Source organism: Chryseobacterium sp. R2ACT005 (assembly GCF_049949215.1).
Lineage (GTDB): Bacteria > Bacteroidota > Bacteroidia > Flavobacteriales > Weeksellaceae > Chryseobacterium.
The window spans coordinates 4,496,740-4,554,410 of sequence record NZ_CP188192.1; the positions used below are offsets into that span (position 1 = coordinate 4,496,740).

General features: G+C 36.8%; 50 protein-coding genes (1 of these 50 running past the window's edge). 33 read left to right on the top strand and 17 right to left on the bottom strand.

The genetic code is table 11. The features are described from left to right. The first annotated feature begins 44 nt into the window (after window positions 1-44). On the top strand, window positions 45-2,240 hold the full coding sequence (locus ACPF63_RS20605; protein ID WP_426481133.1) for a glutamine synthetase III: 2,196 nt from the start codon (window positions 45-47) through the stop codon (window positions 2,238-2,240). 340 nt (window positions 2,241-2,580) lie between these two features. After that, entirely contained in the window at window positions 2,581-3,291 is a 711-nt protein-coding gene (locus ACPF63_RS20610; protein WP_077413391.1) for a C40 family peptidase, read from the top strand. A 273-nt stretch (window positions 3,292-3,564) separates the two neighbouring features. Here the strand turns inward: ACPF63_RS20610 and ACPF63_RS20615 are convergent, their stop codons facing one another. The 6 genes from ACPF63_RS20615 to ACPF63_RS20640 all read right to left on the bottom strand — a co-directional run bounded on the left by ACPF63_RS20615 (window position 3,565) and on the right by ACPF63_RS20640 (window position 9,845). Further along, window positions 3,565-4,065 (bottom strand): pentapeptide repeat-containing protein, encoded by a 501-nt coding sequence (locus ACPF63_RS20615; RefSeq protein WP_426481134.1) that lies wholly within the window; start codon window positions 4,063-4,065, stop codon window positions 3,565-3,567. 104 nt (window positions 4,066-4,169) lie between these two features. Further along, entirely contained in the window at window positions 4,170-5,399 is a 1,230-nt protein-coding gene (gene rodA / locus ACPF63_RS20620; RefSeq protein WP_077413389.1) for a rod shape-determining protein RodA, read from the bottom strand. Further along, a complete protein-coding gene (locus ACPF63_RS20625; protein WP_426481135.1) occupies window positions 5,396-7,441 on the bottom strand; it encodes a penicillin-binding transpeptidase domain-containing protein in 2,046 nt (681 codons plus the stop codon). The genes rodA and ACPF63_RS20625 overlap by 4 nt, the downstream gene beginning before the upstream one ends. Then, window positions 7,438-7,944 (bottom strand): hypothetical protein, encoded by a 507-nt coding sequence (locus tag ACPF63_RS20630; protein WP_002982456.1) that lies wholly within the window; start codon window positions 7,942-7,944, stop codon window positions 7,438-7,440. Before ACPF63_RS20630 ends, ACPF63_RS20625 begins: the two co-directional genes overlap by 4 nt. Continuing rightward, window positions 7,937-8,791 (bottom strand): rod shape-determining protein MreC, encoded by an 855-nt coding sequence (gene mreC / locus ACPF63_RS20635; RefSeq protein ID WP_426481136.1) that lies wholly within the window; start codon window positions 8,789-8,791, stop codon window positions 7,937-7,939. The genes ACPF63_RS20630 and mreC overlap by 8 nt, the downstream gene beginning before the upstream one ends. A 28-nt stretch (window positions 8,792-8,819) precedes the next feature. Beyond that, window positions 8,820-9,845, bottom strand: coding sequence for a rod shape-determining protein (locus tag ACPF63_RS20640; protein ID WP_045491741.1), 1,026 nt, complete (start codon window positions 9,843-9,845; stop codon window positions 8,820-8,822). Between the two features lie 453 nt (window positions 9,846-10,298). Here ACPF63_RS20640 and hemA point away from each other — a divergent pair, with 453 nt between their 5' ends. From hemA to hemE, 4 genes are read left to right on the top strand one after another with little or no spacing between them, the layout of a single operon-like run. Then, window positions 10,299-11,573, top strand: coding sequence for a glutamyl-tRNA reductase (gene hemA, locus ACPF63_RS20645; RefSeq protein WP_047376233.1), 1,275 nt, complete (start codon window positions 10,299-10,301; stop codon window positions 11,571-11,573). Further along, window positions 11,560-12,468: a hydroxymethylbilane synthase gene (gene hemC, locus ACPF63_RS20650; RefSeq protein ID WP_426481137.1), complete on the top strand. Its 909-nt coding sequence runs from the start codon at window positions 11,560-11,562 to the stop codon at window positions 12,466-12,468. The genes hemA and hemC overlap by 14 nt, the downstream gene beginning before the upstream one ends. 57 nt (window positions 12,469-12,525) lie before the next feature. After that, window positions 12,526-13,209 carry a uroporphyrinogen-III synthase gene (locus ACPF63_RS20655; protein WP_180564937.1) on the top strand — a complete coding sequence of 228 codons (684 nt, stop codon included), beginning with the start codon at window positions 12,526-12,528 and terminating at the stop codon, window positions 13,207-13,209. A gap of 48 nt (window positions 13,210-13,257) precedes the next feature. Continuing rightward, window positions 13,258-14,289, top strand: a complete 1,032-nt coding sequence (hemE, locus tag ACPF63_RS20660; RefSeq protein ID WP_077413384.1) for a uroporphyrinogen decarboxylase — start codon at window positions 13,258-13,260, stop codon at window positions 14,287-14,289. 87 nt (window positions 14,290-14,376) lie between these two features. Here hemE and ACPF63_RS20665 read toward each other — a convergent pair whose 3' ends face one another. After that, window positions 14,377-15,201 carry a T9SS type A sorting domain-containing protein gene (locus ACPF63_RS20665; protein WP_426481138.1) on the bottom strand — a complete coding sequence of 275 codons (825 nt, stop codon included), beginning with the start codon at window positions 15,199-15,201 and terminating at the stop codon, window positions 14,377-14,379. Between the two features lie 151 nt (window positions 15,202-15,352). Between ACPF63_RS20665 and ACPF63_RS20670 the strand changes: the two genes are divergently transcribed. Beyond that, window positions 15,353-15,478 carry a GNAT family acetyltransferase gene (locus ACPF63_RS20670; RefSeq protein ID WP_077413382.1) on the top strand — a complete coding sequence of 42 codons (126 nt, stop codon included), beginning with the start codon at window positions 15,353-15,355 and terminating at the stop codon, window positions 15,476-15,478. A 50-nt stretch (window positions 15,479-15,528) separates the two neighbouring features. Here ACPF63_RS20670 and ACPF63_RS20675 read toward each other — a convergent pair whose 3' ends face one another. The 5 genes from ACPF63_RS20675 to ACPF63_RS20695 form a co-directional block, all read right to left on the bottom strand. Then, window positions 15,529-16,749 carry an aminotransferase class V-fold PLP-dependent enzyme gene (locus ACPF63_RS20675; RefSeq protein ID WP_426481139.1) on the bottom strand — a complete coding sequence of 407 codons (1,221 nt, stop codon included), beginning with the start codon at window positions 16,747-16,749 and terminating at the stop codon, window positions 15,529-15,531. 248 nt (window positions 16,750-16,997) lie between these two features. Next, on the bottom strand, window positions 16,998-17,639 hold the full coding sequence (locus tag ACPF63_RS20680) for a 50S ribosomal protein L25/general stress protein Ctc (protein ID WP_426481140.1): 642 nt from the start codon (window positions 17,637-17,639) through the stop codon (window positions 16,998-17,000). Between the two features lie 55 nt (window positions 17,640-17,694). Then, complete coding sequence (locus tag ACPF63_RS20685; protein WP_426481141.1) at window positions 17,695-18,633, bottom strand: ribose-phosphate pyrophosphokinase; 939 nt, start codon at window positions 18,631-18,633, stop codon at window positions 17,695-17,697. A gap of 85 nt (window positions 18,634-18,718) precedes the next feature. Then, window positions 18,719-20,281, bottom strand: a complete 1,563-nt coding sequence (locus ACPF63_RS20690) for a G-D-S-L family lipolytic protein (protein WP_426481142.1) — start codon at window positions 20,279-20,281, stop codon at window positions 18,719-18,721. 12 nt (window positions 20,282-20,293) lie between these two features. Next, window positions 20,294-21,532 (bottom strand): OmpP1/FadL family transporter, encoded by a 1,239-nt coding sequence (locus tag ACPF63_RS20695; RefSeq protein WP_426481143.1) that lies wholly within the window; start codon window positions 21,530-21,532, stop codon window positions 20,294-20,296. 439 nt (window positions 21,533-21,971) lie between these two features. Between ACPF63_RS20695 and ACPF63_RS20700 the strand changes: the two genes are divergently transcribed. From ACPF63_RS20700 to ACPF63_RS20725, 6 genes are all read left to right on the top strand, one after another. Next, complete coding sequence (locus ACPF63_RS20700; RefSeq protein ID WP_426483235.1) at window positions 21,972-23,360, top strand: PSP1 domain-containing protein; 1,389 nt, start codon at window positions 21,972-21,974, stop codon at window positions 23,358-23,360. Continuing rightward, window positions 23,353-23,817, top strand: coding sequence for a gliding motility lipoprotein GldH (locus ACPF63_RS20705; RefSeq protein ID WP_077413375.1), 465 nt, complete (start codon window positions 23,353-23,355; stop codon window positions 23,815-23,817). The genes ACPF63_RS20700 and ACPF63_RS20705 overlap by 8 nt, the downstream gene beginning before the upstream one ends. Window positions 23,818-23,823: 6 nt before the next feature. After that, window positions 23,824-26,202, top strand: coding sequence for a transglycosylase domain-containing protein (locus ACPF63_RS20710; protein ID WP_077413374.1), 2,379 nt, complete (start codon window positions 23,824-23,826; stop codon window positions 26,200-26,202). Between the two features lie 75 nt (window positions 26,203-26,277). Then, the gene (locus tag ACPF63_RS20715; protein ID WP_426481144.1) at window positions 26,278-27,819 is read left to right on the top strand and encodes a protein adenylyltransferase SelO; all 1,542 of its coding nucleotides are present in this window, start codon (window positions 26,278-26,280) and stop codon (window positions 27,817-27,819) included. Window positions 27,820-27,901: 82 nt separating this feature from the next. Next, the gene (locus ACPF63_RS20720) at window positions 27,902-28,765 is read left to right on the top strand and encodes a T9SS type A sorting domain-containing protein (RefSeq protein ID WP_426481145.1); all 864 of its coding nucleotides are present in this window, start codon (window positions 27,902-27,904) and stop codon (window positions 28,763-28,765) included. A 93-nt stretch (window positions 28,766-28,858) separates the two neighbouring features. Next, window positions 28,859-30,136: a DUF6080 domain-containing protein gene (locus tag ACPF63_RS20725; RefSeq protein WP_426481146.1), complete on the top strand. Its 1,278-nt coding sequence runs from the start codon at window positions 28,859-28,861 to the stop codon at window positions 30,134-30,136. 56 nt (window positions 30,137-30,192) lie between these two features. Here the strand turns inward: ACPF63_RS20725 and ACPF63_RS20730 are convergent, their stop codons facing one another. Further along, a complete protein-coding gene (locus ACPF63_RS20730) occupies window positions 30,193-30,750 on the bottom strand; it encodes an SPOR domain-containing protein (protein ID WP_426481147.1) in 558 nt (185 codons plus the stop codon). A 184-nt stretch (window positions 30,751-30,934) separates the two neighbouring features. On the opposite strand from ACPF63_RS20730, the gene ACPF63_RS20735 reads away from it, so the two are divergent. The 13 genes from ACPF63_RS20735 (at window position 30,935) to ypfJ (ending at window position 47,051) form a co-directional block, all read left to right on the top strand. Then, on the top strand, window positions 30,935-32,293 hold the full coding sequence (locus tag ACPF63_RS20735; RefSeq protein WP_047380202.1) for a c-type cytochrome: 1,359 nt from the start codon (window positions 30,935-30,937) through the stop codon (window positions 32,291-32,293). 23 nt (window positions 32,294-32,316) lie between these two features. Next, window positions 32,317-35,376, top strand: coding sequence for a TAT-variant-translocated molybdopterin oxidoreductase (locus ACPF63_RS20740; protein ID WP_426481148.1), 3,060 nt, complete (start codon window positions 32,317-32,319; stop codon window positions 35,374-35,376). A 25-nt stretch (window positions 35,377-35,401) separates the two neighbouring features. Beyond that, window positions 35,402-36,799, top strand: a complete 1,398-nt coding sequence (nrfD, locus tag ACPF63_RS20745; RefSeq protein ID WP_077413369.1) for an NrfD/PsrC family molybdoenzyme membrane anchor subunit — start codon at window positions 35,402-35,404, stop codon at window positions 36,797-36,799. Continuing rightward, window positions 36,786-37,307 (top strand): DUF3341 domain-containing protein, encoded by a 522-nt coding sequence (locus ACPF63_RS20750; RefSeq protein ID WP_047376185.1) that lies wholly within the window; start codon window positions 36,786-36,788, stop codon window positions 37,305-37,307. The genes nrfD and ACPF63_RS20750 overlap by 14 nt, the downstream gene beginning before the upstream one ends. A 1-nt stretch (window position 37,308) precedes the next feature. Further along, window positions 37,309-37,983 (top strand): c-type cytochrome, encoded by a 675-nt coding sequence (locus tag ACPF63_RS20755; RefSeq protein ID WP_426481149.1) that lies wholly within the window; start codon window positions 37,309-37,311, stop codon window positions 37,981-37,983. Between the two features lie 8 nt (window positions 37,984-37,991). Further along, entirely contained in the window at window positions 37,992-39,323 is a 1,332-nt protein-coding gene (locus ACPF63_RS20760) for a hypothetical protein (RefSeq protein WP_047376181.1), read from the top strand. A 161-nt stretch (window positions 39,324-39,484) separates the two neighbouring features. After that, on the top strand, window positions 39,485-40,501 hold the full coding sequence (locus ACPF63_RS20765; RefSeq protein WP_426481150.1) for a hypothetical protein: 1,017 nt from the start codon (window positions 39,485-39,487) through the stop codon (window positions 40,499-40,501). Between the two features lie 164 nt (window positions 40,502-40,665). Further along, the gene (locus tag ACPF63_RS20770; protein WP_426481151.1) at window positions 40,666-41,865 is read left to right on the top strand and encodes a hypothetical protein; all 1,200 of its coding nucleotides are present in this window, start codon (window positions 40,666-40,668) and stop codon (window positions 41,863-41,865) included. Between the two features lie 3 nt (window positions 41,866-41,868). After that, entirely contained in the window at window positions 41,869-42,405 is a 537-nt protein-coding gene (locus ACPF63_RS20775; RefSeq protein WP_426481152.1) for an adenine phosphoribosyltransferase, read from the top strand. A gap of 243 nt (window positions 42,406-42,648) precedes the next feature. After that, window positions 42,649-43,356, top strand: coding sequence for a tetratricopeptide repeat protein (locus ACPF63_RS20780; RefSeq protein ID WP_426481153.1), 708 nt, complete (start codon window positions 42,649-42,651; stop codon window positions 43,354-43,356). A 3-nt stretch (window positions 43,357-43,359) separates the two neighbouring features. Then, window positions 43,360-43,878, top strand: a complete 519-nt coding sequence (ribH, locus tag ACPF63_RS20785; RefSeq protein ID WP_034734563.1) for a 6,7-dimethyl-8-ribityllumazine synthase — start codon at window positions 43,360-43,362, stop codon at window positions 43,876-43,878. Window positions 43,879-44,042: 164 nt separating this feature from the next. Further along, window positions 44,043-46,121: an LTA synthase family protein gene (locus tag ACPF63_RS20790; protein ID WP_426483236.1), complete on the top strand. Its 2,079-nt coding sequence runs from the start codon at window positions 44,043-44,045 to the stop codon at window positions 46,119-46,121. 66 nt (window positions 46,122-46,187) lie between these two features. Next, window positions 46,188-47,051 (top strand): KPN_02809 family neutral zinc metallopeptidase, encoded by an 864-nt coding sequence (gene ypfJ, locus ACPF63_RS20795; RefSeq protein WP_426481154.1) that lies wholly within the window; start codon window positions 46,188-46,190, stop codon window positions 47,049-47,051. 64 nt (window positions 47,052-47,115) lie between these two features. Here ypfJ and ACPF63_RS20800 read toward each other — a convergent pair whose 3' ends face one another. Then, window positions 47,116-47,973: a GLPGLI family protein gene (locus tag ACPF63_RS20800; protein ID WP_426481155.1), complete on the bottom strand. Its 858-nt coding sequence runs from the start codon at window positions 47,971-47,973 to the stop codon at window positions 47,116-47,118. 11 nt (window positions 47,974-47,984) lie between these two features. Further along, window positions 47,985-48,908, bottom strand: a complete 924-nt coding sequence (locus ACPF63_RS20805; RefSeq protein WP_426481156.1) for a GLPGLI family protein — start codon at window positions 48,906-48,908, stop codon at window positions 47,985-47,987. Window positions 48,909-49,122: 214 nt separating this feature from the next. Between ACPF63_RS20805 and ACPF63_RS20810 the strand changes: the two genes are divergently transcribed. From ACPF63_RS20810 to sufD, 5 genes are all read left to right on the top strand, one after another. Then, on the top strand, window positions 49,123-49,452 hold the full coding sequence (locus ACPF63_RS20810) for a HesB/IscA family protein (RefSeq protein ID WP_027372006.1): 330 nt from the start codon (window positions 49,123-49,125) through the stop codon (window positions 49,450-49,452). 83 nt (window positions 49,453-49,535) lie between these two features. Then, window positions 49,536-50,984, top strand: coding sequence for a Fe-S cluster assembly protein SufB (gene sufB, locus ACPF63_RS20815; RefSeq protein WP_077413359.1), 1,449 nt, complete (start codon window positions 49,536-49,538; stop codon window positions 50,982-50,984). 6 nt (window positions 50,985-50,990) lie between these two features. After that, window positions 50,991-51,497, top strand: a complete 507-nt coding sequence (locus ACPF63_RS20820) for a GNAT family N-acetyltransferase (RefSeq protein WP_426481157.1) — start codon at window positions 50,991-50,993, stop codon at window positions 51,495-51,497. An 18-nt stretch (window positions 51,498-51,515) separates the two neighbouring features. After that, window positions 51,516-52,259 carry a Fe-S cluster assembly ATPase SufC gene (gene sufC / locus ACPF63_RS20825; RefSeq protein WP_077413357.1) on the top strand — a complete coding sequence of 248 codons (744 nt, stop codon included), beginning with the start codon at window positions 51,516-51,518 and terminating at the stop codon, window positions 52,257-52,259. A gap of 164 nt (window positions 52,260-52,423) precedes the next feature. Continuing rightward, window positions 52,424-53,731, top strand: coding sequence for a Fe-S cluster assembly protein SufD (gene sufD, locus ACPF63_RS20830; RefSeq protein WP_426483237.1), 1,308 nt, complete (start codon window positions 52,424-52,426; stop codon window positions 53,729-53,731). Between the two features lie 76 nt (window positions 53,732-53,807). Here the strand turns inward: sufD and ACPF63_RS20835 are convergent, their stop codons facing one another. Then, window positions 53,808-54,731 (bottom strand): DUF3078 domain-containing protein, encoded by a 924-nt coding sequence (locus ACPF63_RS20835; protein ID WP_426481158.1) that lies wholly within the window; start codon window positions 54,729-54,731, stop codon window positions 53,808-53,810. A 228-nt stretch (window positions 54,732-54,959) separates the two neighbouring features. Next, on the bottom strand, window positions 54,960-55,886 hold the full coding sequence (locus ACPF63_RS20840; RefSeq protein ID WP_077413355.1) for a DUF3078 domain-containing protein: 927 nt from the start codon (window positions 55,884-55,886) through the stop codon (window positions 54,960-54,962). A 247-nt stretch (window positions 55,887-56,133) separates the two neighbouring features. On the opposite strand from ACPF63_RS20840, the gene ACPF63_RS20845 reads away from it, so the two are divergent. Next, window positions 56,134-56,901 carry a rhomboid family intramembrane serine protease gene (locus ACPF63_RS20845; RefSeq protein WP_426481159.1) on the top strand — a complete coding sequence of 256 codons (768 nt, stop codon included), beginning with the start codon at window positions 56,134-56,136 and terminating at the stop codon, window positions 56,899-56,901. 34 nt (window positions 56,902-56,935) lie between these two features. After that, window positions 56,936-57,671, top strand: partial view of a DNA-processing protein DprA gene (gene dprA / locus ACPF63_RS20850; RefSeq protein WP_426481160.1) — the 5' portion only. It continues 374 nt past the right edge of the window; only the first 736 of its 1,110 coding nucleotides appear in the window; the start codon lies at window positions 56,936-56,938; the stop codon falls past the right edge of the window.

The following is a 57,671-nucleotide window of genomic DNA, read 5'->3' on the forward strand; positions in this document are numbered from 1 at the left end:
ATTCATTTTTTTTGTAAATTTGCCCTGTAAAAAATCACTCAAACATGTCAACCTTAAGATTCAAAGCACTAGAAACCCTACCATTTAAGGACTTCAGAAAAGATAACTCTGTTGAGGTTCCTGCAAAATTGTCAGAATTATTCTGTACAAATGTTTTCTCAGAAGAGACCATGAGAGAATATTTAACAAAAGAAGCATTCAATTCTATTATGGATGCGGTAAAAAAAGGAACTAAAATCCAGAGACATATCGCTGATCAGGTAGCTGTAGCAATGAAAGACTGGGCGATGAGCAAAGGTGTAACGCACTATACCCACTGGTTTCAGCCCTTAACAGGAACGACGGCAGAAAAACATGACTCTTTCTTTACCCCTATTGAAGGAGGAAGAGCTATTGAAAGATTCAGTGGAAACCTATTGATTCAACAGGAACCAGATGCTTCATCATTCCCTAACGGAGGTATCAGAAATACTTTTGAAGCAAGAGGATATACCGCTTGGGATCCTACATCTCCTGCTTTCATCATGGGAACTACATTATGTATCCCATCTATCTTTATTTCTTATACAGGAGAAACCTTAGATTACAAAGCCCCTCTTTTAAGAGCTTTAAATGCTGTAGACGAAGCTGCCACTAACGTAATGCAGTATTTTGACAAAAACGTAACAAAGGTAACTCCTACTTTAGGCTGGGAACAGGAATATTTCCTTGTAGATTCAGCATTATATCAATCCCGTCCGGACCTTGTATTAACAGGTAAAACATTGCTTGGACATTCTCCGGCAAAAGGACAGCAGCTAGACGACCACTATTTCGGTTCTATCCCTACAAGAGTAATGAATTTCATGAAAGAGTTGGAAATAGAGTGTATGAAATTGGGTATCCCTGTAACGACAAGACACAACGAGGTAGCTCCCAACCAATTTGAGCTGGCTCCAATGTTTGAAGAAGTAAACGTTGCTGTAGATCACAACTCCCTATTGATGGACATCATGGCAAGAATTGCTCACAAGCATCATTTCCATATTTTATTCCATGAAAAGCCATTTGCAGGCGTAAACGGAAGTGGTAAACACAACAACTGGTCTTTAGCAACTGACACTGGAGAAAACTTATTAAGCCCTGGGAAAAACCCAAAGAAAAACTTACAGTTCCTAACATTCTTCGTCAACACAATCAAAGCAGTTTATGAATACGCTGACCTTTTAAGAGCAAGTATTGCATCTGCCAGCAATGACCACAGACTAGGTGCCAACGAAGCTCCGCCAGCAATTATTTCCGTATTCATCGGAAGCCAGCTGTTCAGAGTACTGGAAGAACTGGAAAAAGTAACAGAAGGAAAACTTTCTCCGGACGAAAAAACAGATCTTAAATTAAATGTAGTTGGAAAAATTCCTGAAATCCTGTTAGATAATACAGACAGAAACAGGACTTCTCCGTTTGCATTTACCGGAAATAAATTTGAAATCAGAGCAGTAGGATCTTCTGCTAACTGTGCAGAGTCTATGACAGTAATGAACACGATTGCTGCAAAACAATTATTAGACTTCAAAAAAGAAGTGGATGCTCTTATTGAAACTGGTCTTAAAAAAGACGAAGCAATCTTCAATGTATTGAGAGAGTACATCAAGCAGTGTAAGAGCATTATGTTTGAAGGTGACGGATATTCTGATGACTGGGCAAAAGAAGCTAAGAAAAGAGGTTTAAACAACTTAAAAACCACTCCTGAAGCACTTAAACAGGAAATGGATAAAAAGTTCGTTGCCCTTTACGAAGAGATTGGAGTATTTACTCACAGAGAGGTTGAAGCAAGAAACGAAATCAAATTAGAGAAATATTCTACTGTAATTGATATTGAAGCAAGAGTTTTAAGTGATATCGCAAGAAATCACATCATCCCTTCTGCTTTAAAATATCAGAACAGATTAATTGAAAACGTAAAAGGTCTAAAAGATATTTTTGAAGATAAAGAATTCAAAACATTGGCAAAAGAGCAAATGAGTTTAATTACGAATATCTCTGAAAACGTTTCCAAGATTAAACTTGGTGTTGAAGATCTTATTAAAGCGAGAGAAGCAGCGAAAGCTGTAGCAAATAGCCAAAAGCAGGCAGAATCTTACTGCACCAAAGTAATTCCTTTATTTGATGTCATCAGAGAAGCTTCTGATGATCTTGAAATGATGGTAGACGATGAGCTTTGGCCGATGACAAAATACAGAGAAATGTTGTTTACAAAATAACGTCCTGTAAAGTTTCATATTAGTTTAAATTCCTCGGTTTTCCGGGGAATTTTTTTTGTTTTATTAACAGTCATGAAAATGAAAGCTTTACATTATAAAACCTGATATATAGAAGAAATTCGATATCGTTTGTTAAAGAATCTTAATAAAAAAAACCGCACACTTGCCAAAAATAGGCTGTTGCGGTTTATTTTTCTTTAACATATGCAAATCATATGTTAAAATGTGTTAAAATAAGATCCTGACAATTATCATATCAGGGGTCTTTTATTCGGAATCTCTACTTTTGTATTGCTTTTGAAAATAAATATTCCTTTTTAACACGGATAATCAAATATATATGAAGAAAAGAGTTTTGTTTTATTTAGTTGCTTTAGTTACTACAGTTTCATTGCAATCGTGTGCTACAAATTATGTGGTTTCAAAACCAGCAACTTACACAAAAGAATACAAAACAGATGCCAAACTAGCTTCTATAGATAACAAAAGAATGGAGCAGGATAAGCAGAAACTTATCGACTCTTTCCTGGCTGAAAAGGCTGCATCTATCGCTAGTGCTAAAAAAGCAGTTAAGAATTCTGAGATTGCAAAAGCAATCAAACATAATAAAACCATTGACGGTATCCTTGAAGAAGCTGAAACATACCTTGGAACTCCTTACAGATATGGAGGGACTACAAGAAACGGTATAGATTGTTCAGCTTTTGTTCTTTCTGTATTCGGAGCAGCAGCAGGTCTTAGCTTACCTAGAGTAGCAGCATCTCAGGCTCAGGAAGGAGAAAGAATTGAAAAAGGAGAACTACAGAAAGGAGATTTGATTTTCTTTTCTCACGGAAGAAGAATTTCTCACGTAGGTATTGTAGAAAGTGTTACTGAAGAGGGAGAGATTAAGTTTATCCACGCAGCAACATCAAAAGGAGTAATGATTTCTTCACTGAATGATTCTTATTGGGGACCTAAGTTCAGATTCGCCAAAAGAGTGATCAACGAAGAAGGAGAAGCTTACAATAACTTAGCAGCAATTACTCCCGCTACACCAGCAAATTTTTAATTTTATAAATAATTGATTTAAATAATGAAGCCATCAGAATTCTGATGGCTTTTTTATATGCTTGAATTTTGACTAAGTTTCAGCTAAAACCAAGGAGGAATATTCCTAAAGAAAAAAGCGGGCTAAAACCCACTCCTATTAATTCAATATTACATTTTGTATCTATGAATTGAAGCGCTAAGCTAACAGTTCAGAAATCAGTTGTTCTTATCAATTTCAATATCCAGCTTATACAAGAGTCCATATATTTCAGGAAGCGAGAATTTGGCCTTTTTAAGCCTGTTTAAAGCCGGATCTATTGAATAGTTGACCGATGGTCCTGAAATCTGCTTTTTCAAGGTTTGCAGTCTCGAAAACAGCGCCCGACAGATCGCAATTACTAAAGACAGCATTTGAAGCATCACATTCTGTGAAGTCTACTTCAATTAACCTGGAATTTTTGAAAACCGTTTTCTTAATGGATGTCTGATAGAAAACAGAATTATTTAAAGCACATCCATCAAATGTAAAAGATAATCCGAATGCATTACAATCATTAAACTGGAGTCCAAACATTTTACATTCTTTGAAAATCACATCATGAAAAGCTGTCCTCACAATCTTTGCCATGCTGAGGTTACACTCCATAAATTCACAATCTGTAAAGCTGAATCCGGAAAGGTTTGCATACTCAAGATTACAGTTTCGGAAAGTGCAGTTTTCGTACTCGCCTTTTTCTAATTGAGAAAAGTCTGTGTTTTCAAAATCCTGATCCAGGAAATAAGCTTCTTTCATATTTGTATGATTTATCAATGACAATATATTCCACCTCAGGGCAGATTTTAAATAAGAATAAAAATTTCAGCTTTTAGCCGTTGGCTTTTTGATCTTAAAGACCGTTACACCAAGCTGTTTTTATCCGAATAATTAAGTTTAAAGAAAATAAAAGTCATCATAGAGAATGCCAATAGAGAACTTCCTCCATAACTGAAATACGGAAGTGGAATCCCAACCGTAGGGAAAAGCCCCATAACCATTCCTAAATTGATTGAAAAGTGCATCAGAAGAATAGAGGCAAAACAATATCCGAAGACACGGTTAAAAGTAGATTTCTGCCTTTCTGCGAGATAATATATCCTTCCAATATAGATCATGTAGCATAAGATAAGAATCGCACTTCCTAAAAAGCCCCATTCTTCTCCTACTGTACAAAAGATATAATCCGTTTCCTGCTCGGGTACAAATTTCCCCTGGGTAACTGATCCTTCACGGTATCCTTTCCCCCAAAGCCCACCGGATCCGATAGCCGTTTTGGAATATAATAAATTGTATCCTGAAGTATCTCTGAATGCCTTTTCACCTTTATAGAGAACATCAATTCTTTCTCTCTGGTGTTTAGGAAGTTTTTCTAAAATATAAGGAGAAGCGAAAGCCAGCCCGCACAGTAAAAGAATAGATCCTGAAATTCCCGAAATAGAAATTACATCCCAGGACATTCTATGATAATTCATCGCTATCAGAATACCGGCAATCACCAGAACAGCTATGGCAACATAAATAGGAGGAACAGCCAATGAAATCAGAAAAACTCCGGCAAAAAGGAATCCTATTCCAAACAAAAGACCACTCAGCCCTTCTCTGTATAAGGCAATGAAAAATGCAATAAATACAAGCATGGAGCCTACATCCGGAATAGCAAGAACAACAACCGCCGGAACGCCAATAATAGCTAAGGTAGTCAATAAAGACTTCCGGTTTTTAAGATTAAAATCAGGTCCGGAAACATAGTTGGCAAGCATCAGCGCCGTCCCTATCTTCGCAAATTCTACAGGCTGCATGGTAAAACTTCCGAATTTATACCAGTTCTTCTGTCCCAGAATTTCTTTTCCAAAGGGAAAAAGTCCGATAAGCAATAAGACTCCGCCAATGTAAATAATCCCTGCCATATTTTCAAAGAACTTACTTCTGCTGAAAAATATCATAAGTCCTACAAATAAAGAAATACAGAAAAAGACCAATTGCTTTTCCCCAAGTTTCTGGTCAACACTGTAAATATTTGCAATGGCAAAAACACAAAGCAGGAAATACAGCCCAAGGCCTAATTTATCTATTCCTTCAGTCCATTTCATTGCTTGACAATTTTTTTAGCAGTGTTATTCTTTTTAGTTTCCTCTTCTATTTTCTTTTGCAGCTTGGCTTTTTGCTGTTTCACCAGCTCCAGACTGTCTTTTATTTTTTTTTGTTTGATTGAATCTGGTTTAGGATCAACGTATAAGCCTTTACGTTTCAAATCTGCAATCCACTGCCTCTTATACTCCGGCATGAAACTCGAGGTGATCATTTTTTTATAAAGATTTTCTCTTTTCAAATCACCCGTGATATATTTTTCAGCAATTACCGTACAGGCCGGTCCTGCCCATGTAGCACCGAATCCGGCATGCTCCATTACTGCAACCACCACAATTTTTGGTTTATCAGCAGGAGCAATCAGTACAAAGATTGAATTATCCTTTCCCTGAGGAACCTGCGCTGTACCTGTTTTGGCCAATTGTGTAAAGTCATTGGATTTCAACCCTCTTGCTGTTCCTCTCAAAACCACAGCTTCCATACCTTTTAAAACAGGTTCAAAATGTTTTGGATCAACTAAAGTCTTATGCTTAACCTTAAATCTTGGATCAGGATTTGACTTTCCGTCAATTCCTTTTACAATATGAGGCGTGTAATACCATCCCTTATTGGCAATAGCAGCTACATAGTTTGCTAACTGAATAGGAGTTACCAAAACATCACCCTGCCCCATCCCATTATAGATAGCACCGGTTGACATCTCGTCCCAGTTTTTAAAATCAGTTCTCTTGGAACCACTTGCTTTCATGATGGCTTTAAACCTTTTCTCATAAAAGTCTCCTGAAGGTATTCTTCCTTTTGCACCCACAGCAAAATCATTATTCAAAAACTCTCCTACTCCAAAGCTGCTCATGATTTTTTTCCATTCATCAACCCCTTTTGAAGGATTTCCCGGATATTTTTTGATGATTGCAATAAATGCATAGGTAAAAAAACAGTTACTGGAAACCTGAATTGAAGGAATAAGCGGATCTGCTCCACCATGGCCTTTAATTCTTTTTCCTTTATAGAAAAAACCACCACCACAAGGGAAGATAGTCTTTTCATCCATTACTCCCATCTGCATGGCAGCCAGAGCAGTCAACAATTTGAACGTTGATCCCGGAGGATAACCTGCCTGTAAAGAACGGTCAAAAGTCGGCTTATTTTCGTAAAGCGTATCTTTTGACAGAGCATATAAATTTTTAGATTTGTAAGGTCCTGTGAAAAGATTAGGATCAATATCCGGTCCGGTAGCAGCTACCAGTACTTCTCCATTATTAGGATCTATAGCTACAATTGCACCGTGTTTGTTTACAAGCATTTCTTCAGCAGTTCTCTGAAGATCATAATCAATAGTTAACGTAATATCTTTACCTGTAATTACATCCTTGTCCAAAGATCCGTTTTTATAAGACCCAATATTTCGGAGCCTGATATCTTTTTGGATATATTTCACTCCTTTTACTCCACGAAGTTCTTTTTCGTAGGATTTTTCAACTCCTGTTTTCCCGATAAAATCTCCCGGTAAATAATATGCAGAGTCTTTTTTTATTTCACGTTCATTTACTTCACTGGTATATCCCAGAAGGTTACCAGAAGTGGAAACTTCATATTGACGCTGAGGTCTTTGTACAATAGTGAAGGCGGGATATTTAAAAATAATTTCCTGTACTCTTGCTATATCCTCTCTGCTCAGATCCTTCAGAAAAGTCATCGGAGTCAGTTTGGAATAATATTTTTCCTTTTTAATTACATCAATTCTTTTGATAAAATCCCCCTTGGAGATCTTCATAAGATTACAGAATCCGAGAGTATCAAAATCCGGACGCATTAAAGCCTGTGTAAAAGAAACTTCATAAGCAGGCTGGTTTCCCACCATGATTTTACCATTCCTGTCAAAAATGACTCCACGTTGTGGAATAACATATTCGGTTTTGATGGAGGTATTCGCTGCATTCAATGCATAACGGTCCGTAAATAACTGTAAATAGGCAAGCCTCGCCACAAAAATAAGGGCGATAACAACGAGGATGGAAAAAATTTTAAAATAACGTGTGTTCAAACTTTTTGTTTGATTTTAAATATTAATGCGTAGATGACTATAAATATAAATGAAATTACACTAGTTACCAACACATTAAATAATATTTCGAAAAATCTGCTAAACTTAAAGAATTCTATATACTGTACCAAAAGCTGATGCAGGAAAATACTGGAAAATAAAAACAGTAAAAACTGTGCCCACTGAAGGGACTGAAAAGAGAAAAAATCCGTAGATGTATCAGTAGAAGTCCTGAAGATCAACGTTCTGAAATAAGCAATCAGCGTTGTTGCAAATGCATTGATTCCCCACGAATAAAGAAAGCCGTCAATAGACAGTCCTATTAAAAAGCTCAGTGCCAGAAACTGAAATTTATTCCTGAAAAAAGGATAAAACATGACAAATACAGGATATAATACCGGAGTATATTTCCCGAAAAGCGTAATCCTGTTCAATACAAATATCTGTAATGCCACAAGAAAAATCATGATCAATATATCAGTAAATAAAGTCCTGCTAATCATTTTCTTTTTTTATTACAGCCTGCATAGTGTCCTGAATCTTCTGCACTTCTGCTTTCTTAAGATTCTTCACTACATATACTTTGTTCAACGCTCCCATTTTTTCACTCAGCTCAACGGAGATATCCCAGAAGCCGGTTTTATTATCTACAGAATATCCTGCAATAGTACCAATTGTTACTCCCTTAGGGAAGATTGCAGATTTACCGTCTGTAACAACAGTATCTCCTACTTTTAATGCAACATATTTTGGAATATCCGCAAGATGCATCACTCTGGAATTATCACCATTCCATGTTAAAGTACCGAAATATCCTGAGTTTTTGAGTGATGCATTAATTCTGATCTTGTTGACACTTAAGACCGACTGAACTAATGCATAACTGTCTGTAGAATTAATTACAATTCCCGCAATACCTCTTGGCGCCATTACTCCCATCTGAGGAAAGACTCCATCTCTACGGCCACGGTTGATTGTAAAATAGTTATTCCTTCTGTTGATACTGTTGAAAACAATTTCCCCATCAACAAAAGTATAAATCTGCCCACCACCAATGGTATCGTGAACTCTTTTGAAAACAGGATTTTTCGATCCGTCTTTTCCGTAGAGTTCAGTCATAAGGGCTTTATTCTGAACCACAAGATCTTCGTTGATCTGTTTCAGCTTCAGATAAGAAACTCCTTCATCAATATATCCGGAAACCCAGGAATTGAACGCGGCAGTCTGCCCCGCTAGCCAGGATTTCTGCATGGCATTTCTGGAGAATATCAAAACCAGAGCAATAATTTGCAGAAATATAAAGAAGACGAAAAGAGTATTCTTCGAAAATAATCTCAGCAAAAATCCCATTCAGATATAAAGTCGTAAAAAGTTAAAATTATTTAATTAAGAAATTGAACTTATCCATATTCTTAAGGGCAATACCTGTTCCGCGAACTACAGCTCTCAACGGATCTTCCGCAACAAATACAGGAAGACCTGTTTTTTTGTGGATTCTGTCCGCAAGACCTCTTAATAACGCTCCTCCGCCAGCAAGATAAATACCTGTTTTGTAAATATCAGCTGCCAGTTCCGGTGGTGTAAGAGAAAGAGTTTCCATTACCGCATCTTCGATTCTGATAATCGATTTGTCTAATGCACGTGCAATCTCTTTATATCCAACCATAATTTCTTTAGGCTTACCTGTAATAAGGTCTCTTCCTTGTACCGGGATATCTTCGATGTCTACATCAAGATCTTCTACTGCAGAACCTACTTCAATTTTGATTCTTTCAGCGGTTCTTTCTCCGATATAAAGGTTATGGTGAGTTCTCAGATAATAAGCAATATCATTGGTAAATACATCTCCTGCAATTTTCACAGATTTATCACATACGATACCTCCTAAAGCTACTACAGCAATTTCTGTTGTACCTCCACCTATATCGATGATCATGTTTCCTTCAGGTTTCTGCACGTCTATTCCCACCCCAATTGCAGCTGCCATTGGTTCATAGATCAGCCTTACTTCTTTTGCGTTTACTTTCTGAGCAGAGTCTCTTACTGCTCTTTTTTCAACTTCAGTGATACCAGAAGGGATACAGATTACAATTCGTAATGCAGGTTGTATGAATTTACCTTTGATTCCAGGAATTTTTTTGATAAATTCCTTGATCATGTGTTCAGAAGCGTGAAAATCAGCAATAACCCCATCCTTCAAAGGACGGATTGTCTTGATATCCTCGTGAGTTTTACCTTGCATATGCTTAGCCTGTTCCCCTACAGCAATGGGTTTACCCGTAGAACGTTCAATTGCAACAATTGACGGTTGATCTATAACAATTTTATTATTATGGATAATTAGGGTATTAGCCGTTCCCAGGTCTATCGCAATTTCTTGCGTAAACATATCAAATAAACTCATATTTTTCTTCTGATTTTAAGTTTACAAAGATATAAATTTAAGACTACTAAAGAAATTTCCCACCAACTTAATTTGGTTAAAGTTTTATTAAAATTTACAATTCTTTATTAACTTTCAGTTTAGATGTTTACAGACTTTGAGTTAAACTAAAATTAATGGGTTATTAAAAGGGTGAAAAAGCGAAATCAACGAAGGATAAAAGGCAGGCTCACAACAAGCAAACGGACTTCTAAGCACCACTGCATTACATTTAAAATCCCATATGTCTCTTAAAAAAATTAACAAATGAAAATAACCAATAATAAAACTTAAAGAAAATCACCCTAACAGAAGCAAATTCTCTTTTTGCCATTCTCCTCTTTTATCTTTACCATCTTATAGTTTTTTACGATAATTATCATATACACTATCTGAGAGTGATTAATTAAAAAAAGCGTAAATTTGCGACTGCTTATGTTACAGTATTCCAACATTCATCGAACGTCAAATTTTGCCGTGCTTTCTATAAGCTACGAGAAAGCCGACGTAGAAACGAGAGGAAAGTTTGCATTCTTTGATGAAAACATCAAAAACTTTGTTTCCAGGGTCCACCAGGAAGATCTTGGGGATGCATTTGTAGTTTCCACCTGTAACAGGACCGAAATTTATACCACGTCTCCCAATTATCTTTTAGTTGCTGAAGAGTATTGTAAAACCATTGGAGTACATCTTACGGATTTCCTTCAGTTTGCCAATATTCTCACCAAGGAAGAAGCTCTGATCCATCTTTTCAGAGTTGCTGCCGGTCTTGAAAGTCAGATTATCGGAGATTTTGAAATTATTGGTCAAATCAAAAAAGCATACAGCCGCTTCAAAAAAGAGAGGCAAAATTCTAATCCTTATCTTGAAAGAGCCATCAATGCAGCTATTCAGATTTCGAAAAGAATAAAAAATGAAACCGGTATTTCCAATGGTGCAGCTTCTGTTTCTTATGCGGCGGTTCATTATATTTTAAACAGCCAGAAAAGAATTGCAGAAAAAAATATCCTTCTGTTGGGAGTAGGTGAGATTGGACAGAACACTGTTGAAAATCTGGTAAAGCATGTCTTTCAGCCGAAAATTAAAATTGCCAACAGAACTCAGGAGAAAGCTGAAAAGATTTCCCAGAAATACAATATTCCTCATGTTGATTATTCTGATTTTGACAAGGAATTAAAAAACACAGATATTCTTATTGTGGCAACAGGAGCCAAACATCCTATTGTTAACCAGTCCCATTTCCCGAACGGAAAAGAAACACTGGTCATTGATCTTTCTATTCCGCATAACGTTGAAAAGAATGTTACCGAAAATGAGAATGTAACATTGATTGACGTGGATGAGCTTTCAAAACAGATCCAGGAAACGATTCAACAGCGTGAAAGAGAAATCCCGAAAGCTGAAAAAATCATCAAGGAACTGATGAAAGACTTTATTGAATGGGAGAAAAAGAGAAAACTGGCACCGAATATCCACCATTTCAAAGCCGTTTTAAAGAACATGGAACGCAATGAAATGCATAATTTTTATAAAAAAAATAAATACATAAACATCACGGACATGGAACTTTCTGACAAAATGATCCAGAAAATCACCAACCGTTTTGCAAAATATATCATCGACAACCCTTTAAAAGCCGAAGAAATTAGTAAATTAATGCACGAAATATTAGTTGAACAACCAAACAACGAATTCAATGAAAAGCATTAGAATCGGAACGAGAAATTCCGCACTTGCACTTTGGCAGGCTAGAGAGGTTGCAAGGCACCTTCAGAACAACAATTATTTAACGGAGATTGTTCCTATCGTTTCTTCTGGCGATAAGAACCTCAATCAACCTTTATATTCTTTAGGAATCACCGGGGTTTTCACAAGAGACCTTGATATTGCCTTATTGAATGACGAAATTGATATTGCCGTACATTCATTAAAAGACGTTCCTACCCAATTGCCTCAAAATATTGAGATGATTGCTTACCTGGAAAGAGATTTTCCTCAGGACATTCTGATCAGAAAAGAATTTGCAAGGAATAAAGAATTCCATGAGCTTAAACTGGCAACCAGCAGTTTGAGAAGAAGAGCCTTCTGGCTTAGAAATTATCCGACTACTGATTTTTCGGATATCCGCGGAAATATTCAAACCAGACTCCAAAAACTGGAAGACGGGAACTTTGATGCGACTATTCTATCTTTAGCCGGAATCAAAAGAATGAAAATGGAAATTGATTACGAGATGCTTCCATTAATGATTCCTGCTCCCTCACAAGGTGTAATTTCCGTTGCAGGACATACCGAAAAGCATGAGATCAATGAGATTGTACGTCAGATCAACCACAACCCTACCCAAATCTGCGTAGAGATTGAAAGAAACTTCTTAAGCACTTTGGAAGGCGGCTGTACTGCCCCTATCGGAGCTTTTGCTGAAATCATCGGGGATCAAATCCGATTCAAGGCCGCTCTTTGCTCTTTGGATGGAAAAAACTGCATTGCTGTGGATGAAAACTTTGTATATACTCCAACAGAAAATTTTGGAGAAAAGTTTGCAAAAGTTGTTCTTGAAAACGGAGGAAAAGAATTAATGGCAGAAATCAAAAGCCAGATCTGATATTTCAGATTATAAATTCCTTTAGCTCATCTTTTTCATCTTCTTAATTTTACAGACATGAAAATCTTATTTACCAAAAATATAGACCAGACGATTATATCCAAAGAATTAGGAGAGGATATTTTGGCTGACTGTGTTGAGGTAATTAAGACCAAACCGATTATGATCAGTCCTTTTGATCTGAAAAATTACTCATTGATCTTTACAAGTGTTAATGGAGTCATTTCATTTTTTAAAAACAGATTTAAGCCTAATGAGGATTTTACAGCCAAAAACTACAACAAGATCTATTGTGTTGGCGAAAAAACGAAGAGGGAATTAAGGAAACACGGCTTCGGAACATTTAAGGTTTTGAAAAATGCAGATACTCTTTCCAAATTTATTATCGGAAAATGCCAGCATGAGCAGTTTCTTCATTTCTGTGGCAATCTTGCCATAAATGTCCTGGACAAAGAACTTCCTTTACAAAACATTAAGTACAAAAAAGTTACGATATACAATACTGAGGAAACTCATCCTTTAATAAATGAAAAATATCATGCTGCAGTATTTTTTAGTCCGAGCGGAGTTCGTAGTTTTGCAAGGCGAAATTCTCTGGAAGGCATGAAGCTTTTTTCGATTGGTGAAACCACTTCCGGTGAGTTGAAAAATTATACACAGGAAGAAATTTTTACTTCTGAAGAAAATACACTGACTTCCATCTTTGAACTGATAAGAAGAGAAATCAGAAGTAGAATTTAGAATATTTGTTACCGAAATATTGCCGGTAATATTAGTTTAAAATAGATTATGATAAAAAACGACCTATATTTAAAAGCACTTCGCGGAGAAACCGTTGAAAGACCTCCTGTCTGGATGATGAGGCAGGCTGGAAGATATCTGCCGGAATTCATTGCTTTGAGAGACCAGTACGATTTCTTTACAAGATGTCAGACCCCTGAACTTGCGGCTGAGATTACATTACAGCCTATCCGCAGATTTCCTTTGGATGCAGCGATTCTGTTTTCTGATATCCTGGTAGTGCCACAGGCAATGGGAATTGATTTCAAAATGAAAGAATCTGTTGGTCCTTGGCTGGATACTCCAATCAGAACAATGGAACAGGTTCAGAATATTGAAACTCCGGACGTGAATGATACTTTAGGATACGTTTTTGATGCTATTGAACTTACTTTACAGAAACTGGACAATGAGATCCCATTGATCGGTTTTGCAGGTTCTCCATGGACAATCCTTTGTTATTGTGTAGAAGGAAAAGGAAGTAAAGCATTTGATATTGCAAAATCTTTCTGCTTCCAACAGCCTGAAGCTGCCCATTTATTACTGCAAAAAATTACAGATACAACGATTGCTTATTTAAAGAGAAAAGTAGAAAAAGGAGTTTCTGCAGTACAGGTTTTTGATTCATGGGGAGGAATGCTTTCTCCTACAGATTATCAGGAATTCTCCTGGCAGTATATCAATCAGATTGTTGAAGCATTAAGCCCGCTTACCCATGTGGTTGTATTTGGAAAAGGATGTTGGTTCGCATTGGAAGAGATGACCATGTCTAAAGCTTCTGCTCTTGGTGTAGACTGGACTATTAAACCGGAATTTGCAAGAACACTGACAAATCACACGATGACTTTACAGGGTAACTTTGATCCTGCAAGACTTCACTCCACTCCTGAGACGATCAAGAAAATGGTGAATGAAATGATCAACCGTTTCGGAAAAGACAGATACATCGCCAACTTAGGCCATGGTATTCTACCGAATGTTCCTGTTGAAAATGCTGAAGCATTCATCAGAGCAGTCGTTGACTGGAAACCGAATTTATAAGATTATTTCTTTTAAAAATACACAAAACCTTATAGGATATTCTATAAGGTTTTTTTGTATGATTAAGTTTACTATTTGATTCTAAGGCTATTTTTTGACAATCTTCTTCTTCAGAACTTCGTTATTATTATTTGTGATCATGATAATATAAGTACCTTTAGACAGATCTGATAGATCATAGGTGTCGGATTCTCTATCAAACGTTTTTATAAGTTTTCCGGACATATCCACAACACTAACTTTTTCTACTTTATTTCGGGAATCAAGTTTAAGATGAATATTATCCCCTACCGGATTTGGATATATTTCTATATTATCTGAGTGAGAAACCTCCGAAGCTGCCAAAACGGTCCCGTTTGTTATAGTCAAATTATCCACCACCACACCAAAAGAATAGTCTCCGACGTCATCATAAACAAACCTTAACTTAAAAGCCGCATTCACATAGGGTGTTAAATCGATATTTGCCGCCGAAGCATAAGACGTCAGTATATAGGATAAGGTATTAAAATCAATATCCCAAACACCTGCATCACCCGAAGAGGTAAAAACCTGAACCCAGGATGTCCCATTGAAAGCTTCCACTTTCAACGTTGAGTCAAGATCATAAATTTTATTAGCATAATTAAACGACAGCTTTGGGTTTACAACTCCGGTAAGGTTAATTACAGGAGAAATCAGTCTGGCATTCGTATTAATTCCGGTTGGCCCTGCATCATCATCATCAAAAAAAGCTGCTCCATCAGGAAAGCCTGCGAAGCCATTTTGTACCCCTACATTCCAATTAAAAGCTGTATCCGGATTTTCTACTGTCCATCCGGCCGGCAAAGCATTACCGTTGAAGTCTTCAGAATAGACTTGAGCATTACATATTCCACAAATGGATAAAAATAGAATAAATAATTTTTTCATAATAAAATATTTGATGTTTATATAAAATTAACGAATTATATTTTACAAAATTCAATTATATATAAAATCAATACATTACATAAATTTTAAAAAGAATCAGAATATTTATCTATTATTTATACCTTTATATTTAACCTTTAAATCACATCATATGAAAAAACTAAACAAAGAAAAATTGAAAAGCATTATGGCAGGAGGAGAAATCTGCCTTGAATGCGCCATTGGATATTATCAGGTTATTATTGATGGCAGGTGCTACTGTGTTCCGATGGACTAATAAAAAAAGCAGCTCAACAGCTGCTTTTTAATTTATATGATAAGAATTAATTAGCTCAACATTCGTTGTGCTTTCTTCACTCCTTCTACCAGAATATCAATTTCCTCGAAAGTATTATAAACCGCAAAACTGGCTCTTACCGTTCCTGCAATATTAAAGAAATTCATGATTGGCTGTGTACAATGATGTCCTGTTCTTACAGCAATTCCCATTTTATCAAGGATCATTCCTACATCAGAGGCTATCCCCACCCCTTCAAGATTAAAGGAAACAACACCGATTCTCTTTGCTTTTTCTCCATATATTTTAATTCCTTCTATTTCCAAAAGCTGTTTCTGGGCATATTCCAATAAAGCATTTTCATGATTCTGAATATTGGCATGACCTATTCTGTTCATAAAATCAACAGCAGCTCCTAAAGCGATATTTCCACCTACATTAGGTGTTCCCGCTTCATATTTAAATGGAAGACCCGCATAAGTAGTTCCTTCAAAAGAACATGTTGCAATCATCTCCCCTCCTCCATGGAATGGCGGCAAAGCTTCTAATATTTCACGTTTCCCATACAAAATACCCGTTCCCATGGGAGCATACATTTTATGACCTGAAAACACAAAGAAATCACAATCCAGCTTCTGTACGTCAATATTGAAATGCGGAGCAGACTGGGCACCGTCAATCACAACATAAGCGTCTGTATTCTTTCTTGTCTTTGCAATAATTTCTTCAATAGGGTTCACAATTCCCAATGCATTGGAAACCTGGTTTACAGAAACAACCTTTGTTTTTTCACTTAAAAACTGGTCAAAGTGATCCATCTGAAGAATTCCGTTTTCATCAATTGGAATTACACGAAGTTTTGCTCCGGTTCTTTCACAAAGCATCTGCCATGGAACAATATTAGAATGATGCTCCAGATAAGAAATAATAATTTCATCATCTTTCTGCAGTTTCTGTGTCAAAATATAAGCGATGAGGTTCAACCCTTCTGTTGTTCCTTTTGTAAAAATCACTTCAAAATCATGTTCAGCATTGATGAATTTCTGAATCTTTCTTCTTGAAAGCTCCATTTCTTCCGTTGCCAGCTGGCTTAGGGTATGAATTCCTCTGTGAACATTGGCATTAAGTTCTGTATAATATGCGTGACAGACTTCCAAAACCGAATTTGGCTTTTGAGATGTAGCTGCATTATCCAGGTAAACCAATGGTTTACCATTCACTTCTCTGTCCAATATAGAAAACTGGCTTCTTATTTCCTGAATGTCAAACATTTATTTATTTTTTAAATTAAGACGTCCTTATTTAGAACACTTCAAATTTACGGCTTTTTTTCCGAAAGGAAGCATGAGGCCGAGAGCTGATAGTTGTCAGTTGATAGAAATATTCGATAGTATACAGTGAAGAAAGCTGATAAAACGATGAACTAAGGTCATTTGTAATCCTCTTATTTCTTTTGACACTGCACACAAAAAAACCCGTCAAAAAAATGACGGGTCTATATTGTTTAAATAAGCAATTCTTATTCTGCTGCAGTTTCTTCTGCTGGAGCTGCCCCTTCTTCAGTTGCAACTTCTTCTTCATCTTCATCATCCATTGCTGCTGCACCTCCTTTCATTGCATTTCTAGACATCTTAACAGCAACTACTACTGCATTGTCTGGGTGCATGAAAGAATATCCTTCTGTTTTGATACCACCGATGTAAAGTTTGTTACCAATTCTTAATGGAGTAACATCTACAACGATTTCGTCAGGTAGGTTAGCAGGGATAGCTTTTACTTTTAGTTTTCTGAAAGACTGACGTAAAACACCACCAGCTATAACACCTTTTGAACGTCCAGTAATTCTTACAGGAACCTCCATAACTACTGGCTTATCGTCAGATAGTTGGTAGAAGTCTACGTGAAGAATTTTGTCAGTAATTGGGTGAAACTGAATGTCCTGAAGAACAGCTGGAATTGTTTTTCCGTCAACCTCAATAGATACCGTGTGTGCTTCAGGAGTGTATACTAATCCTTTAAAAGCTTTCTCTTCAGCAGAGAAGTTTAAAGGGGCTTCACCTCCATAAACAACACAAGGAACTAATTCAGCATCACGTAAAGCTTTTGTAGACTTTTTGCCCACGTTTTCTCTTTTTGTACCTTGAATTGTAATAGATTTCATTTATAATAAATTTAAAAAATTATTCTTATTTAATTTGCAATCTGTTTAAAATCAATTAAATAACAAACTTGCTGCTAATTGATTTATGCTCATGAACCATGGTCATAACATCTGCAAATAATGGGGCGCAAGATAGCACTTTTATTTTAGATGACAAATTATTTTTAACAGGAATTGAGTCAGTTACAATAACTTCCAATAATTTTGAGCTCTCAATATTATCATAAGCCTTTCCTGAAAGCACTCCGTGAGTTGCCATAGCTCTTACTGTTTTTGCTCCCTTTTCAATTAAGATATCTGCTGCTTTACAAAGTGTCCCAGCAGTATCAATCATATCATCAATAAGGATTACGTTTTTACCTGTAACATCACCAATAAGGAACATTTCTTCTACAACATTCGCTTTTTTTCTTTCCTTATAAGCAATTACTACTTCAGCACCTAAGTGACCTGCATAGTTTTTAGCTCTTTTCGCACCTCCCATATCCGGAGAAGCAATAGTAAGATTATCAAGATTCAAAGATCTGATATAATCTACAAAAATACTTGAAGCATATAAATGATCTACCGGAATTTCGAAGAATCCCTGAATCTGATCCGCGTGAAGATCCATTGTCATTATTCTTGTTGCTCCTGCTGCTGTAAGAAGGTTTGCAACTAACTTCGCACCGATCGGCGCTCTTGGTTTGTCTTTTCTGTCCTGTCTGGCAAGTCCGAAGTAAGGAATTACAACGGTAATGCTCTTTGCAGAAGCTCTTTTCGCTGCATCAATCATTAGAAGAAGTTCCAAAAGATTGTCTGCAGGAGGGAATGTAGATCCAATCAGGAAAACTCTTCCTCCTCTTACAGATTCGTCCAAAACAGGCTCAAATTCCCCGTCGCTGAACTCCTGAAAGTTGATTTTCCCTAATTCTTTCCCATAATTCTGGGCAATTTTCTCTGCCAAGTCCCTGCTGGTTCTTGTACAAAATAGATAACTTAACTGATCGGCCATTTTTACTTTTTAAAAGATTTTGCAAATTTAAAAAAAAACCACAAGATTTACTCCTGTGGTTTCTAAGTTTTTATTTTATCAATTATTAAGGGAATTTAACTCCTGAATATTTGTTCGGATCTACCTGTGGAAGTGTAGATTTGTATTTCGCATTGATAGACTTGATAAATTCATTAGCAACAATACCATATCCACGACCTGTAAGGTGAACTCCATCTAGAGAGAAAGCTCCTCCCCTAACAAATGTCGCAGTATACTTTACTCCGTCAAATACAATTCCTGACTGTGAATTCAGTTCAAGCATCTTCGCATTAGCATCTACAAATGCAAGCCCATAAGAATCAGCAAGCCCTTTTATAGAAGCATTATATGCCGTTGTGGCTGTTTTCACATAACCAGCTTCTGTTTTTGTTAATACATGTTGGTTTTGTAACGGATAAGAAATTCCATATATATTTACCGGAGACGGAACCATTGGCGCCGTACTTCCGATTACAGAACTTGTAGTAAGCAAAATATAATCATCTGCTGTCGCCTGTCTTGCCTGGCCAAAGATTTGTCCAAAAGCAGTAGCTGTAGGCAATCCTAAAGAAGGGGTAAGTGCCGCTGTAAGCTGAGCAGATAAATCCGTCAAAGCAACATCCTTAATTAAAACAGGATTTGGGCCTGTTGCAGAAAGTAAATTAATTCTATCTCCAGCACCAAAAGCAGTAAGTGCTTGCTTCAAAGGACCGTATAAACTCGTATTAAGAGTTGTAAGATTTGAACCTAAAAGCGCAGGTGTCAAAGGGTTATAAGGCACCGTAGTAAAGAAAGGAACTGAAGTAACAGAAGGAATATTAGCAATAACTCCTTTTGTTGTTCCTACACTTTTAAGACCATCTAAAACCGCCTTAATAGATCCGGCAAGAAGTGCAGGATCAGAGATATCATTTGATTTATAAGTGGTAGGATTTGTATTTCCTGTCTGAACCGTAGCAATTGAATACGTTGTAACTCCTCCTACAGTCTGAGAGTTTGTTCCTCCATTGGTAGCATATGACAATACATCATTATTTCCTATCCAAAGAGAGAAGAAAGTAGCTTTCTGAGCCATAGCATCAGCCAGCACACTTGTTGTAGCAGAAGAAGCAAATCTTACAAAATAAGGATTAGCTGTTCCTGTTGCAAGACCAGCTTGGCTACCATATCCAGGAGCTACTAAGTGGAATGATTTCGCACCCGGCACACCCATATTATTATAAGTACCTCCTCCGGATAACATATCCAATGCTGCTGCTGCCCCACTTGGCACAGGAGCTAAAGATCCATTAACAACCTGAAGAGTCAATTTTCCAGGAAAACCAGGAAGATTATTGAATCCTCCTATATCATTAGGCATCAAAGGTTGTTTAAAGTCTCCGCCGCCTGCAAGTTTCATCTGTGCGGCAATGATGCTTGGATAAGATTCATTTTGGCCACTGCTGTACAATGCACCATCACGATATCCTGAAGTAAGGGAGTTTCCTAACGATATATATTTTGAAAAGTCTGCGTCTCCTTTTGTTACCGGGATATCTTTCACATCCGTATCGAAATCCGTATTACAGCTTGTTACTGTAAAAAGAAGTGCAGAAACTGCAATTGTCGATATTATAATTTTTTTCATAGTCTTCTAAAATTAAAATGGATTATAAGAGAAACCTAGACCAAAGTAGAAAGCTGTTGCTTTTGACTGTCCGTTAAGCCCTATATTAACATTGTTTACCTTTCTATACTGAGGCATTGCATATCCTCCTGCAACATCAATTCCGAATTGTTTCAGCTTAAAGCCTACTCCACCTGTAACTACATACGTATCATATGAAGGTGTTTCCGGGATAAAGTTGTCAGTTGTATAAGGAGCTTCATCATAATACGCTCCCAAACGTCCATAGATCATATTAGTGAACGCATATTGAGTTCCCAATCTGAATGTTTTGGAATTTCTGAAGTTCTTAGGATTGGTAAGAATAGTAGGATCCGATGGATTGTTCCCAATAGGAGCATTCTCGAAATCTAAAGTAAGTTTGCTGTATCTTTCCCATCCATGATAGTTAAAGTCTGCAGAAACCTGCCATTTTGGTGTCACTTTATAGGTTAAACCAATTGTATATTCTTCAACCAATGGAAGAATCGCCGAGAAACCATCTTGTCCTGCTGCATTCAGCTTCAGCTGCGTATAAACAGATTGTGATGGAAACTGGAATGTAGCCGTTCCGCTCTTAGCTTTCATATCTATTGCTGAACGGTAGGCAATACTTATGTCCAGTTTCGGATCAGGTCTGAAATAGAAACCAAATCCGTATCCATGTCCGGTTGCATTTTCATCATTAATATTCACCTTCCCGTCGAATTGCGTTACCGCTTTATCCCAATCTACTTTTCCTCTTGCGTAAATGTAGCTGGCACCAAAAGATACCCAAGGAGCCAGTTTTACAGAGACCATTGGCTGGAAGTAGAAACTTTTCAGTTCCATTTTCTGAACCAATTCTTTACCTTCCCAGTTTTCAGGCCATTTTATTGTACTTCCAAAAGGTGTTGTAACACTAAGACCTACGGTAAGTTTCTCTATTGGTCTATAAGTAATCGCCGCGTAGAAAGGAGTCCCTATAGGGTTATCTGTTTCTGCACTTTGTAAAGTATTGAAGTTTTGAAAAGTAACTTTATTACTTGCACCAAACCCTCCTGCCACTACACTCAGTTTGGAAGGGATAAATGACATACCCGCAGGGTTAAAGAATGTCACACTCGCGTCTTCGGCATGAGCACTAGTATGCGCCATTGCCAATTGTTTTACCCCTTGCAGGGAAACTCTGAAGCCTCCTGCGTAAGATAGAACTCCCGCCAATAAAGCAGTTGATACTAATATTTTTTTCATAGACTATTATTATATAAGCCAAATATAAAATTATTTTGAATACGTCTGTTAATATTTGCTAATATTTTAAACAATATCCTAAAAGAAAACTATGTTTAAAATAATACCTTCAAATAAACAAAAGCCAAATTTTTCATTATTAAGCATTTAAAAATATTTTAAAACAATCTCTATTTCATCGTTTAATATTAAACAAATGTTTAACTTTTAAGATATCTTACCTCAAAAGTTCGGAACAGGGAATCAAATGATAATAAATGTTAAAGTTAAAAAAAACTCAGATCCAACTATTTCCGTTATAACAGGCTTATTTCGGGCTCCAGCTATCGTTCTCACTTAAAATACATCAATGTTTTGTTCCGAATTAAGGTTATTTAAGTATTTTAGAATTGCATAAAGATAAAAATACATAAATTTGCAGATTATAAATAATAGTAATATGAGTTGTGGATGTAAAACATCCGGCGATTCTGCACATTCTTGCGGCCCTAAGAAAACCGCAAATGGCTGTGAAAGTGTAAATACCTGCGGGAATAGTTATAAATTAAGTGTTTTTGACTGGCTATCTGACATCAACAATCCGGCACCTAACAGGTGTGATTTTGTAGAAGTTAGATTTAAAAATGACAGGAAATCGTTTTATAAAAATGTAAATAATATTCCTTTACATATTGGTAGCGTAATTACAGTAGAATCAAGTCCGGGACACGATGTAGGCGTTGTAAGCCTTACGGGAGAATTAGTAAAGATTCAGATGAAAAAGAAAAAGTTTTCAGAAGAATTGGCACTCAAAATATACAGACAGGCCAACCAAAAAGATCTTGAGGTATGGCAGGAAGCAAGAAAAAAAGAAGACGGTGTAAAGCTTGAAGCAAGAAAAATTGCTCAGAGAATAGGCCTCGAAATGAAAGTTACCGATGTGGAATACCAGGGTGACTCTTCAAAAATAACCTTTTATTACACTGCTGAAAACCGAGTGGATTTCAGACAGTTAATTAAAGATTATGCCGGTGCATTCCGTACTAAGATCGATATGAAACAGATCGGTTTCAGACAGGAAGCGGCAAAAGTAGGTGGAATTGGATCTTGCGGACGTGAACTTTGCTGCTCTACATGGCTTACAGATTTTAGATCGGTAAATACCAATGTAGCAAGATATCAGCAATTGAGCATTAATCCTCAAAAGCTGGCTGGACAATGTGGTAAGCTTAAATGCTGCCTTAATTATGAGCTTGACAGCTATTTGGATGCATTAAGCAACTTCCCTTCTTCTTCAACCACTTTAGAAACAGAGAAAGGAAAAGCATTTTGTATCAAAATTGATGTTTTCAAAAAGAAAATGTGGTTTGCTTACGTAGACAGTTCCATTGCATGGTATGATTTCGATATTGATCTTGTTAAAAAACTGATTTCAAAAAATAAAAGAGGAGAAAAAATTCTTCCTCTGGAAGACTTGAAACAACCGGAAGCTTCTACTCAAAATATTGATTTGATCCAGGAAAACAGTGTGGATCGTTTTGAAAAGAAAAACAGAGGAAACAGGAACAGAAACAACCAGAACAAGCACAGCAATAATCAACAGGGACAACAAGGACAGCCACAAGGTCAAAAAAGAAACAGACCGGAGAGACAAGATAGACCTGAAAGATCTGAAAACCCTAATGCTCAATCTGGAAATCAGCCCAGACCTCAAAAACAACATCCACAGCAAAAAGCGCCCGTGGAAAAAGTAGAGGGTAATTCTGATGCTGAAAACAAGCCACAAAACAGCCCGAACAAGAAGAAATTTAAAAAGAAATATCCTCCAAAAAAAGATAATAATGCATAAAATTTTAGGATTATTTTCCCTTATCCTTTTCTTTAGCTGTAACTCTTCATCAGGAGGAGATGTCATCATGAATTCCGTTGATAACAAATGGAATAAGAAAAATGAGCAAAAATTTAATCTTGAAATTTCAGATCCGCAGAATCCTAAAAATATTATATTTGTCGTAAGAAACAACAATAGTTATCCTTACAGCAATATAAGATTCATTGTCAATTTCACCAATCTCCAGAACAAAAAAAAGGAAACTGACACCTTGAATTATGTGCTGGCAAAACCTAATGGAGAATGGCTTGGTACAGGCTTTGGTGATACAAAGGAAACTTTGTTTCAGTATAAACTGAATTATCAGTTTCCGGGAAAGGGAAAATATGAAATCGGTCTGACCCAGGCGATGAGAAATGACAACCTTTCAGGAATTGAGGATATTGGGGTAAAAATAGAAACGGCTAAACCGTAACCATAAATGGAAGAAAACAAAAAAAATGCAGGAAATAAGGGGAAAACATTTCCTCTGCCTCCTAAAAAAAAGAAAGATACCTCCTGGAAAAAATGGGTCTCATTTATTTGGATTGGACTCGTTGCGGTAGTTTTGGGAATTTCAGGACTTTTCTTTGCAGTTTCTCAAGGATTTCTTGGGGAAATGCCTGATGTAAAAGAACTTGAAAATCCTGATATCTTTGTCGCTTCAGAAATCATTTCTTCAGACGGAGTTATGCTGGGTAAATTCGAAAAGGAAAAAACACAGCCTATCGTTTATAAGGATCTTCCTCCTTACCTTATTTATGCCCTTCAGGCTAAAGAAGATGAGCGTTTCAAAGAACACTCAGGAATCGACTTATATTCTATCGCAAGAGCCGTGGCATATGGTGGTGGCCGTGGTGGTGGTTCTACAATCACTCAACAGCTGGCAAAACTTCTTTTCACAGGAAATGCTTCTCAAAATAAAGTTGAAAGAGCATTCCAGAAATTAAAAGAATGGGTAGTAGCGGTAAGCCTTGAGAAAAGATATACCAAAGAAGAGATTGTTACTCTTTATTTCAATAAATTTGATTTCCTTTTCAACGCTAACGGTATTGAAATGGCTTCCAGAGTTTATTTTAACAAAAAGACTTCGGAACTTACACTACCTGAAGCTGCAACATTTGTAGCAATGCTTGAAAATCCAAGAAAAAACAATCCTTACAGATACCCTGAAAAGGCAAAAGAAAGAAGGAATGTTGTATTGGATCAAATGCAGAAAACCGGATATATTGATGCTGCCACCTATGAAAAAGCAGCCAATACTCCTATTGAAGTAGACTTTCACCCTATTAAAAGTATCACTGACGGATATTCGGCTTATTACAAATTCTATCTGAGAAAAGAGATTGATAAATATCTTGAAACTCATGAAAAAGAAACCGGCAAAAAACTTAACCTTTACAAAGACGGTTTAAAAATATATGTTACGCTTGATTCTAAGATGCAGAAGTATGCAGAAGAAGCAATCAAAGAACACTTAACGGATCTTCAGAAAAGATTTGATGCAGAACAAAGAGGTAGAAAAAACAGACCTTTCTACTATCTTAATGACAAACAGATCAAAGATGTGATGCTTCAGGCTATGAAAAGAACCGGGCGATATAAGCTGTTAAAAGCTGACGGAATGCCGGAAGACTCCATTATGATGGAATTCAAGAAACCAATCAAAACTTCAAGATTCACATGGAGCGGAGAAGAAGAAGTTGAAATGTCTCCTTGGGATTCTATCAGATACCACAAACAAATTGCACAGGCAGGTCTGATGTCTATGGTTCCTGGAACCGGAGAGATCAAAGCATGGGTAGGAGGTATCGACTGGCAGCACTTCCAATATGACCACATCAAGCAGGGTAAGAGACAGGTAGGATCTACCTTCAAACCTTTCGTGTATGCAACTGCTATCATGAAACTAGGAATGACTCCTTGTTCAGCTGTTTCTAACGGAACGTATGATCATAACGGATGGCATGTGCCGGGAAGAGGAGGAATGCTTACTTTAAAAGATGCATTAGCGCACTCTCAAAACCCTGTTGCTGCAAGATTAATTGAAATGACAGGAGTAGATGCTGTTATCCAGACCGCAAGAGATCTGGGCGTAACAGAAGATATTCCAAGAAACAATACAATCGCTTTAGGTTCATCAGACATTACTATTTATGAAATGCTAGGTGCTTACAGTACTTTCGCCAACTATGGTAATCACAATAAACCGGAAATGATCTGGAGAATTGAAGATGCCAACGGTAGAGTAATCAAGGAAGTAAATGTAGAACCAAAAGAGGTCATGAACCCAATGTATGCTTACACCATGATTGAACTGATGAAAGGTGTTGCACAGTACGGAACCGCTTCCGGGGAGCTGGGAAGAAGAGGAATTTCAAAAGCAGTAGAAATTGCCGCTAAAACAGGAACAACTCAGAACAACTCTGACGGATGGTTTATGGGGATCACACCAAAATTAGCAACCGGAGCATGGGTTGGATGGGAAGACAGAGCAACTCACTTCTTTGGAACCGGTGAAGGTCAAGGGGCAAAAATGGCATTGCCGATCTGGGCAATTTTCATGAAGAAAGTATGGGCAGATAAAAGCTTAGGAGTTACTCCTGATGATAAGTTTGTTAAACCTTCCGATTGGAAAGACGGCTGTTCAAACCTTAAAGGATTAAGCGGAGGCTATGGAGACGATGGAAGCCTTCAGACGATCGATGAGATCAAAAATCCAAGACCGGCAGACCCTACGCCTAAAAAACCAACAGAAAAGAAAGAGGACAACATCAATGAAAATCTTCATTCCAATGATGAAGTAGATTTCAATAAATAAATTCTCTTTTAGAAATACATAAGACCTTTCAATAATTTGGAAGGTCTTTTCTTTTATAATTAATACCTTTGAAGGATGAATATCGAACGTATCAGACAACCTTTTATCGAGACTTTTCCAGGTGACTTTTCAAACAACCCTATGCAGAGAAATACCCCAAAGGTTTTATTTGCTACCATCAAACCTGCTGGTTTTGGTCAACCTGAATTAATCGCTTTTAATGAAGTTCTGTCCAAAGAAATAGGACTAGGAAAATTTGAAGATAAAGATCTTGACTTTCTGGTTGGAAATAACCTTCCGGAAAACGTTAAAACCTATGCTACAGCTTATGCAGGACATCAGTTTGGAAACTGGGCAGGACAACTCGGAGACGGAAGAGCGATACTTGCGGGTGAAATCACAAATGAAGCTGGAAAAAAAACAGAGATCCAATGGAAAGGTGCCGGAGCAACCCCCTATTCCAGACATGCTGATGGAAGGGCCGTATTGAGATCTTCTGTACGGGAATATCTGATGAGTGAGGCCATGCATCATTTAGGAGTTCCAACGACAAGAGCATTCAGCCTGGCTTTTACGGGCGAAGATGTAATGCGCGATATTATGTACAATGGAAATCCTCAGCTTGAAAAAGGCGCAGTGGTCATCAGAACTGCTGAAAGCTTCTTGCGCTTCGGACATTTTGAACTGATGTCTGCTCAAAGAGAATACAACAGTCTGCAGGAACTTACCGATTTCACCATTGAAAATTATTATCCGGAAATCACATCATCAGACAGTCAGAAATACAGAGATTTCTTTCAAAATATCTGTACCCGGACCGCAGATTTAATGGTTGAATGGTTCAGAGTGGGATTTGTACATGGAGTGATGAATACAGATAATATGTCTGCTCTGGGATTAACCATCGATTATGGACCTTACTCCATGATGGATGAATATGATTTGAATTTCACCCCCAATACCACAGACCTTCCGGGAAGAAGATATGCATTCGGAAAACAGGGACAGATTGCCCAATGGAATCTTTGGCAGCTTGCGAATGCACTCCATCCTTTAATTAAAGATGAAAAGTTTTTAGAAGACACCTTAAATAATTTTGGAACGTATTTCTGGGAGGCTCATGATCAGATGCTTTGTAAAAAATTCGGACTGGATCAGCTACAAAAAGAAGATGAGGATTTTTTCACCAATTGGCAGGGATTAATGCAGGAACTTCAGCTAGACTACACCCTGTTTTTCAGTCAACTGGAAAAAATAACTCCGGATACTGATATCAAAGGACATTTTAAAGAGGTTTCTTATATCTCTTTAAATGAAGAAATGCTGGAAAAACTTAGCAATTTCATTAAAAGTTATGAAGGAAGATTAGGTTTAAATTCTATATCAAAAGAAGCTTCATTAGCGATGATGAAAAAAACAAACCCAAAATTCATCCTGAGAAATTATCTTCTTTACGAATGCATTGAAGAGATCAGTAACGGCAAAAAAGAAATGCTGGAAAAACTCACCAAAGCTTTAGAATTTCCTTATCAGGAATTATACCCTGAGTTCTCCGTCAAAAGACCATTCGGCTATGATGACACTGCAGGATGTTCAACACTTTCATGCAGCTCATAAAATTTCAATAACAAATAGCACATCTAATTATCATATTATCATCATATTAAATATTTTTACTACATTTATAAAAATCTTTAATATGAAAAAATTTGTACTTTCTTTAGCATTGGCATCATGCTTTTACAGCAATGCCCAGACATTACTTTCGGAAAGTTTCGAAGGAGCGACATTTCCTCCAACAGGATGGACTAAAACTAATACAAACGCATCAAGAGCATGGGATTTAACAAGTTCTGTTTTTTCCGGAACTTCAGCATCTTCTATTGAACTCAAAACGAGATTTACTATTGCCGGAAATAATTCTGCTACTATTGACTGGATTGCTGGCTCTAACACAGCATACCTTACAAGCCCTTCATTCAGTTTAGCTGGAGCAACAAGTCCAACCCTAAGCTTCAAAGTAAAAGTTGGCTGGGGCTATATGATAAGCCTGAACAAAGGAAATCTTCTGGCACAGATATCAATAGATGGGGGAACTAACTGGATTACTCTTTGGAATGAAGATAGCGAACCCGGCTTTACTGATGACGGTGATGGTAATATAGATACTGATTTTTATAACACGGTTACTGTACAAAAAAACCTTAGTACATACATAGGACAGGCGAATGTAAAAATAAGATTCCAGTATATGGCAACTGATGCTGATGCTGTTTCAGTAGATGATGTACAGGTTGTTGCTAATGGAACTCTTGGTACATCTGAAACTTCAAAAACAAAAAACAGCGGTATTTCCATTTATCCAAACCCAACAAGAGGAGAAATCAACATCAAAACAGATAAAAAAATCAAATCTGCAACTGTAATTGATGCGAGCGGAAAATCTCTACTTAATAATACTTCTGAAAGATTAGATATTTCTTCGCTTCCGAAAGGAATCTATTTATTAAAAGTAGATTTTTCTGATGGAACATCGAAAACAGAAAAGGTAATAAAACAATAACAACGAATAAAACAATAACAACGTTTATACAATCTTTACATAACCACCAGCTTTGGTGGTTTTTTTATTTTACTTTTGCAAAAAATCTGACACGTGTCTTTTATCAAAACAAAAATCATCAATTTCTTTAAACTTATTTTCCCTTCCACTTATACCGAGCTGGCAGTTTTTCTATTTTTTATGATCTGTTATGGAATTTTAGGCTCCTATATTGCCCTTCATTACAGAATTATTTTTGACAGCAGAATTCCATGGGATGCTTATTTCAGTTTTGATAACAAATCTATCCTTATGACGGGAGGAAGCTTTGAAAGACATCCTCTATCCTATTATTTTTTCAATTGGGTAAGAGAATTCTCATTATTCATTTCAGGCGGAAAAATGGACACCAACTTCAGGCTTACCCTGGCTTGGCTCAGCAATATTATTATCAGCTTAAACATTGTTCAGGTTTTTAAATATTTAAAAAACATTATCTGTCTCCCGCTATGGTTAAGTGTATTAATCATTTTGTTTTTTGGAGTTTTTTCAACCAATATCATATTGTCCTTTACTCCGGAAAATTTCACCTACACCTTGTTTTTACTTTCATTATACAATTATTACGCAGCAATAAAAATCAGAAAAGAAGAAAAAACACCTGCAATTGCTCTTTCGCTTGCCGGAATTACCATCGGCGGGCTTACTATTACCAATTTTATAAAAGTTTTCATTCCCCTCCTTTTTGAAAAAAATCTTTTAAGAGACTGGAAAAAATTCGGAAATGCAGTGTTTAGGATAACAGTTGCAGTAATTTGTTTTGTACTGCTATATTTGAATAGAATTGATTTTAAATATCAGAATATATTTTCCAAAACCAACCAGCAATACGAAAAATTCTCTAATGTAGAATCAATGCCCACTTGGGACATGATTCTCTCCTTCTTTTTCGGAGGCAATATTCTTTTCCCTGGATTTATTATTTCGGATAAACACAATATGAAGGGATTCGACTTTAAAGGACTTTATATAGACCTTTATTCTTCTGCTTTTCCTTACTTTTTTATAACCATATTATTGACCCTGATTATTTGGAGTTATTTTAAAAATTTCAAAAACAAATGGGTTCAGGTTATCGCCATTTCTTTTTTCGTTGACATTGTGATTCATTGTGTTATGAGATTCGGACTTCACACTTCATCCATTTATGGAGGTCATTTTGTTTTCGTGTATCCACTTCTTTTGGGGTGGCTTTTTTATGCCTACAGATTGTCCCGTAAAGTAATGTCAGTCTTAACATTAACTGTGATCTTATTGTTTGTGTATCTACTGGCCAACAATTTATTTCGAATGGCTGAATTTTTCTGGTTTATGGAAACTTATTACCAATAAAAAAAGCTGAGAAAATTTCTCAGCTTTTTTGTTTTTATGTTGAAATAAATTCATTGCTATTTTGCTTCTGCACAGAAAATTCTGTACTGTACAGCTACCGCAGATTTGAAATATTCTCTGATTCTTGAAAGATCTCCAGCTGCACTTTGTTTTGTGAAATAACTTCCTGCCAAAATCTTGTAGTTAGGTCTTAAAGAAGCATCCGTTTCCACTTTAAGGTTAGGGAATCTTTTTCTGAAATAAGACTTTACTTCATTGGCTTCTTCGTTACTTTTCACAGTAGTAATCTGAATTTTAAAACCTAAAATTCTAGGATTTTTCTTACAAATTTCAGCATTCGTAAGTTCTCTGCTCGGCACAAAGATTTTGGGAGGTTTTGTATTGATCCCTGTAGAAACTCCAATATCATTGGAACCGGAATCTTTAGGATAATTTGCGGGAGTAACTTTAGCACATTTTCCTTCAATTCCTTCCAAAGCTGCATTTATTTTGGAATCCATTGTCATAACAAGTTCCGTACCCGAAAGAGTATCTTTTTTAACAACTTGCTGGGCTTCAATACTATAAAACCCAAATAGGGATAATATCGAAAATATTTTAATCAAATTTTTCATTTAAACTTGTTTTCGCAAATTTATACAAATTAAAAAACTATACCAAACAGGTTATTTAGAATCAATACAAATTAAACGTAAATGATATTTTCCCTTTTAGATATACCGTTAAATTCCTGTTAAAAATATTATTTTTGCCGAATTGATTGAATGTTCAATAATTTACTAACATAAGATAATTTAAATGATTAGTTGGAGAAAGCATTATAAAAAAACGTTGATCGCAATAGGCTTATTGCTATCAACCAGTGCTTCATTTTACGGGCAAGACGGCGATCCTAAAAACGGAGAGAAACTTTTCAAAGCGAATTGTACTGCATGTCACGCGCTGGACAAACAAGTTGTTGGACCACCATTAAAGGGGGTTGTAGAACGAGTAAAGACAGAAGGTGGTGTAGACAAAGATTGGCTTCACAAGTGGATCAAAGACAACAAAGCTCTGAGAGCTTCTGGGGATAAATACGCCAATGAGATTTTTGAAAAGTTTAATAAGACTGAAATGCAGGTCTTTCCAAATCTTACAGATAAGGATATTGACGACATTTTAGCATTCACGACTAATCCTCCTGCTCCGGAAGAGAAAAAGCCGGAAGCAACTCCTGCAACTGACGCCGCTGCGGCAGCACCTGCAGACAAAACTACTACAAACGTTGTTATCATTTCACTTTTAGCGATCGCAGGTTTACTGGTTTGGATCTTGGTAAAACTAAGACAATTGGTAAAACTGGGTCAATCTGAAGATTTAGCTGGGCTTAACGAAACAAGAGTTCGTTCTTTCAGTGAAATGTATGAGAAGTTCCACTACATTGGTAAAGGTTTATTAGCAATTCTTGCTATTTTAGCTGCTTATGGAGTATGGAACTGGTTGATGTGGATTGGGGTTTACAAAGGTTACAAACCTGAGCAGCCTATCTACTTCTCTCACAAAATTCACGCTGGAGAGCAAAAAATTGACTGTCAGCTATGTCACTCTAGTGCTAAATACGGAAAAGTATCTGAAATTCCTTCTATGAACGTTTGTATGAACTGTCACAGAACAATTTCTGAATACAACGCAGATCACTACATGGAGCCAGGAAAAGATAAGGCATTCTATGACGGAGAAATCCAGAAGATCTATGCTGCAACAGGTTGGGATCCTGCAAAACAACAGTACACAGGAAAAACACAACCGGTTGAATGGACAAGAATCCACAACATGCCAGACTTCGTTTACTTCAACCACTCTCAGCACGTAATTGCTGGAGAGCAAGCAATCATCAATTCTTTCAACAAAAAGAATCCTAACAACAAAATTGATGTTGTATGTAAAGCTTGTCACGGTAAAATTGATACAATGAATGTTGTTCAAATGGCTAACGACTTTACTATGGGATGGTGTATCGAGTGCCACAGAACGACTGAAGTTGATATGAACAACGGTTATAATAAAGAGTACTTCAAAAATCTACATGACAAGTTGAAAAAACAATATCCACAAGATGGAGGTAAGATCACTGTAGATGCAATTGGAGGTCTTGAGTGTGGTAAATGTCATTATTAATAACTAAAAAATTAGAAGTATAAATGGCTTCAAACAAAATACAATTCAGAAGTATTCATGAACTTAAAGACCCAGCTTTAAATGGTAAGCTGGCTCTTAAAGAGTTTCAGGAAGAAATTCCGGTAGAAGATTTCCTTGGAGATGCTGAGAAAAACGGATCAAGTACTTCAAGAAGAGATTTCCTTAAATTGCTAGGATTCTCTACAGCAGCAGTTACTTTAGCTGCCTGCGAAGCTCCGGTAATCAAAACGATTCCTTATGTGGTAAAGCCGCATGATATTATTCCGGGAGTCCCTAATTATTACGCTTCAACATATTTTGACGGTTTCGACTTTGCTAGTGTTTTAGTAAAAACCCGTGAAGGTAGACCCATCAAAATTGAACCAAATCCAGCTGGTGGCGATTTAGGTAAAACTAACGCAAGAGCTCAGGCAAGTGTACTTTCTCTTTATGATAATGATAAAGTAAAGCAGCCTAAACTAGACGGTAAAGACGAAACTTTCGATAAAGTAGACAGCTTCGTTATTAAAGGTTTAGAAGAAGCTAAAGCGTCTGGCAAAAAGATTGTGGTTTTATCACACTCTTTTGCTTCACCAACTTTCAAAAAGTTATTCGCTGAATTCAAAGCTAAATATCCTACAGCTGAATTAGTAACTTATGATGCTTTCCCTTACTCTGCAGGATTAGATGCAGCTCAGGAAGTATTCGGACAAAGAGCATTGCCTGTTTATGACCTTAAAGGTTCTGAATTGGTAGTTGCTTTCCAGGCTGATTTCTTAGGAGACTATAACGCTTCAAGCTTAGAAACTTCTTATGCAGCAGCTAGAAAACCGGGAACAAGCATGTTGAGACACATCCAGGTGGAATCTAACCTGTCATTAACTGGTGCTAATGCTGACTCAAGATACAGATTAAAACCAAGTGCTGTAAATAAAACATTAGTTGAAGTTTACAATGCAATCGTAGGTGCTGGTACTTCTGATAAGACTGCAACTGAAATTGCTAACGAATTGAAAGCAAAAGGAAGCAAAGCTGTTGTTTTTGCTGACGGTTCTAAAGGAGCACAGGTTTTAGCACACTTAATCAACCAGAAATTAGGTTCAGTAGCTTTCACAGGTAAAGCAAACTTACTGAAAGAATTTAACGGTGCAAGATACCAGGAATTCCTTGGATGGGTAAACGGTGGACAAGTTGGTGTATTAGTTACAAACAACGTAGACCCTATCTACTCTCATCCAAAAGGAGAAGATTTCAAAAAATCTTTATCAAAAGTTCCTTATGTAGTTGCAGTAGCAGATAAGAAAAATGAAATGTACAAAGCAGCGAAAGCTGTAATTCCTGTAGCTAACTGGCTAGAGTCTTGGGGAGATATCGAACCACAGACAGGGGTATATTCATTGATGCAGCCTACCATCCAGAAAATCTACAAATCAAGACAGATTGAAGAGTCTCTATTGGTTTGGAAGAATGGTAAAAACAATGCCGCAAACAATTACTACGATTATTTAAAAGCAAGCTCAGCTTCACTTTTAGGTAGTACTTCTTTCAACAAAGCATTGTACAACGGTATCAATGCTTCTACAAACACAACAACTTTATCTTATGCAGGAGGAAATGCTGCACAGGCTATTGCTGAACTAGGAAACTTTAAAGCTTCTGAATTAGAATTAGTATTATACACTAAGACTTCAATGGGAGATGGTACTCAGTCGAACAACCCTTGGTTGCAAGAATTACCTGACCCAATTACAAGAATGTCTTGGGATAACTACCTTACAATTTCTCCTAAAGACGCAGAGAAGTTTGCAATTGACAACGATCTTAATGCAAGAATGCAGTTAGATGGTTCTATTGTAAACCTTACTGTAAACGGAGTTAAAATAGAAAACGTTCCTGTATTTGTACAGCCAGGACAAGCTGAAGGATCTGTAGGTCTTGCACTTGGTTATGGTAAGAAAAACTCAGGAGCAACTGCAGATACAGGGGTAAACGCTTATCCTTTATTTGATGGTTCTAACCTTGCTCTTTCAGGTGTTAAAATAGAGAAGACAGGAGAAGACCACGAATTTGCAGGTATTCAGCTTCAAAATACATTAATGGGTCGTTATGAAATCGCTAAGGAAGTTCCTTTAGCTGAATTCATTAACGTTGCTTTTGATGATGAGCACAAGGGATGGAATAAGCCTTTGGAATACCACACGATCAGTGGAGCACTTCCAGCGAGAAAAATCGACCTTTGGGATGCTTTCGATGATACGGATGGACCTCACTTCAACTTATCTATCGACTTGAACTCTTGTACTGGTTGTGGAGCATGTATTATTGCTTGTCAGGCAGAGAACAACGTTCCTGTAGTAGGGAAAGAAGAAGTAAGAATGTCAAGAGATATGTACTGGTTAAGAATTGACCGTTACTATTCATCAAGACAAAAGGTAGAAGTATACGAAGGATTGAAAGAAGGAATGGCTGTACCAGAATTGTATGGTACTGCGTTCGGAGACGGAGGTGCATTAAACCACCCTGCAGACAACCCGGATGTAATCTTCCAACCTGTAATGTGTCAGCACTGTAACCACGCTCCATGTGAAACTGTATGTCCGGTAGCGGCTACTTCACACGGTAAGCAAGGTCAAAACCATATGGCTTACAACAGATGTATCGGTACAAGATATTGTGCAAACAACTGTCCGTACAAAGTAAGACGTTTCAACTGGTTTACTTATAACCTAAATGACAAGTTCGATTTCAACATGAACAACGATTTAGGAAGAATGGTACTTAACCCGGATGTAGTTGTAAGAACTAGAGGGGTAATGGAGAAATGTTCAATGTGTATCCAAATGACTCAGAATACTATTCTTGAGGCTAAGAAAGAGGGAAGAAAAGTGAAGGATGGAGAATTCCAGACTGCTTGTTCTAAAGCTTGTTCTACCGGAGCAATGACATTTGGAGACATGAATGATAAAGATTCTGCAATTAGAGAGCAATATGCATCTAACAGAAGATATTATTTACTAGAGGAGATCGGCACAAAACCAAACGTGTTCTATCATACTAAAGTAAGAAACAGAGTAGAAAATTAAAGTTTAAATAATAAATAGGTAAAAAATGTCAGGACATTACGAAGCTCCGATAAGGGAACCTCTAATTATTGGTCACAAAACTTATCACGATATTACAGAAGATATCGCACGACCTATCGAAGAAAGAGCAGGTAAATTATGGTGGATCTCATTATATGCTGCACTAGTTCTATTCCTCTATGGATTCGGCTGTATCGCTTACACTATCGGGACAGGTATTGGAGCATGGGGGCTTAACAGAACTATTAACTGGGGTTGGGATATTACCAACTTCGTATGGTGGGTAGGTATCGGTCACGCCGGGACCCTAATCTCCGCAGTATTATTATTATTTAGACAGAGATGGAGAATGTCTGTAAACAGATCTGCAGAGGCGATGACGATCTTTGCGGTTGTACAGGCAGCAATCTTCCCTGTAATCCACATGGGTAGAGTTTGGGTTGGATACTGGGTATTCCCTTTACCAAACCAATTCGGTTCTCTTTGGGGGAACTTCAACTCTCCTCTACTTTGGGACGTATTTGCGATCTCGACGTATTTCTCAGTATCAACTGTATTCTGGTTCATGGGACTTATCCCTGACTTTGCAATGATCAGAGATAGAGCTAAAACTCCTTGGACGAAGAAAATTTATACATTCCTAGCATTCGGTTGGGGTGGTAAAGCAAAACACTGGCAAAGATTCGAAGAACTTTCTTTGGTTCTTGCAGGTTTGGCAACTCCACTTGTATTCTCAGTACACACTACCGTATCTTTTGACTTCGCAACTTCAGTTATTAAAGGATGGCACTCAACAATCTACCCTCCTTATTTCGTAGCTGGTGCGATTTTCTCAGGATTTGCAATGGTACAAACACTATTGTTAATTGCAAGAAAAGTTTGTCACTTAGAAGACTATATTACAATGTATCATATCGAAATTATGAACATCGTAATCGTTCTTACAGGTGGTATGGTAACTGTAGCTTATGCTACTGAATATTTCATCGGATGGTACTCAGGATCTAGATTTGAAGATTTTACATATCTTTCTCCAGGTGCTGCTGTAGGACCTTACTGGTGGGCATTCTGGTCATTGATCATCTGTAACCTTGTGATTCCTGCTTCTTTCTGGTTCAAAAGAGCGAGAACGAACATTATCTGGACATTCATTGTTGCATTAATCATCAACATCGGTATGTGGTTTGAGCGTTTTGATATCATCGTTATCAACCTTTCAAGAGACTACTTACCAGGATCATGGACAATGTTTAAGCCAACGATCATTGATGTGGGTGTATATTTAGGAACTATCGGATTCTTCTCTGTTTTGTTCTTATTATACGCAAGAACATTCCCTGTAATTGCACAGGCTGAATTAAAATCGATTCTGAAAATTTCAGGTGAAACTTATAAAGCAAAAGAAGGAGATGAGCACCACTAAAATTGTATACGGACTTTATGCTGACGACGACGATTTAATGAACGGCGTTAAGGCATTCAACGATAAAGGAATCGCTATAAACGAAGTGTATACTCCGTTTCCGGTTCACGGACTAGACAAGGCTTTAGGGTTAAAGAAAACCAGAATTTCTGATGCCGCATTCTTATATGCTCTTTACGGTGTTACTATCGGTGCTACTGTAACTTGGTATGTGATGAATCATGACTGGCCACAGAATATCGGTGGTAAACCAGCTTTTGACTGGGCACACAACATGCCGGCATTCGTAGTTCCAATGTTTGAATTAATGGTATTCTGTGCTGCTCACATGATGTCTTTAACTTTCTTGGTTAGAAACAAAATGTATCCGGGAGCTCCTGCTCAGAACCCAGACCCGAGAACTACTGATGATAAATTCATGATGGAATTTGTAACTGAAGATGTAGAATCTGTAAAACAGTTGCTTATTGAAACTGGAGTTGAAGAAATAACTGTTAAAGACGCTTAAAATGAAAAAGAATGTATTAAAAATTACAGCGGTTTTAGGTTTAACAACGGTTTTACTTAACTCTTGTGGACCAAAGGACAATACTCCGCTGGTATATTTCCCGGATATGTATTTTCCGGTAGCTTATGATCCATTGATGAAAGCACAGGATGCTTATTCAGATCATGAAAATGAAATTCCTGCTTTTGTTAAAAATAGTGGCGCAACAGGTCTTGCTCCAGTAGAAGGATCTGTTTCTCAAAATAAAGATGGCGTTTTTGAAGAAAGCTTACTACCTAAAAATGTTGACGAGTACAACGCTGGGTATGATGCTTCTAAAAAACTTACAGTATCTCCTCTAAATCCAGCTAATGCAGCAAAGGATATTGAAAGAGGAAAAATCTTGTTTGATCACACTTGTGCGGCATGTCACGGAACAGGAGGTGATGGACAAGGACCTATCGTACAAAGTGGGGCATTCTCCGGAGTACCCAACTATGCAGACAGAGAAATTACTGTAGGATCTGTTCATTATGTATTAACAAACGGTAGAAATGCCATGGGATCTTATGCGGGACAACTGAACGCAGGAGACAGATGGAGAGTAGCATTGTATGTGATGAGTGCTTTCAAAAAAGGAGCAGCTACAGCGGCGGCACCAGCAACAACTGAAACGACTACCGAAACTAAAAAATAAGAAAAGAAATGTATAGTTTTTCACCAAAATTAAAATCAACTTCTATAATACTTCTTGTTGTAGGTTTAGTTCTTTTCGGTATTGGTTTCTTTATGAACAAAGGAATTTCTACTGAGAAAATAGAACAAATGATGGAAGCTGTTCATGCTTCTGGTCATGATGCTCCTACACACTCAAGTGAAATGGTTGGACCACAGGATCACGCAGCTCATTTAGAGCATGCTGAGCTTCAGGTTCACAACCAGCCATTAGCATCGCTGCACTTTGTAGCAGTCTTTTTCTTTGGAGTAAGTTGCGCTGTACTGTTCTTCTACTGTATTCAGCACGCAGCTCACGCAGGATGGCCAATTATCATCACAAGAGTAATGGAGGCTATTGCTTCTTATATTCCTTACGGTGGTGCAATCCTGGTTATCCTGATGATCTTAAACATCACTCATAATGGTCATTTATTCCACTGGATGGACCCTGAATTGACAAATCCAGAGTCTGCTCATTTTGACGTGATCCTATTTGAAAAGAAAAGATTCTTAAATATTCCTTTCTATGCAATAAGAACTTTAATCTATGTGATTGGTGCTTCTTTCTTTGCTTGGAAACTGAAAGCTCAGTCTAAAAAAGTAGATGAGACTAAATCTAAAGTTGAGTATCAATTCCTTTACAGATGGGCGGTAGGTTATATCGTATTCTTCGGATTTGCTTCTGCAGCTTGGGCTTGGGACTGGTTGATGTCTATTGACCCTCACTGGTATTCTACAATGTATATCTGGTATTCAATGGTTAGCTGCCTTTCAAGTGGTATTGCTGTAATCATCTTATTAAGTGTTTATCTTAAGAAAAATGGTTTCTTACCACAGTTCAATGACAACCACTTACACGATTTAGGAGTTTTCCTTTTCGCTACAAGTATGCTTTGGACATATACATGGTTCGCTCAGTTCATGCTTTACTGGTATGCAAACGTTCCGGAAGAGGTTAACTACTTCTTCGGTAGATTCCAGCACTATGGTACAACGTTTTTACCAATGCTGATTGTAAACTTCTTATTACCACTATTGGTATTAGTAAGCAGCAGCATCAAGAGAAACTACAAAGTAGTTACCACAATGGCAGTAGTAGTTATCTTAGGACACCTTTTAGATTACTTCAACATGGTAATGCCGGGAACGGTAGGACCATACTGGAACACTCCTGAAGTATTCTTGTTAATCCTGGGAGCAGTTCTATTCGTAGCTGGATTATTTATGTTTACTGTTCTTTCAGCTTTATCTAAACTGAAGTTGATTCCTACAGGAAACCCATTCTTACACGAATCCGAAATTTATGAGTATCCTTTCTAAGGACTTGTAACAAAATAAAATTATAAAAGACTGATTGTTTAACGATCAGTCTTTTTTTATGCAGTGACGTCAATAAGAATTTTCAGGCAACCATTTTCTGTTTTTCTCGTCTCTATATAGAAGTCTGTTTTTACTATTAACGCCAAAAACAAAATACTGCAATGAAAAAAATTCACTTTGTTTACCTTCTGTTCATTTTGATCTCCGTATTCACAAATGCACAGGTTATTACATTTGTTTCTGAAAAAAATAATAATCCTCTTCCCAGAGTTTCCGTATTTGGCAAAGACGGAAGCATACTCGCCTACTCTGATATTGATGGTAAGATTGACAAGCAATCGCTGTCACCTGCCCAAGAAAAGTTTCAGCTGGTTTATAATAATTTTCCGGTTGCCACCCTATCCTATTCCGATTTTGATCAGCCAGTCATTAAAATCAATGACCAGGTGAAAGAAATTGAAACAGTTGTTATTAAAAATAATAAGCCTGCCAAATACATTTTCATCAAAGGAAATTTTAATGCTTATGTAACGGTGAACAATAAACTGAATAGTTATGCAGACGGAATTGTAACCTACATTTTTGATAATAAATCCAAAAAACTAAAAAGTACCAATGTAGAACAGTACAGAATTTTCAGGCTGGCAGAATCTAAAAATGAGAAAAAAGAAACTTCAAAATGGGATTATAGCAATTCTCTGGAACTGCCCAAACTTAAAAATGTTGGAAACCCGGAAGAATATAAAACAAAAAGAAATACCGTTAAAGAGTTGAAGGGTGAACATAAAGATCAAATAGAGATTACTGGTGCAGCCCTTCAGGATAAAGAATTTTCATTCTTTGGATATAGATTTTACGATATAAAAACAATTTTAAACATGTCTTTTGAAAAAGGATCTGAAAAAACCCTGAAAGATTTCCTGGAATATAATGAACTTGTTTTTGTAAAATTGAAACATAAAAGTGAACCCAATTACAATCAGATAACACTTTATACTAATTTTTATCCAACAGAACTTAATTTCAGCAATGACAATGATATTGAGAAAGTGAAGTTTGATAAAGACAACAGTAATTACAAAACATCCTACTGGCAGGATTCGTCATTTCCTAATATGCAGACTATTTTCAGCAGCTTTTTCAAAGGCGATCTAAAAGAACAAACCAATAAAAAATAATGAAAACTCTGTTCCGGAGTACTAAATATCTCAATTGAATTCTAAAATTAAAAGAACAGCATCCATTTCCGGAAAAAAATAATAAATAAGCAAAAAACATAAAGTAAAAAATAAAATCCAGTATTAATAAAGGTTTTATTAAATTTGCAACAAACCAAATAAAAATGAAAAAGTTTTCTTTTCTACTTGTTTTCAGTCTGTTGCTTTTTACAGCATGTAAGAAAGATCATGTAGATGCTACGAATACTAAAACACTGCAGTCAAGTATCAATGATATGACTTCCAGTTTACCTACCATTAAACAGATTAAGTTTAATGAGGCTCTTTATATCCTTAAAACATTTGGCGTAGAAGCTGATGGTGATATAAACGAGCTAAAAGCCCTTGGAAAACTGATCAATGGAAAAAAAGTTCCTGAAATTATGTCCCTTGCAGACGAAGTTGCGCAGAAAAACGGAATAGAATGGGCCAGTACTGCCCCGCCATCACTCGGAGAAATGAACATCTTCGGAGATGATAAAGCCAAAGAAAGCGATCCTAATGACGTAAAAGCAGGATCATTAAGCCTTATTACAAGACCTACAGGCGATGACGGTTCCGGAGCTCCTACTGCCATTCAAATTGTACCAAGACTTGTAGATGCAGCAGGAAACCCGGTATCTTTCACAGGAGCAGGTCTGGAAGCAACCCTTGAAGTATTCAGTAACGGAGTAAGACTTGCTACCGCTAAAAACCTGATGCAGGATAATAACTTTAAAGGATTCAACTTGAAGTTCTCCTCTATTCCGGCAGCAAAAGTGGTAGATAACAAAATCGACATCACAGTTTCTGTAAAAACAACTGCGAAAACTTTCAAAATGTCAAAAATCGGTCTTGATGTGAATGCAGCAGCTCTGAAAGTTCCTGCCATTCCTAAAACTGATACAACAGCCGTAACAGAACAGCCAAGCGCAGTTATTGATCCAAACAATCCAACAGCAACTACTGGAACCCCTACAGATCCTGCTACTGCTACTCCAACGGCACCAGCTACGCCAAAACAGCCGACTGCTGATCCTAAAAATACAGTAAGCAAATTTTTGAACAGCGTAAGTTCACAGAACTTAAAAGCGGCTTACGATACATCGAGCAATCCAAACTGGGGAAGCTATGAATCTTTCTCTAATCCTAATTCAGGTTTTGGAGCTGTGAAAAATGTAAGCGTAAAGAATATTACAACAAGTGGTACTACAGCCAACAGTGCAAGCGTAAATGCTACCTATGATGTAACAGATAAAAGCGGTAAGACAACTTCATTGAAAGTAACTTTCGGGCTTAAAAATGTAAACGGTGACTGGAAAATTTCCAGCTATAAAATCAATTAATAAATGGCTTCAGCAGAACTGATCAAAAAACTAGAAGAAACAATTGAAAATATTCCTGATTTTCCGATTCCTGGAATACAGTTTAAGGATATTTCACCCATTTTTTTAGATCCGAAACTTTATGAAGATGTGATTGCAGATCTTGCAGCCTTCAGTAAAGGAAAAATAGATGCAGTCTGCGGAATCGAAAGCCGTGGTTATTTGTTTGGAATCGCTATTGCCGTAGCATTGGAAGTTCCGTTCATTCTGATCAGAAAAGCAGGAAAACTACCTCCTCCTGTCATTTCAGAAAAATATGATCTGGAATATGGAAGTGCTATTATTGAAACCCGTGAAGGACAAATAAAGCCAGGACAAAAAATTTTGATTCATGATGATCTTTTAGCAACCGGAGGAACTACTGAAGCAGCAGCTAAATTGGTAGAAAAACAGGGCGCAACTGTTTCCCAATTCAGTTTCCTTATTGGCTTAAAAGATTTGAATGGTGATGAAAAATTGAAAAAATTTGGTGCAGAAGTGTATCATGTTTTAGGATATTAAGATTGATCCTAACAAGATTAAGATATATGCTTCGACTCCGCTCAGCATGACAACGCTAATAATTTACTGTAAGATTAGAACAAGTAGTATTAGAAGTGTCATGCTGAGCCTGTCGAAGCATCTTTTTTTAATAAATTCATCATTCCCGATTAGCAATTCACAAAATTTCATCAATAATACTCAGAAAGTATTTTGTAAATCTCTCAGAAACAATTAAATTTGCATTTCAATTTTTAAAAACTTATGGCAAAATTGGGAAAGAGTGCTCAGAACGAGCAAGAAGGTAAAGAAACGGTTGAGTTCTTTAAAGACCTTGACAGAGAAGCTTTAAACACTGAAAGATTTGTTGAAAAATATTCAAAACCTCTAGGTTTTGTATTTGGAGCATTAATTTTAGCAGTGTTAGGATTCTTCGCTTACAAGCAATTTATAGTTGCTCCAAAGAACGCTGAAGCTGTGAAAAGTTTCCTTTCTGCTCAAAAAAGTCTTACTGAAGGTAAGGATAAAGATGCTTTGGGTGGAAAATCTGCAGCTAACCCAGGTTTTGTAGGTACATATAACGAATATTCTTCTACTAAAATCGGTAAACTTTCATCTTATAATGCAGGTTTATTGAAGTTCAAAGAAGGAAAATTCCAGGAAGCTTATGATCTTTTAGACCAGTTTTCATCTGACAACAAAACTTTAGTAGCAATGAAATTCGGAGCTATGGCAGATGCAAAATCAGGTCTTAACAAAAACGATGAAGCTTTAGCTTTATTAGACAAAGCAGCAACCGCTTCTGATGATCCGTATACAGCATACTATTTCACAAGAAAAGCAGGTATCGTTGCTTTAGGATTAAAGAAAAATGCAGAAGCTAAAAAATACTTCTCTGCAATTGATGAGAAATATCAGGACTACGACAACGGAATGTCTGATTCTTATATTGAAATGACTAAATATTACTAAAAAATGGCAACAGTTAATCTTTCCGATTACAAGCCACTTCATATAACTAATGCCGAAGATTTTTCTATCGGCATTGTTTTTTCTGAGTGGAATGATTTTGTAACGTACAATCTTCGTGATGCAGCTTTGGAAATTCTTGAAAAAGAAGGGGTAAAACCTGAAAACATCAAACTTTTCCCTGTTCCGGGAGCCTTTGAACTCAACTATGCAAGCATGCAGCTTTGCAAAGAAAGAAAATATGATGCAGTAATTTCTATCGGGTGTGTGATCCGTGGGGAAACACCTCATTTTGACTATGTGTGTTCTGCAGTAGCACAGGGAATCAAAGACTGTAACATTATGACTGACACCCCTACTATTTTCTGCGTATTGACAGATGATACCAAAGAGCAGTCTATCGCAAGAAGCGGTGGTGATCTTGGAAACAAAGGTGTAGAAGCAGCTGTTACCGCTTTAAGAATGATTGATTTCAAAAAGAAATTATCTGACAAAAAAGGAAATATCGGTTTCGGACACTCTTAACCTCAGATTACCTTAACAATATATTGGGACTATTTTTAATAGTCCTTTTTTATTGGGTATTTTAAATCACAAATCTTACTAATAAACAGGATGTTTTTGTTTTTTTCTATCAAAAGTTCTATACAAAAACTATCTTTGTGAAAACTAATAAAGACAGTAAATACATGTTTTTAAGAAAAATAAAACCGTTCCTATATTTAGGAGTTTTCTATCTTATTATTTCATTGATAATAAGAACAGTATTCTTTTTTCACCCTATTACCACAGCTAGCTTTGGGTTTTTCGAGGTCGTAAAAGTCTTGTTAATAGGCTTGGTGAATGATATTTTTGTATTCGTTCTTGCCAGTTCTGTTCTCGCGCTTTATTTTCTCTTCCTTTCCAATTCAAAATATAAAAAACCTTACGGCTACATTATTTTGGGCGCAATGGTCTTATTCTTCCTTTATATATGGCTTGTTCCTAACAATATTTTCAAGCAATATGGAGGTTCTATCATGGAGGTAGCACTTGTTTTTGTTGGAATAAAAACCCTTTTCTTCGGATTGATGCTTTTCCTTCCGACCCAAAGAACAAAGATTCGTAACACTCTATATTTCATTACATTATTATTATATGTTCTTCTGATTATTTTCAATGGAGTAAGTGAATACTTCTTTTACAATGAATTCGGAGTTCGGTATAACTTTATTGCAGTAGATTATCTGATATATACCAATGAAGTTATTGGAAATATCATGGAAAGCTATCCTGTCGTTCCGTTATTTTCAGGGATAATGATCGTTACACTTACCATCACATGGTTCATTTATAAGAAAACAAAAGATGAGCTGCTGGAGCTTCCGGATTTTAAACAAAAAATGGTTCTTCTGGGGAGTTTCATGGTACTTTGCGCCCTTAGTGCACTGGCGATCCCGTCTCTGATGCAAATGAGGTCAGACAATGTTTTTGCAGACGAAATTGAGGCCAACGGACTTCCAAAGTTCTACTGGGCTTTTACTCATAATGAGCTGGATTACTTCCAGTTTTATTCACAGATCAATCAACAGCAGGCCGAAAAGAATTTTCTAAGTCAGTATCCACAGCAGACATTATCAAGAAATATTGTTGCTGAGCAACCTGAAATGAAGAAAAACGTTGTATTGATTTCTATTGAAAGTCTTTCCGCAGATTTCATGGAACATTACGGCAACACACAAAAAATTACTCCTTTCCTTGACAGCCTTGCAGAGAAGTCATTGATGTTTACCAATCTTTATGCTACCGGAAACAGAACAGTACGCGGTCTGGAAGCTTTAACATTGTGTATTCCACCGACAGCGGGAGAAAGTATCATCAAAAGAGATGATAATAAAAACAAATTTACAACCGGGAATGTATTCAAATCTAAAGGCTATGATGTTAAGTTTTTATATGGCGGATACAGCTATTTTGATAATATGCAGGATTTCTTTAGTGGAAATGGCTACGGAATTGTAGACCGAAATAATTTTAAACCTGAAGAAATCACTTTTGCCAATGTTTGGGGAGTTGCTGATGAAGATATGGCAAAAAAAGCGATTCAGGTGATGAATACTGAAGCAAAATCAGGGAAACCATTTTTCAATCACTGGATGACGGTTTCCAATCACAGACCTTTTACTTATCCTGACGGAAGAATAGATATTCCGGGAACAGCAAAATCTCGTGAAGGCGGTGTAAAATATACCGACTACTCTCTTAAATTATTCTTTGATATGGCTAAGAAACAAGACTGGTATAAAAATACTGTTTTTGTTATCATTGCAGACCACTGTGCATCGAGTGCCGGGAAAACGGAACTTCCGATGGATAAATACAGAATTCCTGCGATGATCTTTTCAGAAGGGTTTGTTCAGCCTCAAAAGTTTGATGGATTAATGTCTCAGATAGACGTAATGCCAACCGTTTTGGGACTTTTGAATTTCAGTTATCAGTCTAAATTTCTTGGACAGGATGTCTTCAAAAAAGAATTCCAACCTAAAGCTTATGTAGCAACATATCAGGATCTTGGATTTATAAAAGACGGGCGTCTTACCATTATTTCTCCGGTAAAAAAGGTAAAACAATATTCTTTGGAATTGGAAAAAAGCGATCTGGCCCCAGCTTTTAAGCTGTATTACGACGAAAAATTATTAAAAGATCCAGACCAAAAACTGGTGGATGATGCCGTATCAGCATATCAATCTACCTCCTACTGGCTAAAAACGAAACAACTTAACAGATAAATATCTAAATATTTTTAGCATAAAGTTTGGCGTAAAATATTTAAATTAACGAATAAATTTATTACTATGAAATGGACAGACGACAGAGGCGGAAACGTTGATGACCGCCGTGGTTCCGGAGGAGGAAATGGTGGTATGATTGTAGGCGGAGGACTCGGAACTTTAATTATAGCAGCCATTGTATTCTTTTTGGGAGGTGACCCATCCGGTATTTTGAATTCCGGCAGTATGCAGTCTTCCGGAAATTCCAGTGAGCAAAGAGAACTTACAGCCGGTGAAAAACAAATTGGGGAAATGGTCAAAATGATGGATGCATGGAATAGCCAGACCTGGAATCAGATTTTCACTGAAAACGGAATGACCTATACCGATCCGGGTATTGTTCTTTTCGAAAATACAACTTCTTCAGCATGTGGTACAGCGCAATCTGCCATGGGACCTTTCTATTGCCCGGCTGATCAGAAAGTATATATGGACATGAGTTTTTTCGGTGAGCTTCAGCAAAAATTCGGAGCTAAAGTAACAGAATTTACGGTAGCTTATGTTCTTGCCCACGAAGTAGGACATCATGTTCAGACACTGTTGGGAACCACTCAAAAAGTAGATGCGTTAAGAAGAAGTGGAAGATATTCTGAAGAACAGATGAACAGAGTATCTGTGGCTACAGAATTACAGGCTGATTTCTATGCCGGAGTTTGGGCTAAAAAGACAAATGACAGCAAACATATACTGGAACCTGGAGACATTGAGGCTGCCATAGATGCTGCAGAAGCCGTTGGAGATGACAACATTCAGAAAAGAGGTCAGGGATATGTCAATCAGGAAAGCTTTACTCACGGATCATCTGCACAGCGTAAAGAATGGTTTATGAAAGGCTACAACACAGGAGATATCAGACAAGGAGATACTTTCAACCAATTATTAAAATAATTTATCAGAATTATTCAGACTATACAAAATAAAAAGCGGTCTTACTTTAAGGCCGCTTTTTTATTTATTGCAATTCTATAGGATTAGAATTTTTCTTAGCTTCTTCTTTTACCCTTTCTTCCATTCTTTTTCTCATATCGGCAGGATTCTGATTTCCACCACCGCCTCCAGGACCTCTTCCACCGCCACCGACTCTCATTGGAGATGCTATACCTCCGGAACTTTGGTTCATAAATGACATAGGATCAGTCTTAAATTTTTGCTGTTGTTTTAAATAATCTGATCTTTTTACTTTCAAAGTATTTCCAAACTGATTCAAAGTAGGAAATTCCGTGATTTTGTAGTTTTTCATTAAATCAAAAGAATAATCTCCTTTATCATCTTCTACTTTTACAATCAACCCCGGAAGTCCTCCAAACTTGTAAGGTCCATCCTGATAAGGAAGATCTGTTGTAAACCATGCTGTCCATTTTCTGCCTCCAAAATCAGTTTCGGCCTTCTGAACTTTATATTCACCTATTTTTCTTGTTTCTGATTCAATTTTCCAATTTAATGGTCTGTCTTCTTCATACGAATAGAGATCACGGCCAATTCTGTCTTTAAAATACGTCTTTTGGTTTGTTTTATCTTTTTCTATGGAATAATTGATATTAGTTCTCAAGCCTTCCATCTGATCTCTGTTGATACTTCCTCTTCCGCCTCCGCCCTGAAATGCTTTTTGCATGATGGAATCTCTTTTAATCCTGTTTTCCGAATAAAACACAGACTTTTCCGGAGAAATATCCAGGTAAGCATTTTCTGTCTTAATATCCGTTTTATTTTCGGCATCAGGCTTCATAGTCACCTGATACACAAACCTGTTTGTCTGTGCAGAAACATTCTGTATGAAGAGTGCCAATGCGATAATACCTAATTTTTTCATTTATATTTTCTTTATTTTAATTCAATTGGGTTCTGGGCTGTGCCCGTAAAGGAAGGAACATCTACCGATGAGCCTTGTGACATAGAAGAACTCTGGTTTTCACCACCCATTCCACCTCTATGCATCCCGCCACCTTTCATTCCTCCTCCATTCATACCACCGCCGTGCCTTCCGCCGCCGAAATTCATATTTCCGCCACCGTTATTTCCCGCCATAGCATTTCTGTTTTTACTAAATTCAAGTTCCAGGGCCGCTTTATCACCATGAAAATTAACTCTTGTACTTTGCTTGGCATCAGCATTTATCTGTTCTTTAAAAGCATTTTTAACGATAATCTTTTTAACAAGATCAAATTTATAGTCTCCTTTGTCATCTTCCAGTTTTACAATCAGTCCTGGCAATCCTGAGAACTTATAAGGTCCGTCCGACAAAGGAATATCTTTTGTGAACCATCCTGTCCATACTCTTCCTCCAAATTCTGCAACTGCTTTTTGGGCTGAATATCCATTTTGTTTTTCAACCACATTGGTCACTTCCCATTTTACAGGTCTGTCTTCCTGATAATAAATTTGTTTTCCAGCTGCCTTTTCATAATAATACACTTTTTGGTCCGGAATACTCTTTGTAATAAAATATTCAAAAAAAGTAGGTTCAAAATGTTTTCTTCCTTCTTGTTTTGAAAATTCTTTTTCCTCTTTTTTATTTTCTTTCATTTCTGATCTCAGAGCAGTAAAAAGAGAGTCTCTTATCAATTTATTTTCACTGATAAATAAGGATCGTCCTTCCTTAATATCCAGAAAAGTTCTTTCACTTTTCATACTTACCAGATTGATAGAATCTGGGTTTACCAGCGTTTCATAAACATATCTGGTGGTCTGTCCATAAGACAGTGCGGTGAAAAACAATACAAAAAAAATTATTATTTTTTTTCCCATTACCAATTTTATTTATAGATAGGAAATATGATTCAAGGTTAAAATCAGAAACAGAATCTTCCGTATCACGATAAGAAATTTATCTAATTTTAACATAAATCATGCTTTTCAAAATCGCTATTAATATAAGAATCATTAAAATAGATATCTTCGATTTGAGATTGCGGAAATTAGTTCGTATTTTTGCATCATTAAATCATTCTAAATAAATACAATGATAAAAGTATCAGACTATGCAAAGGAGAAAGCTATCCAGTTGATGACTGAAGATGGCTTTAACCCTGCTGAAGATTATATAAGAGTAGGGGTGAAAAGCGGCGGATGCTCTGGTTTAGAGTATGTTTTAAAGTTTGATAACCAAAAAACAGACACAGATCAGATTTTTGAAGATAATAACATCAAAATTATTATAGATAAAAAATCCATCCTTTATTTGGCAGGAACAACTCTTGAGTATTCAGGAGGATTGAACGGAAAAGGGTTTGTTTTTAACAACCCGAATGCATCCAGAACATGTGGATGTGGAGAATCATTTAGTCTTTAGAGAAAAGACATTAGATACTAGATAACAGATATCAGAGCCATTCTGAATGCTGAAATCTACCATCTGAAATCTAAAAAATAATAATGAGTAAATATACAGAAGACGATTTAAGGGTCGATCTAGAAAATAAAAAATATGAATTCGGTTGGGAAACGAAGATTGATTATGAAGATTTCCCGATCGGTTTAAATGAGGATATCATCCGTGCGATCTCTGCTAAAAAAGAAGAGCCGGAATGGATGACTGAATGGCGACTGGAATCTTTCAAAATCTGGTTGAAAATGGTAGAGCCTAACTGGGCGAATATCAAGTATGAGAAACCGGATTTTCAAGCAATCCGTTACTATGCTGCACCTAAAGTAAAGCCGGAACTGGCAAGTCTTGACGAAGTAGATCCTGAATTATTAGCAACTTTTGCAAAATTAGGGATCAATATCGAAGAGCAAAAAAGACTTTCAGGAGTTGCCGTAGATATCGTAATGGACTCAATTTCTGTGAAAACTACTTTCCAGGATACATTGGCAGAGAAAGGAATTATTTTCTGTTCAATCTCTGAGGCCATTAAAAACCACCCTGATTTAGTAAGAAAACATCTTGGAAAAGTAGTTCCGAGAGGAGATAATTTCTACGCAGCATTGAATTCCGCAGTTTTCTCTGACGGAAGTTTCTGTTATATTCCCAAAGGCGTAAAATGCCCAATGGAGCTTTCCACTTATTTCCGTATCAACCAGGCAGGAACAGGACAGTTTGAAAGAACACTTCTTATAGCTGATGAGGGAAGTTACGTTTCTTATCTTGAAGGGTGTACAGCACCATCAAGAGATGAAAACCAGCTTCACGCTGCGGTAGTGGAACTGATCGCTTTGGACGGAGCGGAGATCAAATATTCTACAGTTCAGAACTGGTATCCTGGTAATGAAGAAGGTAAAGGAGGGGTATTCAACTTTGTAACGAAGAGAGGACTTTGCGAAAGAAATGCAAAAATCTCCTGGACTCAGGTAGAAACAGGTTCAGCAGTAACATGGAAATATCCTTCTTGTATTCTGAAAGGAGATAATTCTATTGGAGAGTTCTACTCTATTGCGGTAACCAACAACCACCAGTATGCAGATACAGGAACGAAAATGATCCACATTGGAAAGAATACCAGATCAACGATTATTTCCAAGGGTATTTCTGCAGGAAAATCTCAAAACTCATACAGAGGACAGGTGAAAGTAATGCCTTCAGCAAAAGGAGCAAGAAACTTCTCTCAATGTGACTCTTTATTGATGGGTAATGAATGTGGAGCTCACACTTTCCCATATATTGAAATCAAAGATCCTACTGCACAGTTAGAGCACGAGGCAACGACTTCAAAAATCGGGGAAGATCAGATTTTCTACTGTAACCAAAGAGGTATTGATACGGAAAGAGCAATTGCTTTGATCGTGAATGGTTTCAGTAAAGAAGTTTTGAACAAGCTTCCAATGGAATTTGCTATTGAAGCACAGAAATTACTTGAAATTTCATTAGAAGGTTCAGTAGGATAAGAAAATATGATAGCTACAGAAAGATTAATTTTAAGAAAACCTACAAAAGAAGATTTTGAAAGATTCTTTGAAATTAATCATGATCCTCAAACCAATATTCATAATCCAAGCGGACCAATGAGTTTTGAAAAAGCAGAAAGCACATTTACAAGAATGCTTGATCATTGGGAAAAGTACAGTTTTGGAGGCTGGGTGATTGTTGAAAAGGATGATCCAGAAAATATAATAGGTTTTGGAGGATTGAGCTATAAACTCTACGGAGAAGAAGAAAAATTGAATTTAGGCTATCGTTTTGCTTCCGAGGCATGGGGGAAAGGATACGCCACAGAATTCACAAAGAAAGCTATAGATTTTGGGTTAAACGAAGACAGTAAAGAAGAAATATTCGCCATTGTCCGTCCCAGTAATATAGCTTCTGTTAAAGTATTGGAAAAGGCAGGTATGATACAAATCGGGACACTGAATGATGTCCCTGGTCAACCTGAAAGTTTAGTATATAGAATTCAAAAATAATTTGTTTAAGCAAATAAAATGTTAGAAATTAAAAACCTTCACGCCAAAATTGAAGATGGCGCAGAAATATTAAAAGGTATTAATCTTGAAATAAAGCCAGGCGAAGTTCACGCGATCATGGGGCCGAACGGAGCTGGGAAATCTACCCTTTCTTCTGTAATCGCTGGTAAAGAAGATTACGAAGTGACTGGTGGAGAAATTCTTTTCCAGGGAGAAGATATCGTTGAAGATGCTCCTGAAGATAGAGCTCACAAAGGAATTTTCCTTTCTTTCCAGTATCCAGTGGAAATTCCGGGAGTTTCTGTGACAAACTTTATCAAAGCTGCTTTGAACGAAACAAGAAAAGCAAACGGACTGGAAGAAATGCCGGCAAAAGAAATGCTTGCATTAATCCGTGAAAAATCCGAAAAACTGGGTATCAAGAAAGATTTCCTTTCAAGATCATTAAACGAGGGATTCTCAGGAGGTGAAAAGAAAAGAAATGAGATCTTCCAGATGATGATGCTTAATCCTAAATTGGCTATTCTTGATGAAACTGATTCCGGATTGGATATTGATGCTTTGAGAATCGTTGCAGATGGGGTAAATCACTTTAAAAATGAAGGAAATGCAGTTCTTTTGATTACGCACTATCAGAGATTGCTTAATTATATTCAACCTGACTTCGTTCATGTTTTAGCAGATGGAAAAATCATCAAGACCGGTGACAAATCTTTAGCATTAGAACTTGAAGCAAAAGGTTACGACTGGCTTCTTAACTAAGAAGAAAATATATTATTTCAGAGATTATAATTTTCGCAGTTATTCATAAACCCTGTAAAAATAAGAATCTCTACTATTAAAAATTGGGTTCCCTATTCCTCGGAATAACAATATTTTAGTTAATAAAAAAAGAAAAAATGGTGCAAACCACAGATATACCAGTAATGGCATTAAAAGAACAAATTATAGAGAACCATAATGAATTTTTGGAGAGTCTTCGTCACAGATTTCTGGATGACAGTAGAAAAGCAGCTCTTCAAAGGTTTCAAAATGTTGGTTTTCCGACAAAAAAAGACGAAGAATATAAATATACCAATCTAAAGGAAATCACGGAAAAAAGCTACAACTTCTTCCCGAAGGAGAGCCACAATATCACCAAAGAGCAGTTTGATGAACTGCACCTTGGAGAAGAAAACTTTGATTGGATTGTTTTTGTAAACGGTAAACTTCATAAAGAACTTTCAAAAGTTTCTATTGAAAATGTAGAATTCCTTTCATTCAACTATGCATTAAATGATGAGAAGCATAAAGAGGTTTTTGAAAAATACTTCAACACTATTGCTTCTAAAGATCAAGCTTTTACAAACTTAAATCTTGCTTACTGCAAATACGGTTTCTTTTTGAAAGTTCCTAAAAATGTAGTGATTGAAAAACCAATCCACGTTTTTTATATTTCTCAGAATCAGGAAGAGAATACGTTCTACAATACAAGAAACCTTTTGATCGTAGAAGAAGGAGCCAAAGTAGAAGTAATTGAAAGCCATCATAATTTTGACAGCGCCTATGTATTGACAAACTCTGTAACGGAAATCTTTACATATCCCAATGCAAAAGCTGACTGGCACAAGCTTCAGAATGACAACAACACAACCTATCTTATTGACAGTACGTTCGCAAGACAGGAAAAAGACAGCTTAACCACTGTAAACACGTTCTCTTTCGGAGGTAAACTGGTAAGAAACAACCTTGATTTTATTCATAATGGATCAAACATCAATTCATTCATGAACGGAATCACAATCATCGGGAAAGATCAGTTGGTAGACCACCACACGGCAGTTCACCATAACTTCCCGAACTGTGAAAGCTATCAGAACTATAAAGGAATCTTCGATGGCAATGCCCACGGAGTTTTCAACGGAAAAGTTTTTGTAGATAAAATTGCTCAGAAAACAAACGCTTATCAGCAAAACAATAACGTGTTGCTAAGTGAAGGAGCAAGCATTGATACAAAACCTCAGTTGGAGATCTTTGCAGATGATGTAAAATGTTCTCACGGATGTACAGTAGGTCAGCTGAATGAAGATGCCCTATTCTACCTGAGAGCAAGAGGAATCTCTAAAAAAGAAGCTCAGGCATTACTTTTATATGCTTTCGCAAATGATGCCATGCAAAATATTGATATAGAGCCTCTAAAAGAGAAAATTTCAAAGCTATTGGCAGAGAAACTAGGAGTAGATATAGAATTCTAAGACTTATATATATTGATACGAAAAAGCACTTCTTTTTGAAGTGCTTTTTTTATTTCTTACGGGTATCTTATCTTATTTATTTCTTTAGCCAGCCTTGGTTATCCTTATTATCTGAACGTTTCTTACCATTATCAAAATTGTAAGCCAAACCTACGCCCAATGTCTGCTTCAGCTGTGTTTTCCAGATCTGGTTATGGTCATACAGCAGATCCAGGGTAATATTGGATGAAATATATTTATTAATCTTCATATTTAAGACCGCTCCATAAGCCAGTACCAATCTATCCGGATGATCCAGATAATTTGAAAATACAGACGCTGTATTGGTCAGATTAATATTCTCCATGATTTTGATCTTATAAATGGCTGTACCGAGGAAACCGAACTGGAAAAGTGATGAATCACCATCATTTTTAAGGCCATACGTTCCGGCAGTCTGGAGATCCTTATCTAAAACAAAAGTCCATCTCGCGTTAGCAGGACGTAATGTTACGGTCAAATTATCATTAGGACGATAGGTAACCCCCGCGCCCACATTCAGATATCCCGGAGCCATGAAATTGGAAATCTTTTTAGCATCAGGGTTGTTTCCATCTTCATATCCCGGAGCAAACTGAGTCTGAAGGCCGGCTCCTCCTGAGAAATACCAGCTTTCAGCAAATTTTCTACCATAGTTTGTAGAAAGATTGATAACATCCTGAGTTTTTCGCACACCTGTACCCTGGGTATTATTCTGTCCGTAACCCAGAATAATGATATTTTCCCAAAGATCTTTCCCTTTCTCATAAGTTAGGTTATAATTAACACCAGCAAGCCATCCTACGTTGTTGGCTCCACCTCCTACCCAGTTTGAAAAGGCAGCCTGGTTAAGCATTAATGTATTTTGTCCCTGAATAAACCAGGCTTTAACGGTATCTGCTGCCGGAGCCTCTGTTTTAGTTTCCTGCGCCAAAGCTATCGCTCCAAAAGAAATGGAACTGATCAATAAAAGTTTTTTCATAATAATGATTTATTACAAATGTATAAATAATAATCTACGCCTAAATAAAATTCACTTTAAAATGAATTTAACATAGTTGATTTTTCGCCTGTAATACAATGAAAACAAATCATTTAAACAACACTATATTGCACCCCAAACTTAAGTCAACTTAAAATGACAGTATTTAAAAAACAAAAAAACACCTCATTTCTGAAGTGTTTTTATATTAGAATTGATATAGTTATATTATTTTTTAATCCACCATTGACTGTCCTTACGGTCAGAACGTTTCACACCATTATCAATGGTATAAGCGAAGCCGATTCCAAGGGTTTGTTTCAGCTGAGTTTTTTCGATTTGGTTGTGATCATACAGCAAATCAACCGTCACATTGGAGGAAATATATTTGTTTACTTTAAGGTTTAACAGCGCACCGTAAGCGAGAACCAATCTGTCCGGACGGTCAAGGTAATTCGAGAAGACCGAAGCAGTATTCGTTAAATAAATATCTTCCATTATTTTCAGCTTATAAATTGCCGTTCCCAGGAAACCGAACTGCAATAAAGAAGAATCACCATCACTTTTCAAACCATAACTTCCTGCGGTCTGAAGATCTTTATCCAATACAAAAGTCCACCTGGCATTGACAGGACGTAAAGTAACCGTAAGATCGTCATTAGGTCTGTAGGTGATACCCATACCGACATTCACGTAACCTGGTGCCATAAAATTCGATATTTTCTTTGCTTCAGGGTTATTCCCATCTTCATACCCTGCGGCAAACTGGGACTGCAGCCCTACTCCACCAGAGAAATACCAGCTTTTTGAAAACTTCCTCCCGTAATTTGTAGAAACATTAATAACATCCTGAGTCTTTCTTATTCCAAGCCCCTTCGTATCATTTTGTCCATAGCCTAGGATAACAATATTCTCCCAAAGATCTTTGTCTTTTTCATAAGTTATGTTATAATTGATACCAGCAAGCCATCCCACGTTATTGGCTCCACCTCCTACCCAGTTTGAAAAGGCTGCCTGATTGATCATTAAAGTGTTTTTTCCTAAAACTGACCAGTATTTTACTGTGTCTACCACAACAGAATCTTTCTTCAATTCTTCTTGTGCACTTGCATAAATCCCCATAAAAAAGGAAAGAATCAATAAAAACTTCTTCATTACTCAAATAATTTTCAATGCAAAAGTATTAATATAATTTTTTTTAAAGGTAAATTCAGCTTTAAAGAATCCTAATTCATAAAGTTTAATACCTAACAATAACATATCTCTATAAAATCAATGCCAAAATAATAAGTTTAAAAAATAAATTTGACACCTTTTGTCTTAAAATCAGGGAAGTAGAAATTGATTCATCGACAAATTTTCCGAAATTTATGATTGGCTTTTGATTTGACGTAAAATCCTCATGTTTAAAAATGCAATTTCCAAAAGAGCGATTATCTACCCATTGCTGATGCTTTCTGCGATGTGGTTTGGGTATTTTTTACAAATGCAGGGCTTTTTTCAAAGCTGTTTTGGAGCGATTATACCGCTTTTGCCTGAAGGGCTGCTGGGTATAGTTACTTCTCCTCTTTTGCATGGAAACATCGATCATATTATAGGAAATTCTATTCCGATAGCGGCACTTATGTTTTTGCTCTATCAGTTTTACCCAATCGTAGCAAATAAAGTTTTTATTATCGGCTGGCTGGCAACAGGGCTTTTAGTATGGCTTCTTCCTCCTATTGACATTTTCTCTGGCGAATATATGTACACTTGTACCATCGGAGCCAGTGGTGTAGTCTATGTTCTTGCCTTCTTCCTTTTTTTCAGCGGGGTATTTAAATGGAATACAAAACTTCTTACCATTTCAATGCTTGTTGTACTTTATTATGGAAGTTTAATCTGGGGAATGCTGCCTGAAGAGCTGTTTTATAACATGCAGGAACCGAGTAAAATTTCATGGCAGGCCCATCTTTCCGGAGCAGTAGTCGGAAGTATTATTGCGTTTGCTTTTAAAAATGTTGGGGAAAAGAAGAAAAAGTTCATTTGGGAATTTCCGAATTATTATAGCGAAAAGGATGATAAATTGTGGCAGGAATACAAGGAAAACCATCCGGAAGATTTTATGGAGCTTCCATATAAAAAAAGAGATGATATCTGGGATCATTTGGATGAATTAAGGAAAAGATAAAAACTTAATTTCACTACATTTGAAAAAAACACACATGATTTCCGAAGAATACTTTTATGCAATCGCCCTTCGCGAATGCAGCCAGATAGGTGATATTCATTTTCATAAACTTGTCCATACTTTTGGAAGTGCTCAGGAAGCATGGAAAAGAGCAAAGAAAGAATATAAAAAGCTGGAAGGCATAGGACAAAAAACAGTTTCAGATATTGGGAATAACAACCATTTGGAATTCGCAGAAGAAGAAATAAATTTTTGCGAAAAGAATAATATTCAGATCAGGCTGAAGTATCTTCGTGAAACTCCTTTACTGCTTAATGAATGTAATGATGCACCGGCTATTCTTTATCAGAAAGGAAAGATTGATGATACACTGTCAAAAGTAAGTATTGTAGGAACCCGGAATATGACTGGCTATGGTCAAAAATTTATTGAAGACTTTTTTGAAGCAACCCAATCTTCAAGATATACATCAGTAAGCGGGCTCGCTCTTGGAGTTGACAAAGAGGTTCATGAACAGTCTATTCTTCATCGAAAACCCACTGTAGCAGTTCTTGCACATGGTTTCCAATATTTATATCCATCAAAAAACAGAAAACTTTCAGAGAAAATTTTGGAGGAAGGAGGTACATTAATCACAGAGTTCAGCTCTTCCCAAAAACCAGACCGTGAAAACTTCATCCAGAGGAATAGAATTGTAGCAGGAATGTCTCCCGCAACCATTGTGGTGGAAACTGGTTTTGGAGGAGGATCTGTAAGCACTGCTGCTTTTG

Bases quoted from the DNA above. Each gene is read 5' to 3' on its own strand.
- ACPF63_RS20750 (WP_047376185.1), top strand. From the start codon at position 36,786: ATGAGCACCACTAAAATTGTATACGGACTTTATGCTGACGACGACGAT.
- ACPF63_RS20775 (WP_426481152.1), top strand. From the start codon at position 41,869: ATGGCTTCAGCAGAACTGATCAAAAAACTAGAAGAAACAATTGAAAAT.
- ACPF63_RS20655 (WP_180564937.1), top strand. From the start codon at position 12,526: ATGAAAATCTTATTTACCAAAAATATAGACCAGACGATTATATCCAAA.
- hemE (WP_077413384.1), top strand. From the start codon at position 13,258: ATGATAAAAAACGACCTATATTTAAAAGCACTTCGCGGAGAAACCGTT.
- ACPF63_RS20610 (WP_077413391.1), top strand. From the start codon at position 2,581: ATGAAGAAAAGAGTTTTGTTTTATTTAGTTGCTTTAGTTACTACAGTT.
- rodA (WP_077413389.1), bottom strand. From the start codon at position 5,399: ATGAAATGGACTGAAGGAATAGATAAATTAGGCCTTGGGCTGTATTTC.
- ACPF63_RS20705 (WP_077413375.1), top strand. From the start codon at position 23,353: ATGCATAAAATTTTAGGATTATTTTCCCTTATCCTTTTCTTTAGCTGT.
- ACPF63_RS20605 (WP_426481133.1), top strand. From the start codon at position 45: ATGTCAACCTTAAGATTCAAAGCACTAGAAACCCTACCATTTAAGGAC.
- ACPF63_RS20835 (WP_426481158.1), bottom strand. From the start codon at position 54,731: ATGAAAAAACTTTTATTGATCAGTTCCATTTCTTTTGGAGCGATAGCT.
- mreC (WP_426481136.1), bottom strand. From the start codon at position 8,791: ATGGGATTTTTGCTGAGATTATTTTCGAAGAATACTCTTTTCGTCTTC.
- ACPF63_RS20805 (WP_426481156.1), bottom strand. From the start codon at position 48,908: ATGGGAAAAAAAATAATAATTTTTTTTGTATTGTTTTTCACCGCACTG.
- ACPF63_RS20685 (WP_426481141.1), bottom strand. From the start codon at position 18,633: ATGGCCGATCAGTTAAGTTATCTATTTTGTACAAGAACCAGCAGGGAC.
- ACPF63_RS20840 (WP_077413355.1), bottom strand. From the start codon at position 55,886: ATGAAGAAGTTTTTATTGATTCTTTCCTTTTTTATGGGGATTTATGCA.
- ACPF63_RS20780 (WP_426481153.1), top strand. From the start codon at position 42,649: ATGGCAAAATTGGGAAAGAGTGCTCAGAACGAGCAAGAAGGTAAAGAA.
- ACPF63_RS20810 (WP_027372006.1), top strand. From the start codon at position 49,123: ATGATAAAAGTATCAGACTATGCAAAGGAGAAAGCTATCCAGTTGATG.
- ACPF63_RS20675 (WP_426481139.1), bottom strand. From the start codon at position 16,749: ATGTTTGACATTCAGGAAATAAGAAGCCAGTTTTCTATATTGGACAGA.
- ACPF63_RS20720 (WP_426481145.1), top strand. From the start codon at position 27,902: ATGAAAAAATTTGTACTTTCTTTAGCATTGGCATCATGCTTTTACAGC.
- ACPF63_RS20630 (WP_002982456.1), bottom strand. From the start codon at position 7,944: ATGATTAGCAGGACTTTATTTACTGATATATTGATCATGATTTTTCTT.
- ACPF63_RS20665 (WP_426481138.1), bottom strand. From the start codon at position 15,201: ATGAAAAAATTATTTATTCTATTTTTATCCATTTGTGGAATATGTAAT.
- ACPF63_RS20670 (WP_077413382.1), top strand. From the start codon at position 15,353: ATGAAAAAACTAAACAAAGAAAAATTGAAAAGCATTATGGCAGGAGGA.
- ypfJ (WP_426481154.1), top strand. From the start codon at position 46,188: ATGAAATGGACAGACGACAGAGGCGGAAACGTTGATGACCGCCGTGGT.
- ACPF63_RS20760 (WP_047376181.1), top strand. From the start codon at position 37,992: ATGTATAGTTTTTCACCAAAATTAAAATCAACTTCTATAATACTTCTT.
- ACPF63_RS20715 (WP_426481144.1), top strand. From the start codon at position 26,278: ATGAATATCGAACGTATCAGACAACCTTTTATCGAGACTTTTCCAGGT.
- ACPF63_RS20755 (WP_426481149.1), top strand. From the start codon at position 37,309: ATGAAAAAGAATGTATTAAAAATTACAGCGGTTTTAGGTTTAACAACG.
- ACPF63_RS20615 (WP_426481134.1), bottom strand. From the start codon at position 4,065: ATGAAAGAAGCTTATTTCCTGGATCAGGATTTTGAAAACACAGACTTT.
- ACPF63_RS20640 (WP_045491741.1), bottom strand. From the start codon at position 9,845: ATGAGTTTATTTGATATGTTTACGCAAGAAATTGCGATAGACCTGGGA.
- ACPF63_RS20700 (WP_426483235.1), top strand. From the start codon at position 21,972: ATGAGTTGTGGATGTAAAACATCCGGCGATTCTGCACATTCTTGCGGC.
- ACPF63_RS20790 (WP_426483236.1), top strand. From the start codon at position 44,043: ATGTTTTTAAGAAAAATAAAACCGTTCCTATATTTAGGAGTTTTCTAT.
- ribH (WP_034734563.1), top strand. From the start codon at position 43,360: ATGGCAACAGTTAATCTTTCCGATTACAAGCCACTTCATATAACTAAT.
- sufB (WP_077413359.1), top strand. From the start codon at position 49,536: ATGAGTAAATATACAGAAGACGATTTAAGGGTCGATCTAGAAAATAAA.
- ACPF63_RS20845 (WP_426481159.1), top strand. From the start codon at position 56,134: ATGTTTAAAAATGCAATTTCCAAAAGAGCGATTATCTACCCATTGCTG.
- ACPF63_RS20690 (WP_426481142.1), bottom strand. From the start codon at position 20,281: ATGAAAAAAATTATAATATCGACAATTGCAGTTTCTGCACTTCTTTTT.
- ACPF63_RS20820 (WP_426481157.1), top strand. From the start codon at position 50,991: ATGATAGCTACAGAAAGATTAATTTTAAGAAAACCTACAAAAGAAGAT.
- hemC (WP_426481137.1), top strand. From the start codon at position 11,560: ATGAAAAGCATTAGAATCGGAACGAGAAATTCCGCACTTGCACTTTGG.
- ACPF63_RS20800 (WP_426481155.1), bottom strand. From the start codon at position 47,973: ATGAAAAAATTAGGTATTATCGCATTGGCACTCTTCATACAGAATGTT.
- ACPF63_RS20680 (WP_426481140.1), bottom strand. From the start codon at position 17,639: ATGAAATCTATTACAATTCAAGGTACAAAAAGAGAAAACGTGGGCAAA.
- sufC (WP_077413357.1), top strand. From the start codon at position 51,516: ATGTTAGAAATTAAAAACCTTCACGCCAAAATTGAAGATGGCGCAGAA.
- ACPF63_RS20765 (WP_426481150.1), top strand. From the start codon at position 39,485: ATGAAAAAAATTCACTTTGTTTACCTTCTGTTCATTTTGATCTCCGTA.
- ACPF63_RS20770 (WP_426481151.1), top strand. From the start codon at position 40,666: ATGAAAAAGTTTTCTTTTCTACTTGTTTTCAGTCTGTTGCTTTTTACA.
- ACPF63_RS20730 (WP_426481147.1), bottom strand. From the start codon at position 30,750: ATGAAAAATTTGATTAAAATATTTTCGATATTATCCCTATTTGGGTTT.
- ACPF63_RS20740 (WP_426481148.1), top strand. From the start codon at position 32,317: ATGGCTTCAAACAAAATACAATTCAGAAGTATTCATGAACTTAAAGAC.
- sufD (WP_426483237.1), top strand. From the start codon at position 52,424: ATGGCATTAAAAGAACAAATTATAGAGAACCATAATGAATTTTTGGAG.
- nrfD (WP_077413369.1), top strand. From the start codon at position 35,402: ATGTCAGGACATTACGAAGCTCCGATAAGGGAACCTCTAATTATTGGT.
- ACPF63_RS20710 (WP_077413374.1), top strand. From the start codon at position 23,824: ATGGAAGAAAACAAAAAAAATGCAGGAAATAAGGGGAAAACATTTCCT.
- hemA (WP_047376233.1), top strand. From the start codon at position 10,299: ATGTTACAGTATTCCAACATTCATCGAACGTCAAATTTTGCCGTGCTT.
- ACPF63_RS20695 (WP_426481143.1), bottom strand. From the start codon at position 21,532: ATGAAAAAAATATTAGTATCAACTGCTTTATTGGCGGGAGTTCTATCT.
- ACPF63_RS20735 (WP_047380202.1), top strand. From the start codon at position 30,935: ATGATTAGTTGGAGAAAGCATTATAAAAAAACGTTGATCGCAATAGGC.